This is a genomic window from Pseudomonas sp. 1D4 (assembly GCF_001728925.1).
In the GTDB taxonomy this organism is placed as follows: Bacteria; Pseudomonadota; Gammaproteobacteria; order Pseudomonadales; family Pseudomonadaceae; genus Metapseudomonas; species Metapseudomonas otitidis.
On record NZ_LXJQ01000038.1, the window covers coordinates 1 to 55,406 of the forward strand.

Sequence of the window (55,406 nt, forward strand, 5' to 3'; positions counted from 1 at the left end):
TTTGTTTTTCTAGTGGGGCGACCTTACCCCTAACGCCGCCACAGCCAAATACCCCCGCCGAAATAAAATTTCAGCGACGGTCATCCTGTCCTGGCGACCTTTATGCCTCCCTTCATAAGCCAGATGCCAGCGGTTGATGACAGGCAAAAAGAAGGGGCCTTCCGGCCCCTTCGAGGGTCTGCTGTGTTTCAGCGATCGACGTGGATCTCCACCCGCCGGTTCTGCGCACGGCCCGCGTCGGTGCCGTTGTCAGCCACCGGCTGGCTCTCGCCGAACCCCTCGGTGGTGACCTTGCCCGAGGGCACGCCCTGGCTGATCAGGTAGTCCGCTGCACTGCGTGCCCGGCGCTCGGAAAGCCGCTGGTTGTAGCCGTCGGCGCCCACGCTGTCGGTATGCCCGACCACCTTCACCGACACCATCGAGGCCCCGTTCAGACGGGTCGCGATGGTGGCCAGCTCCTGCTTGGCGGCGGCCGTGAGTTCCGCCGAGTCGAAGGCGAACAGCACCTTGCCCAGGTCGCTCAGCACGATCACTTCGTCCTCTGCAGGGGGCGGCGGCTCGTTGCGCACCATGTCGGGGTAGCTCGGCTGCGGGCAACCGTTGTGGTCGACCTCCATGCCAGCCGGGGTGTTGGGGCAGGTGTCGCGACGGTCGAAGACACCGTCACCGTCCGCGTCACCGTCCTGGGCATAGCAGATGAGGCCGCCGACCACCGCACCCGCGACGGCACCGCCCCCTGCCCAGGCTGAACTCTCGATCGCGCCCAGCCCACCGCCGGCCAGCGCACCGATCGCACTGCAGATTGGCCAGTTCCCCTGGTTGAGCGGCGCATCGCCCGTACTGGACGTCGAGGCGCAACCGGAAAGAACACTGCCGACCAGAAGAAAGAGAGCCACCCGTGGAAAGGTACTCATGATGAAGTTCTCCTGTGTCACCGACCGAATGCCGGCAACACAGGAGTAAAGACCCCGGCGCTGCGCTTGCCAAGGCTCAGGCCTCGCGAGGCGTGGCCTAGCGGCGGATGACGATCTCAACGCGGCGGTTCAGCGCGCGGCCTTCGGCGGTCTTGTTGTCCGCCACCGGCTCGCTCTCGCCCGCCCCGCCGACCGACTGCACGCTGTCGGCTGGAATCCCCGAGGCCACCAGGTAGTCCGCCACTGCCTTGGCGCGTTTCTCCGACAGCTTGAGGTTGTAGGCATCGCTGCCGACGCTGTCGGTGTGCCCGGTCACGCTCAGCCGAGCGCTGGGAGCCTCGTTGCGCAGCCGCGCGACGATGGTGTCCAGCTTGGTCTTGTCGGCCGGATCGAGCTTCGCCGAATCGAAGGCGAACAGCAGGTCACGGACCACGATGGTCTCCTCCTTGACCACCACCACCTCTTCCACCTGCTCCACCATCGGAGCCGCTGGTGGGCAGCCATTGGCATCCACCACGGTGCCGGGCGGCGTGCCGGGGCACTTGTCGCGGCTGTCCGGTACACCGTCACCATCCTCGTCGCCATCGCCGCGCGACCAGCAGTAACCAGCCGCCAGACCGCCGCCGAGCAACGCCCCCCACCCCGCCCAGGAACTGCTTTCGATCGCACCCAGCGCCGCACCGCCTACACCGCCTACTGCTGCGCACTTGGGCCAGTCGGTCTTCTGCAGACCGGCGCAGCCGGTCAGCAGAGTCGACACAAGTAGCAAGGGTATTGCTGTCCTTGTGATGCTCATATGCCTGTCTCCTCATGGTTGTCGGCCCGGAAAGCCGATCCCTGGGGAGTAAAGACGCGCCCCCTGCAAACTGCCAGCAAGGCACCCGGCAGAACTAGGCCTGGCTCCGCGGGCAGGCTAGTCTTCGCAGACCTGTCCGAGGAACAACGATGACCCAGAGTTTTTCCACCCGTACACCACAGCAAGCCGTCGCCGCCCTGCTCGACCGCTATGCCCCGGCCCGCCTGCTGCTGGTGGGTAACACCCCGCTGCCGGCGGCCGAAGCCTTCGCCGCCGCCCACCCAGACAGCCGGGTGGAGCACGCCCCCGCCGCGCCGCTGTCCGGTGCCCAGGCGGCCCAGCGCTATGACCTGGCCCTGCTGGCCGACTGCCTGGAGCACCTGCCCAAGCGCACCGGCCTGGAATTGCTGGGCGGCATCCGCAACCTGAACGCCAGCCGCATCGCCGTGCTGGTGGACCTCACTGCCTGCGACTGGCAGGACACCGACTTCTTCGCCCTGGCCCTCCAGGCCACCGAAACCTTCCAGCGCGAAGGTCAGGTGCTGCACCTGTTCACCTACGACCTGCACGAATACAAGCAGGTGCCCGACTGGCTGAACGCCAAGTACTGGGCCAACCCGGAAAACTTCGGCAAGTACTGGTGGTGACCATGAGCACAACACCCTGTGCCTGCGGCAGCGGCAACCTCCTCGACCAATGCTGTGGCCGCTACCACGCCGGCCAGCCGGCACCCAGTGCCGAGGCGCTGATGCGCTCGCGCTACTGCGCCTACGTACTGGGCCAGGTGGACTACCTGGTCGCCACCACCCTGCCGAGCCAGCAGGCGGGTCTGGATCAGGACTCGATCAAGGCCTGGAGCCTGGGCAGCACCTGGCTGGGTCTGGAGGTGGAAGCCAGCGAAGTCCTCGGCGGCGCCCCCGAACACGCCCGCGTCACCTTCACCGCCCGTTGGCATGACAGCCAGGGCGAGCACGCCCACCGTGAGCGCTCGTCCTTCGTCCAGCACGACGGGCGCTGGTATTTCATCGACCCCACCGTGCCGGTGAAAGCGGGCCGCAACGACCCCTGCATCTGTGGCAGCGGGCAGAAATTCAAGAAGTGCTGCGCGGGGTATCTCTAGACACAGCTGCGCAGCGAAAGGAATCCACGCCAACCCCAAGAAGGAGACACCCATGGCCAAGCGCCATTTGCTCATCCCCCTGCTCGCCGCCATGGCCTGCGCCAGCCAGGCCGCCGAAGTCCACCTCGGACTCGGCAGCGCCGAACGGGTCACCCGCCTGTTCGCCTACCCCAACAACTGCAACGTCATCTGCTACCGCGACTGGAGCCTGGAGCAGACGGTCGAGCACTACCTCAAGCAGAGCCTGGCCCGCGACGGCCTGGCCAAGGCCTCGGTGAAGGTCCACCGCGACAAGGACGGCGTCTACGCCAACTTCTCCGGCGTGCCGGCCGACTACGGCAAGCCGCTGATGAAGCTGCTGGATGCCGGCGACAGCGCCTACGAAGGCGCCAAGCGCCTGAACCACGACAAGCAGTGGCAGTACAACTGGTACTTCTTCCTGCCGCTGGGCATGGCCCTGGAAAACCGCCGCAGCGTCGAGCTGCTGCACTTCCCGCCGGACTACTCCCTGACCAAGGCGCAGGACTACCTCGAGTCCTCCACCACCAACCGCTGGGCCAGCCTGCTGGTGGTCAACGGCGTGGCCGCCGACGCGACCCCGGGCTACCAGACCATCATCGACATCGCCCCCATCGCCGCCCCATCCGACGCCGGCAGCACCCTGGAATCCGTCTACGACTACTTCACGCCCTACCAGACGCGGATGGTCCGGGAACTCACTGCCGGCAAACCGGCTGCCCTGCCCATGGTGGCGTTCGGCAAGCCGGTCCGGGACTGGGTGAAGAAGCAGTACAACGTCAGCATCGGCGTGCTCGGTCTCGGTCAGATCGACCTCGGCAAGGACCAGAAGGTCCCGGTGCTGGGCAGCAACCACCCGAGCTACATCTGGTACGCCGCCAACCCGGACAACTATGACGGCGACGAAGCCAAGGCCGACGCTGCCGGGCTCAAGGTGATGGGCCAGGACCTCAGCGCCGCCTGCTGGCAAGCCAAGCTGGGCAGCAACCCGAGTGCCGACCCGTCCACCACCCTTTCCAGTTGCAAGCAGACCTGGCAGGTGACCAACAAAGTGCAGACCTGCGAGCTGTTCTACACCTCCATCCGCAAGTACGACGCCGACAAGGCCAAGCAGACCTGTACCACCCCCCAGGGCTGAAGCAGGGCGCAACGGCAAGAACGAAAGAGCCCGCCAGTTCGGCGGGCTCTTTCGTTCACTCCTGCAGCTTCAGGTGCGAGATATCCGGCGGCGGGCCGGCCTGCACCGCCTTGGCCTGGCCCATGTCACTGCCCACCGGCGCCAGGCTGAACTGGCTGAGGTCCACCTTCGGTGCCACCGGCTCGGCCTTGGCGTCCTGCAGGTCCGCCCCCACCGGCGCGATGCCGAAGTCCGGCGCGTCGACGTCCATGAAGGCCGCCATGTACTCGTCCCGCGGGGCCACCTTGAGGCGTCCGGCCGGTGCGGCTGCGGGGGCCGCAGCAGCGGGCACCGGTGCCACGGCAGGCGCTGCCGGCTCGGCGGGAGGCGGGGGCGCCAGCTCCACCTCCTCGATCTCCACGTCCATGTCGCGCACATCCACCCGCGCCCCGGCCCGCTCCAGCGTCACCCGGTATTTTTCCGCCCCGGCCGCATCAAGATTGTTCTTGATCACGATGCGCCGGCCGGAAAACAGCAAGGCTATGCGCTGTGCGTCGGCCTGGAACAGCCTGGCGAGGTTGGCCTTCACCTGGTCGGCATCCGCACCGGGAACCAGTTGGCCGGAGAAGGCGATCTCGTAGCGGCTCATCGGTCACACTCCTGTCCAAAACAGCCCGCAGTATGGCGCAGGTTTTTTTCTGCCAACAACAAGTTGCAGCCGAGCAGTTGCTTGTTACACTTGAGCGTCTTCGGAGTATCGCGATGTTTTATCAGGCGCAAACGATAAGAATTCTCAGCCTACTGGTTTTGCTGACCCTCTCTGCCTCGGGCCTTTCCGGTTGTTCCACCTGGCTGACCGGGGGCTTTCGTGATCCCGACGTGCAACTGGTCAAGGTCGACGTGATCAAGGCCCGCCTCCTCGAACAACAGTTCCTGCTGCGCTTTCGCGTGGACAACCCCAACGACGTCAGCCTGCCCATCCGTGGCCTGGCCTATACCGTCTACCTCAACGACGTGAAGCTCGCCACCGGCGAATCCGACACCTGGTTCACCGTCCCCGCCCGGGGCCGCGAGACTTTCGAAGTGCCGGTGCGCACCAACCTGTGGCGTCACATGAAGTACATCGTCAAGCTGCTGGAAAAGCCCGACGAGGTCATCCGCTACCGCCTCGAAGGCGAAGTGAAGACCGGCCTCATGTTCGGCAAGAGCGTGCACCTCGCCCGCAATGGCGAGATAATCCCGGGCAACTACATCCCGGAGTGATCCACCCCATGAGCCAGCACGAACACGTCCATGGTCCCGACTGCAACCACGACCATGACCACGATCACCACCACGTCCACGGCCCGCACTGCAACCATGGCCACCAGGAGCCCGTGCGCAACCCGCTGAAGGAAGTGGGCCGCAACGACCCCTGCCCCTGCGGCAGCCAGAAGAAGTTCAAGAAGTGCCACGGTGCCTGATCCGCACCCGCACAACGAGGCCCGTCTAGTACGGGCCTTTTCGTGTCTGCCGGGAATCCTTTAGGCTGACCGACCCATTCCAGCGCCTCTAAAAACGTAGGCGAGGCAGTCAGCGCAAGGCAAAAACAGGCGAAAGAGCGCAGTTTACGTACTGTAAATGAGCATTTTGAGCCGGTTTTTAACGCGGCGATGACAACGCAGATAGTTTTTAGAGGTGCTGCTCCGAGGAGTCCCGCCATGATCGACCTGTACTACTGGACCACCCCCAACGGCCACAAGATCACCCTGTTCCTCGAGGAGACCGGCCTCCCCTACCGGATACACCCCATCAACATCGGCAAGGACGAACAGTTCCAGCCGCACTTCCTCAAGATCGCCCCCAACAACCGCATCCCCGCCATCGTCGACAACGAGCCGGCGGACGGCGACGAACCGCTCTCACTATTCGAGTCCGGGGCCATCCTGCTCTACCTCGCCGAGAAGACCGGGCGCTGCATCCCCCAGGACCTGCGCGGCCGCCAGGAAGCCCTGCAGTGGCTGTTCTGGCAGATGGGTGGCCTCGGCCCGATGGCCGGACAGAACCACCACTTCAACCGCTTCGCCCCGGAGAAGGTGCCCTACGCCATCCAGCGCTACGTCAAGGAAACCGCCCGCCTCTACGGCGTGCTCGACCGCCGCCTGGCCGACCGCGCCTTCGTCGCCGGCGACGACTACAGCATCGCCGACATGGCCATCTACCCCTGGATCGTGCCCCACGCCTACCAGGAGCAGGACCTGGACGACTTCCCCCACGTCAAGCGCTGGTTCCAGGCCATCCAGACCCGCCCGGCCACCGTCCGCGCCTACGACCTGGTGGAGCGCATCAACCCCGCCGCAGCCGTCCGCAAGTAACCGCTGCACCACACCCGGCACCCGTGATGCAGTGGGCGTCGGGCAGTGCTCAGGTGCCCCCGTCGGAAGGCCGGTCATCCGGCCCTTGCGCAGTCCGAAGCCGCTCTCTAACGTAGCGCGTTTCGAACCGCCGCCTTCCCCGGGAGACACCGCCCCATGGCTTCGCCTGCGCCCAAGCGCCTCATCTCCACCTTCTGCCTGGGCGCCGCCCTCAGCGCCATGGTCGGCCTCACCGGCTGCCAGTCCTGGCTGGACAGCCGCTACGCCGACAGCCTGCCGCCCACCTCCGGCTTCCAGCCGGTCAAGGGCCTGGCGCAGAGCGTCTCGATCCGCCGCAACCCGCTGGGCATGCCACTGATCGAAACCACCACCTTCCACGACGCCCTCTTCGCCATGGGCTACGTGCATGCCTCCGACCGCCTCAGCCAGATGGTCGGCCTGCGCCTCATGGCCGAAGGCCGCCTGGCGGAGATGGCCGGCCCGGGCGTGCTGGAGATCGACCGTTTCATGCGTGCGGCCAACCTGCGCAAGAGTGCCGACATCCTCTACAAGAACGCCTCCCCGCGCCTGAAGTCCTTCTTCGAGGTCTACGCCCGGGGCGTCAACGCCTACCTATACCGCTACCGCGACAAGCTGCCGATGGACCTGGCCGAATCCGGCTACCGGCCCGCCTACTGGAAGCCCGAGGACTCGGTGCTGGTCTTCACCCTGCTCAACTTCGGCCTGGCGGTGAACCTGCAGGAAGAGATCGCCTCCCTAGTCATGGCGCAGAAGGTCGGCGCCGACAAGGTCGCCTGGCTGCTGCCGGTCTACCCCGACGAGAACCTGCCCTTCGACGAAGCCGAAAAGCTCAAGGGCCTCAACCTCGGCGGGCAGATCCCCGGCCTGGCAAGCATCGACCAGGCCGCCGCCCAGGTGGCCGGCCTCGGCATGCTCGGCGTCGCCGCCTCCAACAACTGGGCCATCGCCCCGCAGCGCGCGCGCAACGGCAAGAGCATCCTCGCCAACGACACCCACCTGCCGCTGTCCATGCCCTCCATCTGGAACTTCATGCAGATCCGCTCGCCGAGATTCCAGGCCGCCGGCGTCTCGGTGGCGGGTGTCCCGGCCATCGTCGCCGGCTTCAACGGCAAGCTCGCCTGGGGCATGACCATGGTCATGGCCGACAACCAGGACCTCTACCTGGAGAAGGTCAAGCGCGAAGGCAACCGCCTCTACTACCTGGCCGACGGCAAGTGGCAGCCGGCCATCGAGCGCAATGAGACCTTCTTCATCAAGGGCGAGCGCCCGATCCGCGAAACCATCTTTGAAACCCGCCACGGCCCGCTACTGAACTCCGTACTCGGCCAACGCAAGCACCCGCTGCAGCCGGTGGAGCTGAAGAGCGGCCTGGGCATCGCCCTGAAGACCGTCCAGTTCGAGCAGGACACCACCCTCGACGCCTTCTTCGACCTGTCCCGCGCCCAGTCCGTGGAACAGGCCGCCGAAGCCACCCGCGCCATCCGTGCCATCGGCCTCAACCTGCTCACCGCCGACGCCCAGCACATTGCCTGGCAGGTCACCGGCCGCTACCCGAACCGCCGCGAAGGCCGGGGCCTGATGCCCTCTCCCGGCTGGGACAGCCGCTACGACTGGGACGGCTACGCCGACCCCATGCTCCACCCCTACGACCAGGACCCGCCCCAGGGCTGGCTCGGCACCGCCAACCAGCGCACCGTCCAGGGCGGCTATGGCGTGCAACTGTCCAACTCCTGGTTCTACCCCGAGCGAGCCGAGCGCATCGCCCAACTGGCCGGCAGCGGCAAGCACGACACCCGCAGCATGATCGCCATGCAGTACGACCAGACCACCCCCTTCGCCACCAAGCTCAAGGCCATGTTCGAAGACCCGGCCATGGCCCAGCCGCTCAAACAGGCCATCGACGCCCTACCCGCCGCCGAGCGTGACCGTGCCCGCGAAGCCCTGAGCCGCCTGCTGGCCTTCGACGGCAACCTCGCCCCCACCTCGGCCGACGCCATCTACTACGAAGCCTTCCTCCACGAGAGTGCGCGGCAGATCTTCCTCGACGAACTGGGCCCGGACACCAGCCCCGCCTGGCAGGCCCTGGTGGAGACCGCCAACCTCTCCTACTCCGCCCAGGCCGACCACCTCCTGGGCCGCGCCGACAGCCCCTTCTGGGACGACGTGCGCACCCCGCAGAAGGAAGACAAGCCCGCCATCCTCGCCCGCAGCCTCGCCGCCGCCGTCAGCTTCGCCGAAGGCAAGCTCGGCGCCGACCGCCGCAACTGGCAGTGGGGCAAACTGCACACCTACACCTGGGCCACCGACACCACCCGCCTCGCGCCCTACATGAGCGCCAGCCAGCGCACCGGCATCAACGCCATCAAGGGTTACCTGGACCGCGGCCCCTACCCCGCCGGCGGCGACATGAACACCCTCAACGTCTCCGGCTACAACTGGGGCAACGACTTCGACACCTGGCTGATCCCGGCCATGCGCATCATCGTCGACTTCGGCCAGCCGGAACCCATGATCGGCCTCAACAGCTCCGGCCAGTCCGGCAACCCCGCCAGCCCGCACTACGCCGACGGCATCGACGCCTGGCTCAAGGCCCGCTACCTGAGCTTCCCGTTCCAGTCGCAGAACCTCGACGGCGTCTACGGCACCAAGCGGCTGATGCTCACCCCGCAGAAATGATCCCCCCACGCGGAACTCCCCGCGTGGTGGCTGTCTATGTAAACGGACTTACTCCATAGATCACATCTTCAGGGCGCCCTCACCGGCGCCCTTTCTTTTGCCCGTGAAAAGCCTCAGCGCCAACCTGCGGAAAAATGCACGGACGTAGCCCGGGCTTCAGCCCGGGAAATCGGCAAGAAGGGAAAAGCCAGGGAAAGCGACCCCTGCATTGCACAGGGGCCGCCCGGGTTCAGGACGCCTTGGGCTTCACCGGCGCCTTGGGCTCCGGCTTCAGGAAGGGATACAGGTGCTGGCGCAGGATGCCGTCCGGCAGCGGCTTGCCGAACACCCCGTAGCGGGTCGGCCACTCCTTCGGCGGCAGCTTGAAGGTGCCGAATACCATGTCGACGATCGGCAGGTGGATCGCATAGTTCTTGTAGATGTAGTCCGGGTGCCGGGCGTGGTGCCAGTGGTGGTAGCGCGGTAGCACCAGCAGGTAGTTCAGCCAACCGCCATCGATGCGCACGTTGGCGTGGGCCAGCACCGCCTGCACCCCCACCAGGATCACGTAGGCGTTCATCGCCTGGGGCGAGAAGCCCATCAGCATCAGCGGCACCAGCACCCCGGTACGGGTCAGCAGGATCTCCACGAAGTGGATGCGCGAGCCCGCCAGCCAGTCCATCGCCGTGCTCGAGTGGTGCACCGCATGGAAGCGCCACAGCCAGGGCACCACGTGGTACAGGCGGTGCAGCCAGTACTGGCCGAGGTCCGCCACCAGCACCGCGAGGATGAACTGCAGCCAGACCGGCATGGACTGCACGCCGGCCTGGAAGGTCGCCGAGACCGCCCAGCCCCCCAGCAGCGTGGAGGACGCGGTGACGAAGATCAGGATGAACTGCACCAGCATGTGGCTGACGAAGAAGTACGCCAGGTCCGTGCGCCAGTGCGGCCGCAGGATATTCTGCTCCGGGTCCTTCGCGTACAGCTTTTCCAGCGGGATGAAGACGATGGCCGACACCAGCAGCGCCAGCACGAACCAGTCCAGCCCCAGGGAATAGGGCGTCTGGCCGATGGTCTCGAACTGGATGTTGGTGCCCCCCAAGAACACCGCCAGCCCCGAGGCCGCGATGCCGGTGAAGCCCAGGCGCTTGCGCCGGTTAAGCAGGATGTTCAGCGTGCCCAGGCTGAACGACAGCACCAGGCCCACCAACAGCACCGTGCGAGCGAACTGCTCGCTGTAGACCTTGCGGAACTCCGCAAAGGTCAGCCACTCGGGAAACAGGAAACACAGCACCGCGCAGAGGCTCAACAGGCCCAGTGCCGCAGACAGGTAACCACTGATACGCCCTTCCCCGACCCGGAACGGGGCGTGGCCATGGCGCTGGAAATAGGCTTTGAGAGCCTCCATCGGACATCCTCCTTGAAACCGGCCTTCTGGCCGTTCACGATCTTGACGCACCAGCCGCGCTCCAGGCCACCTCCGGCGACGAATGCCGCGTCCAACTGCGACGTCCATCGCGTTGAGGGCGAACCAACCAGCGCGCTGCCGGGTCAGCAACCACGAACCCACAGCAAGGCATCCCATGGACCTGGTCGTCGCCCGGCCGGAGGGCCTCTACTGCCCGCCCGGCGATTTCTACATCGATCCCTGGAAACCCGTCGCCCGCGCCGTCATCACCCACGGTCACGGCGACCACGCCCGCAGCGGCAACGGCCACTACCTCACCGCCACCCCCGGTGCCGGCGTGTTGCGCGCCCGCCTCGGCGACGTGCCCCTGCAGACCCTGGACTACGGCGAAGCCCTGCTGCACAACGGCGTGCGCATCAGCCTGCACCCCGCCGGCCACGTGCTCGGTTCCTCCCAGGTGCGCCTGGAACACCAGTGCCAGGTCTGGGTCGCCTCCGGTGACTACAAGACCGAAGCCGACGGCACCTGCGCTCCCTTCGAGCCGGTGCGTTGCCACTGCTTCATCACCGAATCCACCTTCGGCCTGCCCATCTACCGCTGGCAGCCCCAGGCCCAGGTCATGGACCAGGTGCGCCAGTGGTGGCAGGCCAACCGTGCCGCCGGGCGCGCCAGCGTGCTGTTCAGCTACGCCTTCGGCAAGGCTCAGCGGTTGCTCCACGGCCTGGCGGACGAACCGGGCCCGATCCTCGTCCACGGCGCCGTGGAGCCCCTCAACCGCGTCTACCGCGAAGCCGGCGTGCGCCTGGCCGCCACCCGCTACGCCGGCGAACTCAAGCGCAACGACCCGCTGCTGCGCGAAGCCCTGGTCATCGCCCCACCCTCTGCCGGCGGCAGCACCTGGATGCGCCGCTTCGGCGACTACAGCGACGCCTTCGCCAGCGGCTGGATGCTCCTGCGCGGCGCCCGTCGCCGCCGGGGCGTGGACCGCGGCTTCGTGCTCTCCGACCACGCCGACTGGCCCGGCCTGCTCTGGGCCGTGCAGCAGAGCGGCGCGGAGCGGGTCTTCGTCACCCATGGCTCGGTGCCCGTGCTGGTGCGCTACCTGCGCGAACAGGGCCTCGACGCCCAGGGTTTCAGCACCGAATACGGCGACGAGGACGACACCCCCGACAGCGCCGACGCCACCCCGGAGGCCCCCGCATGAAGGCCTTCGCCGACCTCTACGTGCGCCTCGACGCCAGCACCTCCAGCAACGCCAAGCTCGCCGCCCTGGAGGACTACTTCCGCCAGGCCAGCGCCGAAGACGCCGCCTGGGCCGTGTACTTCCTCAGCGGCGGCAAACCGCGCCAACTGGTGCCGGTGCGCCAGCTCAAGGCCAGCACCCTGGCCGTCACCGGCCTGCCCGAATGGCTCTTCGAAGAGAGCTACCAGAGCGTCGGCGACCTCGCCGAAACCATCGCCCTGCTGCTGCCCCCCGCCGCCAGCGACAGCCAGGAGGGCCTCGCCCACTGGCTGGAAGAGCACCTGCTGCCCCTGCGCGGCCTGCCGCCGGCCGAACTCACCGAACGCCTGTCGCGGCTCTGGGCGCGGCTCGATCGCGACGGCCTGCTGGTGTTCAACAAACTCATCACCGGCGCCTTCCGCGTCGGCGTCTCGCGCCTGCTGGTGACCCGCGCCCTGGCCAGCCTCAGCGGCCTGGACCCCAAGCGCATCGCCCAGCGCATGGTCGGCTACACCGACATCAGCCGCGTCCCCAGCGCCGACGGCTACCGCCGGCTGATCGCCGCCGAAAGCCCCGACGAGCACCGCGAACGCGGCGGCCAGCCCTACCCCTTCTTCCTCGCCCACCCCCTGCAACTGGAGCCCGAAGCCTTCGACGAACGCCTCGGCCCGCCCAGCGACTGGCTGGCGGAATGGAAGTGGGACGGCATCCGCGCGCAACTGGTACGCCGCGACGGCCAACTGTGGATCTGGTCCCGGGGCGAAGAGCTGGTCACCGAGCGCTTCCCCGAGCTGCACGCCCTCTGCCGGCAGTTGCCCGACGGCTGCGTGATCGACGGCGAACTGCTGGTCTGGAAGGACGGCCGCGCCCAGCCCTTCGCCCTGCTGCAACAGCGCATCGGCCGCAAGCGCCTGACCCGCCAGGTGCTGGAGGACGCCCCCGTGCGGGTGCTGGCCTACGACCTGCTGGAATGGCAGGGCGAAGACTGGCGCAGCCGCCCGCAACAGGCCCGCCGCGCCCAGCTCGAACAACTGCTGGCGGGGCTCGACACCCCGCTGCTGGAGCTGTCCCCGGAAGTCACCGGCGCCACCTGGGAGGTCCTGGCCGCTGAACGCCAGCGCGCCCGCGAACAGGGCGTGGAAGGCCTCATGCTCAAGGCCCGCGACGCCCGCTACGGCGTCGGCCGCACCCGCGAGGACGGCACCTGGTGGAAATGGAAGCTCGACCCCTACAGCGTCGACGCCGTGCTCATCTATGCCCAGCGCGGGCACGGCCGCCGCGCCAGCCTCTACACCGACTTCACCTTCGCCGTCTGGGCCGAGGGCGAAGGCGACGCCCCGCGCAGCCTGGTGCCCTTCGCCAAGGCCTACTCCGGGCTCACCGACGAGGAGATGCGCCAGGTGGACGCCATCATCCGCCGCACCACCGTGGAGAAGTTCGGCCCGGTGCGCAGCGTCACCCCCAGCCTGGTGTTCGAGCTGGGCTTCGAAGGCATCGCCCGCTCGCGCCGGCACAAGAGCGGCGTCGCCGTGCGCTTCCCGCGCATGCTGCGCTGGCGCCGCGACAAACCCGTGGAGGACGCCGACACCCTGGCCAGCCTGCACGCCCTGCTGGGCAACGCCCCGACAGAGGACGATGCATGAGCCGACCCTCCGACGCCTGGTTCAACGCCCAGGGCTGGACGCCCTTCCCCTTCCAGCGCCAGCTCTGGGACGCCGCCCGCCAGCGCCGCTCCGGCCTGCTCCACGCCACCACCGGCTCCGGCAAGACCTACGCCGCCTGGTTCGCCGCCCTCGACGCCATCGCCCCCGGCACCGCCAGCCCCGCCAAGCCGCTGCCCCTCTCGGTGCTGTGGATCACCCCCATGCGCGCCCTGGCCGCCGACACCGCCCGCGCCCTGCAGGCGCCCCTGGACGCCCTCGGCCTGCCCTGGAGCCTCGGCCTGCGCACCGGCGACACCGGCAGCAGCGAGCGCGCCCGCCAGGCCCGGCGCCTGCCCAGCGCCCTGGTCACCACCCCGGAAAGCCTCACCCTGCTGCTGACCCGCGCCGACGCCGCCGAGGCCTTCGCCCACCTGCAGATGGTGGTGGTGGACGAATGGCACGAACTGCTCGGCAGCAAGCGCGGCGTGCAACTGCAACTGGCCCTCGCACGCCTGCGCCGCTGGCACCCGCAACTGGTGACCTGGGGCCTCTCCGCCACCCTCGGCAACCTCGACCACGCCCTGGAGGTGCTGGTACCCGACGGCCAGGGGCTGCTGCTGGAAGGCCGCCAGGACAAGGCACTGGCAGTGGACACCCTGCTCCCCGACAGCGTCGAGCGCTTCCCCTGGGCCGGCCACATGGGCCTGCGCATGCTGCCCAAGGTGGTCGCCGAACTGGAGGCCAGCCCCAGCAGCCTGGTGTTCACCAACACCCGCTCCCAGGCCGAACTCTGGTACCAGGCCCTGCTGGAGGCGCGGCCCGACTGGGCCGGGCTGATCGCCCTGCACCATGCCTCGCTGTCCCGCGAGGTGCGCGAATGGGTCGAGGACGCCCTCAAGCACGGCCGGTTCAAGGCCGTGGTCTGCACCTCCAGCCTCGATTTGGGGGTGGACTTCCTGCCCGTCGAACGGGTCCTGCAGATTGGCACCGCCAAGGGCATCGCCCGCCTCATGCAGCGCGCCGGCCGCTCCGGGCACGCCCCCGGCCGCACCTCGCGGGTCACCCTGGTGCCCACCCACAGCCTCGAACTGGTGGAGGCCGTCGCCGCCCGCCAGGCCGTCGCCGAGCGCCGCATCGAAGCCCGGCAGAGCCCGGAAAAGCCCCTCGACGTGCTGGTGCAGCATCTGGTCAGCATGGCCCTGGGGGGCGGCTTCCAGCCCGACGCACTGCTGACGGAAGTGCGCGGCGCCTGGGCCTACCGCCACCTCGACGACGCCGACTGGGCCTGGTGCCTGGCCTTCGTCCGCCACGGTGGCAGCGCCCTCAGCACCTACCCCGACTACCAGCGGGTGGAGCCCGACGAGCAGGGCCTCTGGCGCGTACCCAACCGCGCCCTGGCCCGGCGCCACCGGCAGAGCGTCGGCACCATCGTCGGCGACGCCAGCCTGCAGGTGCGCTTCTGGGGCAAGGGCGGCGCCGCCGGCCACCTCGGCAGCATCGAAGAAAGCTTCATCGCCCGCCTGCGCCCCGGCGAGGTATTCCTCTTCGCCGGCCGCCACCTGGAACTGGTGCGGGTGGAAGGCATGACCGCCTACGTACGCCGCTCCAGTGCCCGCAAGGCTGCCATCCCGCGCTGGAACGGCGGGCGCATGCCACTTTCCAGCGAACTGGCCGCCGCCCTGGTGCACCAGCTCGGCGAGGCCGCCCAGGGCCGCTACGACAGCCCCGAGCTGCAGCTCGTGCGCCCGTTGCTGAGCTTGCAGGCCGCCTGGTCCGCCCTGCCCGAGGACGACAGCCTGCTGGTGGAGCGCCTGCACTCGCGGGAGGGCTGGCACCTGTTCCTCTACCCCTTCGCCGGCCGCCACGTGCACCTGGGCCTCGCCAGCCTCCTGGCCTGGCGACTGGCCCGCCAGCGCCCCGGCACCTTCTCCATCGCCGTCAACGACTACGGTCTGGAACTGCTGGCCGCCGAAGCCCCCGACTGGGACGACGCCCGCCTGCCCGCCCTGCTGGAGGACGGCGACCTGCTCGCTGAACTGCTGGACAGCCTCAACGCCAGCGAACTGGCCCGCCGCCGCTTCCGCGAGATCGCCCAGATCGCCGGCCTGCTCCACAGCGGCCCGCCGGGGGCGCACAAAAGCACCCGCCAGTTGCAGGCCTCCAGCAGCCTGTTCTTCGACGTGTTCCGCCAGTACGACCCGGACAACCGCCTGCTGCACCAGGCCCGCGACGAAGCCCTGCGCCAGGAGCTGGACCTGCCACGCCTGGCCGACGCCCTCGCCCGCCTGCGCCAGCGGCGCCTGGTGGTGAAGGACGTCGAACGCGCCACCCCGCTGGCCTTCCCCCTGCTGGTGGAGCGCCTGCGCGAGGGCCTGAGCACCGAGAAACTTGCCGACCGCATCGCCCGCATGGTGGCGCAACTGGAAAAAGCCGCCGACGCCCCGCCCAGACGGAGGCGCCGCCTGTGAACACCCACCTCGACGTGGACCTGGCCGGCACCCGCCTGCGCCTGCTGGGGGACCGCGCCCTCTACTGGCCGGACCAGCACTGCCTGCTGATCGCCGACATCCACTTCGGCAAGGCCGCCAGCTTCCGCCGCCTCGGCCAACCGGTCCCCGCCGGCACCACCGCCGCCAACCTGGCGCGGCTGGACCGCCTGCTGCACCGCCACGACACCCGGCGCCTGGTCTTCCTCGGCGACTTCCTGCACGCCCGCCACGGGCGCCACGACGGCCTCTGGCAGGCCCTGGCCGACTGGCGCGAACGGCATCCCGCGCTGCACGTCGACCTGGTGCGCGGCAACCACGACCGCCACGCCGGCGACCCGCCCGCCAGCCTCGGCATCGACCTGCACGAAGCCGAACTGCTGCTCGGCCCCTTCGCCCTGCGCCACGAACCCGACCCCCACCCCGAGCGCCACGTCCTGGCCGGCCACCTGCACCCCTGCCACCGCCTGCGCGGCCCCGGCCGGCAGAGCCTGCGCCTGCCCTGCTTCGCCCTCGGCCACCGCGTCAGCCTGCTACCGGCCTTCGGCGAATTCACCGGCGGGCTGGAACAACCGGCCACCCCAGGCACCCGCCTCTACCTCTGCGGCGACGGGGGCGTCTGGCCCGTGCCGGCGGCCTGAAACCACCGATCCGGGCCAACGACTGAACGTGTCGGCCCCAAGGGGGTCAGAACAAGGGCATTGTTCATTGCTCCCTGCGGCGCCCTCGTGGCGCCTGCTTTTTTTGGGGATATCTTGCTGGGGCGCTACAGCTTGGCTTCACCCTTCTTCCGTACATGCAGGCAACAAGCCCCACCCGACGACTGAGACATTCCCCCACATCCGTGACCCGGCGGTTTTTGATAGACTCCGCCCCCAGCGCCGGCCCAGCCGGCGCTGTCGTTTCTGTCACCCGGTCCGCCCTTTGCGTGGGCGACCACTGGAGGTTTTCATGTCCCGCATCGTTGTCGCGGCGCTCTACAAGTTCGTATCCCTGAAAGACTACGTCGCCCTGCGCGAGCCCCTGCTCAAGACCATGACCGAGCACGGTATCAAGGGCACCCTGCTGCTCGCCGAGGAAGGCATCAACGGCACCGTGTCCGGCACCCGCGAGGGTATCGACGCCCTGCTGGCCTGGCTCAAGGTCGACCCGCGCTTCGTCGACCTGGACCACAAGGAGTCCTACTGCGACGAGCAGCCCTTCTACCGCACCAAGGTCAAGCTGAAGAAAGAGATCGTCACCCTCGGCGTGCCGGGCGTGGACCCGAACCAGCAGGTGGGCACCTACGTCGAGCCGCAGGACTGGAACGCCCTGATCAGCGACCCCGAGGTGCTGCTGATCGACACCCGCAACGACTACGAAGTGGCCATCGGCACCTTCGAAGGCGCGGTGGACCCGAAGACCAAGTCCTTCCGCGAGTTCCCGGAATACATCAAGGCCCACTACGACCCCGCGGTGCACAAGAAGGTGGCGATGTTCTGCACCGGCGGCATCCGTTGCGAGAAGGCCTCCAGCTACATGCTCAACCAGGGCTTCGAAGAGGTCTTCCACCTCAAGGGCGGCATCCTCAAGTACCTGGAGGACGTGCCCCAGGAGCAGAGCCTGTGGCGCGGCGACTGCTTCGTCTTCGACAACCGCGTGACCGTGCGCCACGACCTCAGCGAAGGCGACTACGACCAGTGCCACGCCTGCCGCAACCCCATCTCCGTGGAAGACCGCCAGTCCCCGCACTACGCCCCCGGCATCAGTTGCCCGCACTGCTGGGACAGCCTCTCGGAGAAGACCCGCGCCAGCGCCCGCGAACGGCAGAAGCAGATCGAGCTGGCCAAGCAGCGCAACCAGCCCCACCCCATCGGCCGCGACCCGCGGCAGAATCCGAACCACTGACCGACAACGAGGGATCGCCATGGCCACTGCACGCCTGCTCTACGTGATGGACCCCATGTGCTCCTGGTGCTGGGGCTTTGCCCCGGTGGCCGGAGCGCTGATCGAGCAGGCACGTGACGCCGGCGTGCCGCTGCGCCTGGTGGTCGGCGGCCTGCGCACCGGCCAGGGCGCGGCGCTGGACCCGACCACGCGGCGCTACATCCTCGAACACTGGCACGCGGTCGAGCAGGCCACCGGTCAGCCGTTCCGCTTCGACGGCGCGCTGCCCGACGGCTTCGTCTACGACACCGAACCGGCGTGCCGGGCCCTGGTGGCCGCACGCGGGCTCGACGAGGACGCCACCTGGGCCCTGGCCCGCAGCATCCAGCACGCCTTCTATGCACAAGGCCAGGACGTGACCCAAGCCCAGCAACTGGTGGCCCTGGCCGAAGCCGCCGGCATCCCGCGCATCGAATTCGCCGAAGCCTTCGATGACCCGGCCACCCGCCAGGCCACTGCCGAGGACTTCACCTGGGTGCAGGACCTGGGCATCGCCGGCTTCCCCACCCTGCTGGCCGAGCGCGATGGCCAACTGGCCCTGCTGACCAACGGCTACCAGCCGCTGAGTGACCTGCAACCGCTGCTGGGCCGCTGGCTGGAGCGCATCGCCCATGGTTGATCGGCTGAGCTGGGCGGAGATCCGCCGCCTCGCCCTGCGCCACCGCAAGGCCCTCTGGCTGGCCAACGGCGTGGCCATCCTCGCCGCGCTCTGCGCCGTGCCGATCCCGCTGCTGCTGCCGCTGCTGGTGGACGAAGTGCTGCTGGGCAAGGGCGACGCCGCCCTGCGCTTCATGGACGGCTTCCTGCCCGATGCCTGGCAGGGGCCGGCCGGCTACATCGGCCTGATGCTGGCCGTCACCCTGGTGCTGCGCAGCTTCGCCCTGGTGTTCAACGTGCTGCAGGCCCGCCTGTTCGCCCGCCTCTCCAAGGATGTGGTGTACCGCCTGCGGGTACGGCTGATCGAACGCCTCAAGCGCATCTCCCTCGGCGAGTACGAAAGCCTCGGCGGCGGCACCGTCTCGGCCCACCTGGTGACCGACCTGGACACCCTGGACAAATTCATCGGCGAGACCCTCAGCCGCTTCCTGGTGGCCATGCTCAGCCTGGTGGGCACCGCCGGCATCCTGATGTGGATGCACTGGAAGCTGGCGCTGCTGATCCTGCTGTTCAACCCGCTGGTGATCTACGCCACGGTGCAGCTGGGCAAGCGCGTGAAGCACCTGAAGAAGCTGGAAAACGACAGTACCGCCCGCTTCACCCAGGCCCTGACCGAGACCCTGGAGGCCATCCAGGAGATCCGCGCCGGCAACCGCCAGGGCTTCTTCCTCGGCCGCCTCGGCGAACGGGCGCGGGAGGTGCGCGACTACGCCGTGGCCTCGCAATGGAAGAGCGACGCCGCCGGGCGCACCAGCGGCCTGCTGTTCCAGTTCGGCATCGACGTGTTCCGTGGCGCGGCGATGCTCACCGTGCTGTTTTCCGACCTGTCCATCGGCCAGATGCTGGCGGTGTTCAGCTACCTCTGGTTCATGATCGGCCCGGTGGAACAACTGCTCGGCCTGCAGTACGCCTTCTACGCCGCCGGCGGCGCACTGAGCCGCCTCAACGAGCTGCTGGCACGGGCCGACGAGCCACAGCACCCGCCGCGCATCGACCCCTTCGCCGAGCACCGCACCGTGGGCGTCGAGGTGCGCGGCCTGCGCTTCGCCTATGGCGAGGAGCCGGTGCTGGACGGCCTCGACCTGACCATCGCCCCCGGCGAGAAGGTCGCCATCGTCGGCGCCAGCGGCGGTGGCAAGAGCACCCTGGTGCAACTGCTGCTGGGCCTCTACACGCCCCAGGCCGGCAGCATCCGCTTCGGTGGTGCCAGCCTGGAAGAGATCGGCCTGGAGCGGGTGCGCGAGCACGTCGCGGTGGTGCTGCAGCACCCGGCGCTGTTCAACGACAGCGTGCGCGCCAACCTGACCATGGGCCGCGAGCGCAGCGACGAGGCCTGCTGGCAGGCCCTGGAGATCGCCCAGTTGGCCGAGACCATCCGCGCCCTGCCCAAGGGCCTGGACAGCATCGTCGGGCGCTCCGGCGTGCGCCTGTCCGGCGGCCAGCGCCAGCGCCTGGCCATCGCCCGGATGGTGCTGGCCGATCCGAAGGTGGTGATCCTCGACGAGGCCACCTCGGCCCTGGATGCGGCCACCGAGTACGCCCTGCACCAGGCCCTGGCGCGCTTCCTCGCCGGCCGCACCACCCTGGTCATCGCCCATCGCCTGTCGGCGGTGAAGCAGGCCGACCGGGTGCTGGTGTTCGACGGCGGACGCATCGCCGAGGACGGCGACCACCAGCGCCTGATCGACCACGGCGGCCTCTACGCCCGCCTCTACGGCCACCTGCAGCACTGAGCCGCCCCCTGCGTCACGCTGACGCACCAGCCTGTCAAGCAAACGTTACGCCCGCGCCCGGCATTGCCGGGGCGCGGTGCGCTGCTGTCAGGAAAAGCTGCCGCGGCCACCAGCGGCCAGCACAGTTCCGGCGCGCGACTGTGCCTTGTTTCGCGCCGGTGCGGCGGGTCAGATGGCCGCGCTCGACCGACAAGAACAACAACCGGAGGTCACCGTGACCCCAGCCTTGCTGCCCGGCGCCCGCGTGCGCCTCCCCGCCCTCGTCCTGCCCGCCTGTGACCCGGTGGTGCCGACGCGCATCCTTCCACCTGCGCCTGTACAATCGCGGCCCCCACTCGGGGACGTGCTGCTGCACGGCCACTAAAGGTCAACCGCCTTGCCCACGCCGCCGCGCCACAAGCGCAGCGGGTTCGATTTCCGTCACGACAACAAGAAAAGGTGACGCCATGCACGACGCGCAACACACCGGTTCGCTCAAGCGCGGCCTGAAGAACCGCCACATCCAGCTCATCGCCCTCGGTGGCGCCATCGGCACCGGCCTGTTCCTCGGCTCCGCCGGGGTGCTCAAGTCCGCCGGGCCGTCGATGATCCTCGGCTACGCCATCTGCGGTTTCATCGCCTTCCTGATCATGCGCCAGCTCGGCGAAATGATCGTCGACGAGCCGGTCGCCGGCTCCTTCAGCCACTTCGCGCACAAATACTGGGGCGGCTTCGCCGGTTTCCTCTCGGGCTGGAACTGCTGGGTGCTGTACATCCTGGTGGGCATGTCCGAACTCACGGCGGTGGGCAAGTACATCCACTTCTGGTGGCCCGACGTGCCCACCTGGGCCACGGCCGCAGCCTTCTTCGTGCTGGTCAACGCCATCAACCTGGCCAACGTGAAGCTGTTCGGCGAGGCCGAGTTCTGGTTCGCCATGATCAAGGTGGTGGCCATCGTCGGCATGATCGTCCTCGGCTGCTGGCTGCTGTTCAGCGGCAACGGCGGCGAGCAGGCCAGCGTGACCAACCTCTGGGCCCACGGCGGCTTCTTCCCCAACGGCATCAGCGGGCTGGTGATGGCCATGGCCTTCATCATGTTCTCGTTCGGCGGGCTGGAGATGCTCGGCTTCACCGCCGCCGAGGCGGAGAAACCCGCCCAGGTGATCCCCAAGGCGATCAACCAGGTGATCTGGCGCATCCTGATCTTCTACGTCGGCGCCCTGGTGGTGCTGCTCACACTCAGCCCCTGGGACGCCCTGCTGGCCAGCATCAGCAGCGCCGGCGACCCGTACAGCGGCAGCCCCTTCGTGAAGATCTTCGCGCTGATCGGCAGCGACACCGCCGCCCACCTGCTGAACTTCGTGGTGCTGACCGCCGCCCTGTCGGTCTACAACAGCGGCACCTACTGCAACGGCCGCATGCTGGTGGGCCTGGCCGAACAGGGCGACGCCCCCCGCGCCCTGGCCCGTGTGGACAAGCGTGGCGTGCCGGTGCGGGCGCTGGTGGTGTCGGCCCTGGTGACCGGGCTGGCGGTGCTGGTGAACTACGTGCTGCCGCACAACGCGCTGGAACTGCTGATGTCCCTGGTGGTGGCCACCCTGGTGATCAACTGGGCGATGATCAGCTACGCCCACCTCAAGTTCCGCCAGCACAAGGACCGCGAGGGCCTGCGCACCGCCTTCCGCGCCTTCTGGTCGCCCTTCGGCAACTGGCTGTGCCTGGCCTTCGTGGCGTTCATCCTCGGGGTGATGCTGCTGACCCCCGGCATCAACGTCTCGGTCTATGCCATCCCCGTGTGGCTGCTGGTGATGGGCGGCTGCTACCGCCTCAAGCTCAACCGCGCCGCCCAGGCCCGCAACGCGCTGGCCGCCGGCTGACGCAGCGCCCGGTCACCTGCCGGCGGCAGGTGACCGGGCAGCGAGGTCAGAAGTAGTAGCCCAGGTTGAGGTTGGTGCGGAAGACCCACTCATTGCTGCGCGACGAGGTGGCGCTGGTGAAGCCGGTTCCACTCTCCGCGCCGCCGTATGGGTTTGCGTTGCGCCCCCAGGTGAAGTCCAGCCACCCCATGATCGGCATCGCGATGAACTGCACCCCGGCGGTGAACATCTGCGAGTCATCCCAGTCGCGCCTGTCCTTGAGCATGCGGCTGTAGTCGTTGTAGAAGCGCAGCGTCTTCAGCATGCCCAGGTTTGGCGTTGGCACGTCGTATCCGACGTTGAACGACACCACCGATGCCCGCGTGGCGATCAGGTAGGCCGGGGTCAACCCGTTGCCCCCCATCAGGATCACGTCATCCCGGACTCCAGCCGGATTCTGCGGATCGAACAGGTAGCGGATGCCCTGGGTGGTGACGGTCCACTGGCCCGTGTTGAACACCGCATGTACACCGCCGGCGCGGTAGCTGCCGTCATCGCCGGTGGTGGCGTTGTACAGGCGAGCGGTGGCCAGGGACGCGCCCAGCTCGGCTTTCCACGCCTCACCGGCCAGTGTGCGCGCCACCCGCAGGTTCACCTGATCACGCTTCTCGTTGTCCTGGCGCTGATGAATCGAGGGGATGGCGTTCTCATCCAGGTCCGCGAAACGCCCCACCTCCGGCGAGAAGCGGATGTGGCTGGGCAGCATGCGGGGGAAGTACCCCACCTGGATGAGCCAGTCGGCGTCCTTGTACAGGTACTTGGCACCGGCACCGGCGCTTGAACCGTAGCCGAGGAAAAAAGGGATGTGGTAGCTCCAGCCGAACTGTGGGTAGGGCTCCAGGCCAAAGGGTTTGAAGGGCGCCCCCAGTTGCACGCTGGAGGTGTCATTGATCCGGTAGCCGACGAAACCACGGTCGATGGCACGCTTGCCGTCGTCCTGGAACCAGTAGCCCAGATCGGAGAAGAAGCCCTCGTGGGTAGCCTGCACGTCGAGTCGGAACGTATCGAAGAGGAAGCGTCCGTTGTTCTCCGTCGTCTTCCAGTGTTCATCGCGGTAGTGCAGGCGCAGGGCGCCGCCGATGTCCAGGGTGCTGCGGCCATCGTCGCTGCGCAGGCCGATATGCGGGAAAGGCTTGGCCGGGGCGACCGGGGGCGTGCCGGTAGCCGGCGCGGCCAGGGCGGGACCGGCAAGAAGCACAAGGCCGAGAGGGATCAGGTATCTGTTCATCAAGAATCCTTTTCTGCTCGTTCGCTAAGGCAGTTTTCTGCAGGCAAAGAAGTCCCCGGCCGCGGTATTTCCACTGTTCAAGGCAAGCGCCGAACCCTGGATTCGCAGCGAGTTTCATTCACCCGCAGGTTGTTGTTCACCGCGCCCTTCCGCGCCTGCGAAGGCCGATGCGAGCGTTCGGAGAAGTGGCGGTGGCATCGCACGTTGCGTCCTGTGCGACAGGGGAAAAGGAGCATGAAGCGTGCCACCCGAAGAGCCGGAAACCCTTTAAAAAATCCTTTTGAATCAATTGTTTATATGTAGAACAAGGGGCTTTGTGCCCCCTGTGAAACCGTGCGTTGCAGAGGTAACCAAAGTGCACAGAGTGCGCGCGCGGACAATGGGCGGTGACAGCTAACGGCAACCTTTCGGGGGGGGGCACTCCGTCAACTCAGCCGGTCCGGGAGCAGGCCGGCGAGCGTCCGCTTTCACCCGGCCATGCAACCCCCGGAAACCCGATTCTCCGCCGCACGAAGGGGCCGTCAGCCAGGCAAAGAAACGGCGCCAGAGGCGCCGAAAAAGGGGAGCAAGGGACTGTTGAAAAACCTACAGGTCGAGCACCAGATGGGCGCCCTTGCAGCCCGAGACGCAGACCATCATGGTCCGGTTGGCCATCTTCTCGGCCTGGGTCAGCACGCTGTCCCGATGGTCCGGCTCGCCCTCCAGCACAGGGGTCTCGCAGGCTCCGCAAACGCCTTCGCGGCAACTGCACGCCACATCGACCCCCGACTTCAACAGAGCATCCAGCAGGGACACCCCGCTGGGCACATCGATCACCTTGGCCGAGCGCGCCAGTTTCACCTGATAGCCACGCTGTGCTGTCGCCGGGGCATGAGCAGAGGCGGCGAAGCGCTCGACATGGGCCTTACCGTGGCCAAGTGTGTCGCACAGGCTTTCGAAGGCCTCGATCATCGGCGTCGGGCCGCAGCAGTAGAAGTGGGCCGTCGAGGGACGTTCGGCAAGAAAAGCCTGCAGGTCGATGGCGCCGCCCTGCTCATCGTCGAAGTGCAGTCTCACCGGTGCGTCGGTCACGGCAGCCAACGCCTCCACAAAGGCGGCCTCTCTGCGCGAACGGGCGCAATAGAGCAGCTCGACCGAGCGGTTCAGGGCACGCAGCCGGTTGAACATGCAATAGAGGGGCGTGATACCGATGCCGCCGGCCACCAGCACCGTATGTGCGGCGTCCTCGTGCAATGGGAAGTGATTGCGCGGAGGGGAAATGGTCAGCGGCATGCCCACCCGCAGGTTCTGGTGCACATGAGCCGAGCCGCCCCGGCTGTTGCGGTCGCGGAGGATGCCGAGCACGTAGCGGCCAGGGTCCTCCGGCGAGTTGCACAGCGAGTAGCTGCGCACCAGGCCGTTGTCCAGGTGCAGGTCGATGTGGGCACCGGGGGTGAACGGTGCGAACACCGTATCGCCCCGGGGGCGCAGCTCCACGCCGATGATGCCCTCCGCCTCAAAGCGCAGCGTGTGGACGAAGGCCGCCAGCCGGTTGTCCTGGGTCATGCGTCACCTCCGTTCCAGGTTTGGTCACAGCGATTCAGGTCAATGTCCAGGCGCGCCCAGGCGTCGACCTCCACCACCAGCTCCGGGAACACCAGCCCACTCACCGCCACCAGGGTGGAGGCGGGAAAGCAGCCCTGGCCGGCGAAGAAATCACGCCGCGCACGCCCGACCGCATCCTTGTCCTCGATACGGGTGAGGTAGACGTTGAGCTTGTAGAGGTTGCCGATATGCCCCCCCGCCGCTTCCAGCAATGCCTTCACCTTGCCCAGCACCTCCAGGGTCTGGGCATAGGCGTCCAGGGGCTCGCCCCGCTCGGCGGCCTGACGGGTGGCCGGGTGTGCGGTCATGCCCGACATCACCAGCTCATGACCCACCCGCAGGGCGTTGGACCAGGTGGCGCTGTCCAGCTCGGGAACCGCATCGGCGCGGATACGACGGACCGGAGTCATAGCGACCTGGCCTCGATCAGTTCCAACTGGGCCTTGGCCAGGTTCTTCATGTGCCGGCGCAGGCGCACCAGGCCCAGGTCGTGCTGGTAGAGGTTCTCCCGCTGGTTGGCATCCGGTTCCATGAACTCGAGCATTTCCCGGTCCTGCTCCAGCACCGCCCAGTGACGGGCCTCCAGGCGGTTCTTGTAGAGGAAGCGCCAGGTATCCCGCTGCCAACCACTGAGTGGCCGGCAGCGCCAGTGGAACACGGCACTCAGCGAGCGGCTGATGGGCGTGTAGCTGCCGATGATGTGGAAGTTGCCACCGGGGCCGCCGGTCCTGGGATAGGGGATTTCCAGGCGCATCCAGTGCACACCGGTGTCGGCCCACTCGGTCCAGTCGAAGTTGACGCCACGCTGGCCCTCCTTCTCGAAGATGAAGCCGGTCTCGGTGTCACGGGTGATGAACTTCGCCTGGCTGTCCCCCTCGGACATGGAATGGGACTGCTTGTGCAGGTAGGTGCCGTGCATCGGGTCCATGACGTTGTCCAGCACGTACCGGTAGTCGCCCCGCCACTCGGTGTAGCAGAGGAAGTGGGAGAAGGCCGGGTCGCTCAATTGCTCCGGCAGCACCAGGGGCGGTGCCTGTTCGACGCTCTGCGCCGAGTTGTACAGCCACACAGCGCCCGCGGCCTCGGTGACATGGAACCAGCGGGTCGCCTGGCTGCCTTCCAGCGTGCAACCAGGGCTGCCGGGCACCCGGGTGGCGACACCGTCGCAGCGCACCTCCACACCGTGGTAGGGGCACTGCAAGCGGTCGCCGAGGTTCACCCCGCGAGACAGCGGCGCACCCCGGTGCGGGCAGTGGTCTTCCACGGCATGAAGGCTGCCGTCGGTGTCGCGCCAGAGGGCCAGCTTGTAGCCCAGGCGACGCAGCGAAACCGGCCTGTCCGCCACAAAACCGCTCGGGCAGATGGGGTACCAGAGGTTCTTCAAGCCGTTGGCCAGAAGCTGTTCAACAGGGTCCACGGTGTTCATATCGCGTTCCTCTTGGTGGGAATCTTCAGGCGCCCAGGCGGGCCATCAGGGCGATGTAGGCAGCCTCGGTCCAGGGACCGCCCCCCGGGCACGTGGGCCCTGCCTGGTTGAGGTAGCCCAGCAGGCCCGGCAGGTCATGCAGGCCGGCGGCGTAGGCCCGCTCGATGGAGTCGCCGAGCAGGTCTTCAAAGGCATTCGGCTCGCGGGGGCGGGCCTGGTGGGGTTCGAGGTAACGGTCTGGCATGTCACTGGCCTCCATTGCGGACCCGCTCGCGAATGGTTTCGCGGACCGGGACGAAGTCGTAGGTCGGGTAGCACTCGGTACGAAAGACGCCCCAGGCGGAGCGCTCCAGTTCGAGGTTGATGCGCGGCAGCAGGGCCGGCGGCAGGCGCAGGGTGACGATCTGCCCCAGGCCCATGGCAACCGTCCAGGAGACGATCTCCACCCCCTCCCCCGGAAAGCGCTCCCACCAGTCATGGGCCTTCATGTGGGCCTGGATGGCGTCGAGGTTCTTCGACTGGTCGTGGCGCAGCAGCACGGTAAGCAGCATGGGTTCGCTCATGCCGAGGTCCCCGCGCCCACCTGATCCAGGGGTTGCTGCCAGGCGTCGTAGCCGTACACCCAGTCAGCATTGCCGCCGGCCTTCAGCCACTGGTTGCCACGGGAAGCGATCTGGATTTCGCGGGTCCGCGCCAGACGTGAGCCCTGATACCCCGTCAAGGCACGCGCGCAGGTCGATCGGGTCGCACCCCGCAGGTGCCGGGCCAGCAGCACGGCATCCTCGATGGCCTGGCCAGCGCCCTGGGCCATGAACGGCATCATCGGGTGGCAGGCATCCCCCAGCAGGGTGATGCCGCCCTGGGACCAGTACGGCAGCGGGTCACGCTCGTAGAGGGCGGTCTTGAGCACGGCGTCGCAGGCATCGAGCAAGCACCGGGCGCCCGGATGGAAGGCCCTGTAATGGCTGCGCAACTCCTCCACATCACCGGCACGGGTCCAGGACTCCTCGTACCAACTGTCCTGGGCAGTGGTGGCAAAAATGAAGATGTCGCGCCCCCGGTTCAGCGGGAAGGTGACGATCTGGCTTTCCGGGGTCGGGCCCCACCACTTGGTGAACGCCTGGATATCCGGCACATGGGCCACCCGCTCAACGGGCACCACCGCACGGTAGGCCACCACCCCCGTGAAGCGCGGATGCTCATCGGCAAACAACGCACGACGTGCCACAGAGTGAATACCGTCGGCGCCTACCAGCACATCGACCCGGTCCCTGCGGCCATCCTGGAAACTGACTTCGACCCCCTCGTCCACCAGGCACACGGCCTCGGCACGGGACGCGAACTGCACCTGGTCCAAGGGAAAGGCTGCCGCCAGCTCGGCCAGCAGATCGGCCCGGTGAATGGTCAGTTGCGGTGCGCCGTACTTGTGCTCGGCACTGTCGGCCATGTCCAGGCGCGAGGTTTCCTCGCCGCTGTCCCATTGGCGGCTGATGCGGTGGGTGGGGCGCGCGGCATGACGGCGGATGCGCTCCCCCAGCTCCGCCCCCAGGCCATCCAGGGCGCGCACGGCGTTAGGCGTCAGGTTGATGTCCGCGCCAACCCGCAGGAAAGCGCGCGCCTGCTCATAGACACGCACCTGGTGCCCGTCCTGGCGCAGTGCAATGGCAGCGGCCAACCCGCCGATGCCACCGCCGAGGATGCCGATGGTCAATGCATTCATGGGGTCCACCTTCAGTTCTTGGGTTTATCGGTGAGAAATCGGCCCTGGGGCGCGTCGATGTCCCTTTGCCGCCGCGTATGGCCGTCCAGGCCACCGGCGATGGCCCATTCGGCGAACACCGTGGGGCCGGGCTCGAAGCTCCGCGCCTGCCATTGCCCGGTGAGCTGGTCCTCGTCGGCGTAGTACTCCACCAGGGCGCCTGCGGGGTTCTTGAAGTACCAGAAGTAGGCGGACGACACCGGGTGCCGGCCCGGGCCGATCTCGGTGTCCCAGCCGCAGCGGGCGATGTGCATGCCGCCACCGAAGACCTCGTGGATGTCGCGCACGGTGAAGGCCACGTGGTTGAGGCCGGCTCGGGGCTGGGGCAGTTGCAACAGGAACAGGTCGTGGTGGCCACCCTCCTGCGCGCAGCGCAGGAAGGCGCCCCGGTCGGGGTAGCGGTCGGAGCAGACGAAGCCGAAGCGCTCGCTGTAGAAACGCTCGCAGGCATTCACGTCCCTGACGAAGAACACCACGTGGCCGACTTCGATGGGCTGGGCCCGCTCGTAGATCGGGCTGGCCTGGTTGATCCGGCCCTTGAACTGCCAGGTGTTGGACTGGCCGCACTGGACCTGGATAGCGCGCTTGCGGGTGACCTGGAAGCGAATCGCCAGGCCGTTGGGGTCGGTGCAGCCGATGCGCCCCTCGCCTTCGGTGAAGCCCGGGTCACCCGCGATGCGCTCGGCGTAGCGCTTGAGGTCCGCTTCGCTCTCCACGCCCCAGACCACCTCGCGCAGGGTGGAGCCGGCCTCGATGGCGGGTGGCAGGCCGGGCTTGTCCAGATGGGCCAGGACCACCCGGCAGCCGTTGAGGGTCTCGAAGACGACTTCGTCCTCGCGGCTCGCCACTTCCTCCAGGCCCCAATCGGCGAAGAAGCGCGCGCTGGTGGCCAGGTCCTCCACGCCGTAGGTGATTTCGTCGATTCCCAATACGCTCATGATGCGCTCCTCATCGCTGGCCGCCGGCCCACGCCAGCGGCTGTTCATTCAGGCCCCAGTAGAGGCTCTTCTGCTCCATGTACTGGAGGATGCCCAGGCGGCCCTTTTCCCGGCCCAGGCCGCTGTCGCGCCAACCACCGAAGGGGGTGGCGATGGAGAACTGCTTGTAGGTGTTGATCCACACCGTGCCGGCCTGCAGTGCCCGACCGAGCCGCCAGGCCCGCTGGAAATCGCGGGTCCAGATGCCGGCGGCGAGGGCGTAGCAACTGGCGTTGGCCTCTTCGAGCAAGGCGTCCTCGCTGTCGAAGGGCATGGCCACCAGCACCGGGCCGAAAACCTCCTCCTGGCACAGGCGGGCGTCATTCGACAGGCCCTCGATGATCGTGGGGGTGTAGAAGTAGCCCCGGTCGAACACCTCGCCCTGGGGACGCCGGCCCCCCGTGCGCAGGCGCCCGCCCTCTTGCAGGCCCAGCTCCACGTAGCGCTCCACCGACTCGCGGTGCTGCGCGGTGATCAAGGGGCCCATCTGGGTGCGCTCGTCTGCCGGGTCACCGACGCGCAGGGCAGCGGCCCCCGCCGCCAGGCGCTCCATGAAGGGCGCGTAGTGCTGGCGGGCGACGAACAGCCGCGAGCCGGCAATGCAGGATTCGCCGCTGGAACTGAAGATGCCGTAGAGCACCCCGGCCACGGCGTGGTCGAGGTCGGCATCGGCCAGCACCAGGGTGGGCGACTTGCCCCCCAGCTCCATGGACACCGGCATCATCTTGTCGGCGGCGATGCGGGCGATGTGCTTGCCGGTGCGGGTGCCGCCGGTGAAGGACACACGCCGGACCAGGGGGTGGCGGACCAGGGCATCGCCGATCACCGAGCCCTTGCCGGGCAGCACGCTGACCAGCCCACGCGGCAGGCCGGCGTCGTCGCAGATGCGCGCCAGCGCCAGGGCCGCCAGCGGGGTGACCTCCGCCGGCTTGAGCACCACGGCGTTGCCGGCGGCCAGGGCTGGCGCCAGCTTCTGCGCCTCGGAGGCGATGGGCGAGTTCCAGGGGGTGATAGCGGCCACCACCCCCATGGGCTCGTGGACGCTCAGGGTGAGGAAGTCGCCCCGGGACGGAGTGAGGGTGTCCTCCAGGGTTTCGCAGGCGGCGGCGAAGAACTGGAAGGTGGCCGCCGCACTGGCCACCAGGCTGCGGGTCTCCTGGATCGGCTTGCCGTTGTCCAGCCGCTGGAGCTGGGCCAGGGCCTCGCTGTGCTCGCGGATCAGCGCGGCGACTCGGTACAGCACGGCGGCACGCTCATGGGGCTTGCGCTGGGCCCAGCCGCTTGCGCGGAAGGCGCGGTCGGCACCGAGGATGGCCTCCTCCACGTCCGCCAGGCTGGCGGCATGGAGCCGGGCGATGGCCTCGCCGGTGGCCGGGTAGAGGCTGTGGTAGAGGTCACCACTGCCATGGCGCCAGTGGCCGGCGATGCAAATGGGTTGGATCGGGTCGAGGTCAATCACGGTCGTCGTCCTAGATCGAAATCACATGGGCGTGGTTGCCAAGGGCGCGCACCACGCTGAATACGGTGAGCGCCGAGGTCCTGGGGTTGGCGGCCAGGGGCTTGCCGCGCAGGGTCAGCTCCAAGCCGCCGAACGCACCGCTGGCCTCCACCTGGTGGACGTTCTCGGCGCCATGGGGATCGGCGATCAGGCGCACCTGGGTGCGGTCCAGGCCCAGCCCGGCCAGGGACAGGGTGGCGGCGACGTTGGCGTTCTTCGGGTACAGCCGCGCGGCTTCCCGGGCGCTGCCCTCGAAGATCACCCGCGCCTCTTCCAGGCGCTCCAGGTCGCACACCTGCTCCCCGGGGGTGCCAAGCCAGGCGCAGGCTGGCTTGCGGCCGGTGTAGCGCACCGACTCCAGGCCACCCACCCGGGCCGCCGAGAGGGCGTCGATGCCGCCGATGGCACCCGGCAGCAGCTCGATGCGGGTGCCCCCGTGCTCGGCGGCGGCCTCCAGCCGCTCCACCAGGCCCGGCTCGGACAGCGCCCCCACCGACACCACCAGGCAGGGAACGCCACGGGCCAGGGCCGGCAGCACGTGCTCCTCGATGGCCCGGTGCCCGGCACACTCCACCAGCAGGTCGGGGCGTGCATCGGCCGGCAGCTCGCTGAGCACCCGGGGCGGCCTGGACAACCCAGCCAGGCGCTGGCGCACCCGCCCCTGTGAAACCTCTGGGACGATCACCGCATCGACGCAGAAGTGCGGGTCGTGCTCCAGCAGCTCCAGCACGCCGACGCCGATGGCGCCGCACCCGATCATGGCGATATGCAACATGGGCTGTGCCTCAGTTGGCGGCCGTGGCCGGATTGACCGGCGGGCCGGCGAACTGGGTCTTGAAACGCCCCACCGAGAGCATGTCCACCTCCAGCAGGAAGGGGCCGGGTTTGGCCAGGGCGCCGTCCAGGCTGCGGCTGAAGTCCTTCAGGTCGCTGACCCTGGCATGGCGCAGGCCAAGGGCTGCGGACAACTGGGCGTAGTCCGGGGTGTGCAGGTCGACGTAGCAGCGGCGGCCACCGTAGGCAGCGTCCTGGATGTTGCGGATCACCCCGTAGCCCTGGTCGTTCATCAGCACGATGACCAGGTCGGCGCGCTCCTGCACGGCGGTGGCCAGCTCACCGAGGTTGAGGATGAAGCCGCCATCGCCCGCCAGCACGAAGGTCTTGCGGCCCGATTGCGCTGCACCCACGGCGGCGCCGATGCCCATGGCCAGGCCCTGGCCGATCCCGCCGCCGAGGGCGTGAACGCCGGCGCGGGGGCTGAAGATCCGCAGGTGGCGGTTGCCCCAGGTGCTGTTGGACACGGTGACGTCGCGAACCCAGTTGAAATCGCGCCCCACCAGCGCTTGCAGTTGCTCCACCAGGGCGGCATAGGGGCCGAGGCCGTCCACCAGTTGGGCGCGGGCCTGGTTGCGCGCGGCCGCCAGGTCGGCGGCGAAGCTCGGGTCCACCGTCAGGCGGCCGTCCAGTCGGTCGGCCAGGCCCTTGAGGACCGGCTCGGCATCGCCGCAGACGAAGAAGTCGCTGGGGTAACCGCGGCCGTCCGCCGTGGCATCGGCATCGACGCGGTAAAGCGGGCGCGGGAGCTTGAGCTGGTATTTCAGGGTTTCGTTGCCGCGCAGGCGCGAGCCGACCACCAGCAGGGCGTCGCAGCGCTGGTAGAACTGCTCCACCGGCGGGTTGAGGTTGAAGGCGCCGAGGGATCGCTCGTCATCCTCCGGGACGATGCCGCGCCCCTGGGTGCTGGTGACCACCCCCACACCCATTGCCAGCAGGCGCTTGACCTGTTCACCGGCGTGACGGGCACCGCCGCCGAGCCAGAGCAGCGGCCGCCGGGCTTTAGCGAAACGTGCGGCAAGTTCGTCCAGGGCCTGTTCGGCGGGCTGGGCCACCGCGACCGGCAAGGGTGACAGGTCGGCCGGCCAGTCGATCAGCGCCGCCTGGATGTCGATGGGAATCTCCACGCTCACCGGGCCGGTGGGCGCGGTCAGTGCCATCTGCACGGCCTGCTTGAGGGTGCTGAGGGCGGTGTCGACGCTGCGCACGCGGAAGGCTGCCTTGGAGATGGCCTTGAGCATGGTCAGTTGATCCGGCGCCTCGTGGATGTAGGCCAGGCCATGGTCCAGGTAGGGGGTTTCGATCTGCCCGGTGAGGTGCAGCAGCGGCGTGCCCGCGGTCAGCGCCTCGACCAGGGCACCGGCGGCGTTGCCGGCGGCCGTGCCGGTGCTGGTCAGGCACACGCCCAGCCCGCCGGTGGTGCGGGCATAGGCGTCGGCCATGTTGGCGGCACCCGCCTCGCCCCGGGCCATGACGAAGCGGATGTTCCCGCGCTGGGCGAAGGCATCGAGGATCGGCATGTTGTGGATGGAGATCACCCCGAAGGCGGCCTTGACCTCGCACTGTTCAAGGAACGCGGCGATGGCCGCACCGACGGTGACTTGGGTTTCGTTACGCATGACGGGACAAACCTCCGGAAACATCGATGTGACTGCCCGTCGTGTAGGCCGACAGGGGCGATGCGAGGAAAACGATGGCGCGGGCCGCCTCGACCGGCTGGCCCAGGCGCCCGAGGGGAATCTGCTTGCGTTGCGCCAGCTCGCCGCTCCAGCGGGCCCAGTCCTGGTCGCGGTCCTCACGGGCTTCGAAGCGGCGGCGCCACTGGCCGGACTCCACCAGGCCGATGAGGATGCCGTTGACCCGGATGCCCTGGGGGGCGAACTCGAAGGCCAGGGAACGCACCAGGTTCTTCACCCCGGCACGGGCGGCACTGGTGGCCACCATGTGCGGTTCCGGCTGGCTGGCCAGCAGCGAGTTGACGCAGACGATGGCGGCGTCCGGCTGCCCCTGGAGCTGGGGCAGGAAGGCGCGCACCGGGTGGATGATGGAGAAGAACTTCAGGTTCAGTTCCTCGGTCCAGGCGGCGTCGGTGGTGTCGGCGAAGGTGGAGACGCGGCCCTGACCGGCGTTGTTCACCAGGATGCTGGCGCGCCCCAGAGCCTGCTCCACCGCCTCGGCGAAGGCGGCGACCTGCCCGGCGTCCAGTACGTCGCAACAGCGGGCGAGCAGGCGGGCCTCGGGGAACGACCGGCGCAGGGCGCGTTCGGCACTCTGCAAGCGGTCGCGGTCACGACCACAGAAGGCCACGGCGGCACCGGCCTGCAGCAGCAACTCGACCGTGGCCAGGCCGATGCCGGAGGAACCGCCGGTGACCACCGCCACGGCGTGGGACAGGTCACACAGGCTCATGCTGTCTGCTCCGGTAAAGGGGCGTCACCTTGTCGTGGCCGTCCGGGGTGTAGTTCAACAGGTGGGAGAGTTCACCGGCCCGGTGGCGCACGCTGCTCACCAGGCCGTCGAGGCGGTTGGGTTCGATGGCGGACGCGGGGATGGTGGCGCCCAGGGCGGCCACCACGCCGCCGCTGTGGTCGCGCACCGGCGCGGCGACGGTGGAGATGGTGGATTCGAAGAACCCCTCGCCCCTGACGAAGCCGCGCTGGCGGTCGGCCTGCACCAGGTCGAAGAGTTCCAGCACCGTCCTCGGCGTGTAGGGCGAGAAAGGCTCCAGGCGCTCTTCCGGGTACAGCTCGCGCAGCTCGTCCAGGCCCAGGTCCTGCAGCAGGATGCGGCCCAGCACGGTGGCGTGGGCCGGCAGGCGGGTGCCGACACTGACCGTGCTGGAGAGCGGGGTGGAGGGTGAAACCTTGGCCACGTAGACGATGGAACGACCGTCGCGGACCACCAGGTTGCACGGGTAGCGGACCTCTTCGCAGAGCTGGTTGAGCAGTGGCTGGCCCAGTTCGGTGAGCTCCAGCGAGGCCAGGTACTCGAACCCCAGGCGCAGTACCGCCATGCCGAGGCGATACTCGTGGCCGTTGCGCTTGACGAAGCCCATGGCCTCCAGCGTGGCCAGCAAGCGGAAGATGGTGGAACGCGGCAGTTTCAGCCGGCGCGCCAGCTCGGGCGCGGTCAGGGTGCGGTGCCTGCGGCTGAACTCGCACAGCAGCAGCAGGCCACGCTCCAGGCCGGGCACGATGTACCTGTCGTGCTGATCCTCAGGCTTTTCCATGTGCGGCTCCTTGAAAGGCGAGGCGTAGCGCGTGGCCGATGCGGCCGGCAACCACCTCGGGTTGTTCGATGGGGCTGGCATGGCCGGCTCCCGGAATCAGTGAGAACGGCGCCTCCAGGGCCCGGGCGATGGCTGCGCAGTCCTCCGGCGGGGTGATGGCATCGTCCTCACCGGCATGCACTTCGCAGGGCATCGCGGGCAGGCCGTTGCCCAGCAGGTCGTCCCCGCAGAGCAGCTCCACCGCCTGGCGGTAACCGGTCGGGTTCAGCCGGGCCATGTTCCAGCGCACCCAGGCCAGGGCCCCCTCGCTGGGAGTGAGGCCCAGCAACCGGCGGCTGCGCTCGCGGGCCAGGCCGTCGATACCGAACCGTTCGAGGCTGTCCAGGCGCTGCCGGCGCACCCGTTGCCCGGCCTCCCGCAGGGCCTCGGCGCCGTAGCCGCGTGCCGGGCTGAGCAGCACCAGGCGGGCAACACGCCGGGCACCGCTTCCGCTGGCATAGGCGGTGGCCATCAGCGCTCCCAGGGAATGCCCCACCAGTACGCAACGATCGACACCCAGGGCCTGCAGCAGCGCCTCCAGCCGGGCGACGTAGTGCTGCGCCCTGGGCTGCCCCTCGGGCAGCGCCGTGGACAGGCCGTAGCCCGGTGCGTCCCAGGCGATCACGCGGTGGCCTTCGGCCAGGCGCTGGGCGCAATGCAGCCAGGACGCCGAACCGGAACCGATGCCATGCAGGAGCACCACCACCGGGCCCTGGCCACATTCGCGGACGGCCACCCGGACACCGTCGGTGACGGTCACCAGGCGCTCCGGGAAGCACTGCTGCAAGCGTGGCGGGGGAATGCGGGTCTGCGCCGTGTCCATGGCGGGCCTCAGCGCTTGATGCTCGCCAGAGGGTGCTCCGGCGGGTAGGTCGGGGTGATCGGCTTCTTCGCGCCGAGCATCACGCACATCAGGGCGTCCTCATCCCCGATGTTGATCTCTTCGCGGTACACGCCCGGGGGCACGGAGATCACGTCACGGTCGGTGAGGATGGTCTCGAAGCGTTCGCCGTCCTTCTCCAGCACGACCTTGAGCGTGCCGCGCAGGACGAAGAAGACTTCCTCGACGTCGATGTGCAGGTGCGGCGGGCCCTCGTGGCCAGCCGGGATCACCATGGTGGAGAAGGTGAAGTGCTCGGAGGGGATGGTGTTCGCATCGCTGGCCACACCGGTGCCCCCGGTGCCGATGTAGCGCATCTGCGCCCGGCGGAACTTGGGGTCGTAGTCGGCCTGGAACTTCAGCGCGTCCCAGTCGTAGCGGCGGGTGGCGTAGCGCGCGATGCGGGAGTTGCACCACTGCTCGAAGCTGGCGCCTTGGGGGCGGTCCCAGGATCGGGGCGCATTCTGGTTGAGATCGGTCATGGAGTCCTCCTGGTCAGGGCATGACGAACCCGCCGTTGACCGGCAGGGTTTGTCCTGTGATGAAGCGGGAAAGATCGGACAGGGCGAACAGCACCGCGCCGCAGACGTCCTCGGGCAGTTGGCCCCGCTGGATGGCGCGGCGCTCGCGGTACAACTGGTGCCGTGCGGCGGGCACGTACTGGGTGGCCTCCACCTCCACCAGGCCGGGGGCGATGGCGTTGACGGTGATGCCGTCGCCACCCAGTTCCCGGGCCAGGCTGCGGGTCATGGCGATCACCGCGCCCTTGCTGGCGGTGTACGCCAGCAGGTTGGGAGCGCCCCACAGCGGGGTGTCGGAAGCCAGGTTGACCACCGCTCCACGACCGCCCTGGCGTAGCGCCGGCAGGCAGGCGCGGGTCATCAGCCAGGTGCCGCGCACGTTCACCTGCAGCACGCGGTCGAAGGTTTCGATGGACAGCTCTTCGCAGCCCTTGCCGCCCGAGTCGGTGATGGATGCGTTGTTGACCAGCCCGTCGAGGCCGCCGAGGTGCTCGACGGCAGCAGCGACGCAGCGGTCGATGCACGCCGGGTCGGCCAGGTCCAGGGGCAGGCCGCTCACGGCCAGGCCCTGGCTGGCCAGCGCATGGGCGGCCTGCCGGACGCGGTCGTCGAGGATGTCGGCGATCACCACCCGGGCGCCGGCGCGGGCCGTCGCTTCGGCAAACGCCAGGCCGAGGCCGCGGGCGCCACCGGTGATCAGCACGCGGCGGCCTTGCAGCAGGGTCGTCAGGCTCATGGCGGTCACACCGTGCTCAGGTTGGCTTTGGGCAGGTAGTGCAGGACCCGCTTCTCGGCCCAGACCACCGCGCTGTAGGCCAGTACGCCGATCAGGGTGAGCATGACGATGGCGACGAAGACGCCGGCGGTGTTGCCCTGCCCTTCGGCGTCCACCAGCAGGAAGCCCAAGCCCTTGTTGCCACCCACCAGTTCGCCGACGGTGACGCCGATGACCGCCAGGGTGGAGGCGATGCGCAGGCCGGAGAACAGCGCGGCCATGGCCGAGGGGAACTCCACGAGGCGGAAGATCTGCCAACGGCTGGCGCTCATGGCGCGGACCAGGTTGATCATGTCCGGGTCGACGGTGCGGATCGCCGAGAGCACGTTGATCATCACCGGGAAGAACACGATCAGCACGGCGATGAGGATCTTCGGGTACACGGTGTAGCCGAGCCACATCACGAACAGCGGGGCGAAGGCCACCTTCGGTGCGATCTGCAACGCCAGGATGTAGGGCGAGAGCACGGCTTCGGTGGTGGGCGACAGGCCCAGGATGACGCCGATCGCCACGCCCAGCAGGGCACCCAGGCCGAAGCCGACGATGATCTCCAGGGTGGTGACGGCGCTGTGTTCGAGCAGGCCGGCGTGGCGCCACATGGCCAACCCCTCCTCTGCCACCCGGCTCAACCGGGGCAGGACGAATTCGGGCATGCCGAGCAGGCCGGGGCCCCACTGCCAGGCGGCGAGAAACAGGATCAGCAGCACGGCACTGCCAAGCATGGGGGTGTTCAGGCTCTTCATCGGGGGCACCTCAGGACTGGGTGGCCGGGTCGTCGGACTCGACGAAGCGGTTGGTGTAGAGCGCATCCAGCGGGGTCTCGCGACTGACGATGCCTTCGCTGACGTAGAAGGAGCGGACGCTGTCCAGGCGCTGGGGGTCGATGCGCCCAAGGGGCTGCTGGCCGGCGTAGACATGCTCGACATAGAGGCGCAGGACCTTCTCCAGGCTGGCCTCACGCCCCCGGTAGCCGGGCACGGCCTCGGCGAAGGTGGCGGCAGCGGCCTTGGGGTCGGCCATGATGTCGCGCATGCCCATGAGGGTGGCCTTGACCACGCCGGCAACCACTTCGGGATGCTTCTCGATGGCCTCGTCGGAAGCGAGGATGGCCTGGGCCATGCTCTCGAAGACTTCGCTCGCGGGCATCAGCCTGACCACGAGGCCCGCCTCCTCGGCGTTCACCACCCAGTCCGGCACGCCGGCCATGCCCTGGGCCTTGCCGGCGGAGAACAGTTGCCAGACGCCGGAGGGGCCGGCGGCCTGGACCTCCACGTCGGACTTGCTCAGCCCGGCCTTGCGCATCGAGGCCAGCAGTGCGTAGTAGGTGGTGTCGGAATAGGACATCACCGTGAGGGTCTTGCCCTTGAGGTCCCTGACGCGGGTGATGCCCGCACCCTCAGGGGTGGCGATCATGGTCACTCCGCTGGCCCCCAGCACCGCGACGGCCTTCACCGGCACGCCGTTGGCGCGGACGATGATCGGCGTGTCGCCGATGGCGCCCCCCACCAGGGCGTTGCCGGCCCCGATCTGCTTGGCCACGTCCACCCCGCCCTTGCCGGCGACGAAGGTGACCTCCAGGCCCTGCTGGGCGTAGTAGCCCTTCTGCTGGGCGATGATCCAGGGCGCGAAGGCCGGGGAGTTGGGCGGTGCCGGCAGCAGGTAGGTGATGGCCTTGGGTGCGGCCTGCACGCAAAGGCTGGCGACCACGACGGCGCAGGCGCACGTCGAGCGGATCAGGTGCTTGAACATCTGCAGCTCCAGTTGCGAAGGGGGATCGGAAGCGGGTCAGTGCAACTCGGCGTCTTCACCGACTTTCAGCAGCGCCATCAGGCGCCCGACGAGGGGACCGACCTGCGGCAGCTTGCGGCGCTCCAGCGGGTTGTCCCGCAGGGGCAGGTCCACATCGATCTCCTCGATGACGCTGCCGGGGCGTGCGCTCATGACCAGGATGCGGTCGGACAGCGCGATGGCTTCGATCAGGTCGTGGGTGATGAACAGCGCCGTCTTGCGCTGCTCGAAGAGCATCTGCGCCAGGTCCTGCTGGAGGATCATCTTGGTCTGGGCGTCCAGGGCGGAGAACGGCTCGTCGAGGAACAGCACCTGGGGGTCGGTGACCAAAGTGCGGGCCAGGGCGGCGCGCTGGCGCATGCCGCCGGACAGTTGGAAGGGGTAGTGGTCGCCGAAGCCGGCGAGGTGACACTTCTGCAGCATCTGCTCGGCACGGTCGCGACGCTCGGCCGCCGGGCAGCCCTCGATCTCCAGGCCCAGCTCGATGTTGCGGCGGATGCTGCGCCAGGGCATCAGCAGGTCCTTCTGCAACATGAACGCCACATGCCCGACCGGCCCCTCGACCCGCTCGCCGCCGACCCACACCTCGCCCTCGCTGGGCAAATAGAGGCCGGAGCCCATGTTCAGCAAGGTGCTCTTGCCACAGCCAGAAGGGCCGATGATCGAAACGACTTCCCCCTGGCGAATACGAAAATCTAGGTCGGCGACGGCAACCGTAGAGGCCGACGCGCCCTTGGCTTCAAAGCGTTTGGTCACACGCCGGAATTCAATTTCAACCCGTGTTTCGAGCGGATACGGATGGTGCGAAAGTTCACCGGCATGAATATCGAGGGCAGTGGCTTCCATCTTTTTCAGTCTCTTTTTGTTTCATATATAAAACAGTGTTTTGATTATGAAACTTGCACGAGACATGCCAGAAAACCACACCTCGAAAAATCACCTTGTTTCGAGTATTAAACCTTTAAAAACAACAAGTTATATAATTAAAAGCAAAAATTACTGAAGCCTTTAATCCAACTATCAAAATCACTGAACACGCCTGCCTCTTCAGCGCCCAAACAATTGGGTGATCGCCGCACATCGATATAACGTGTGTGCTCCATTTGGTAACACGCACGTCATGCCGACACATGTTCGCGTTTTACCAGTGAAACATGAGCCCTGTTGTTTTCGACTTCAGTCGCTCTTTCCAATGGCCATTACGAACACGTCAGGGGAGGCCGCTCTGGATGCAGCCATCGCCTGTGTGATGCATCGCGTTGCAGTGAGGAAGGCAATGCGCCCTCCCCCGGTGGAAGGCCGGGCTTCGCCGAGGGAGTCGCAGGCAGGGACTCAGGACAAGACGCTGCGGTCGAAGGTGAACAGCCCACCCGCGCCGGGTCGGTGCTCCAGCACCTTCTGCGGGCGGCCCATCTTCGGGTGATTCTGCTCGCCGGTGTCGACGATCCAGCCCTGCCCCTTCATCTTCTCCAGCCGCCCGCGCAGGGTGGTGTGCTGCACCGGCTGGCCGAGGCAGGCCTGGAAGGCGCCGAGGGCTTCGGTGACGGTGAAGCGCGGCGCCAGCAGGTGCAGCGGCAGCGAGGTGTAGACCGACTTGCTCGACAGCCGCTCGCGGGCCTGGGCCACCAGTTGGTCATGGTCGAAGGGCAGGCCCGCCAGCCCCTCCAGGGGGGCGAAGCGCAGGTCGTCGGCGGTCACTTCGGTGTCCGGCGCCAGAAGCGCCAGGTAGAAGGTGGACAGCGACCAGCCCCGGGGGTCGCGCCGGGCGTTGCCCACCGTGGCCACCTGTTCCAGATGCTGCGGTTCGACCCGCGCCTTGCCGCCCAGAGCGCGCTTGGCAGCGGCGTCGAGGTCGTCGTCGGCACAGCGGCCGTTGACCAGCACACCGGGCAGCGCCCATTCCCCTTCGAAGGGCCCCTGGGCCCGGCGGATCAACAGCACGTCAAGGCCCTGGGCCGGATCGAGGCGCAGCGCGACGATGTCGACGCTGGCCAGTACCTGTGCGGAACTCATTGCATCTCCCTATAGACAGCTAGATCACCGGCCACTTCCGGCAGGCACCAGGTGGCCGGCAGTGGTCGTCCTTCCCGCAGGTGCAGGCGAATGGCGGAACTGTGCAGCACGCGCGTCTCCTTCGCCACCAGCAGGCCGAAATCCCGGCGCAACTCGGTCCCCCGGTGGAAGCCCGGCAGGTGTTCGAGGTTGTCCTCGCCGATCACCAGCGCCATGGCCTCCGGGGCCACGCCGTGGGCCTCGGCCAGGGCATGCATGAGGTCGTAGCTGTACACCGCCCCCTGCCCCGGCGACAGGCGCGCCTCGATGGGCTCGCACAGCACCCGCTGCGGGTCGATGTGCTGGGCCAGGCGCTCCAGCCAGGCGCAGCGCAGGGCGAAGTCCACCATACGCTTGCCGTGGGCGTGGCGGTGGCTGGGCACCAGCAGCACCCGGTCGGCCACCGCCAGGGCACGGCGGACCACCGTCTCGTGCCCCGGGTGCGGCGGGTCGAAGGCGCCGCCGTAGACCGCCAGGCGAAAATGCGCGGCACTGGCCCGGTGGCTGCCGGCGACGTAGGCGGCCAGGCTCGCCGAGGAATTCGAATGCGGATGGCTGCTCACTTTTCCACTCCTTCCTGAAAAACGCTTGACGACATATTACACGAGATGGAATATGTAGCCAGCCGTCACCGAGAAAGGAACGCAGCCATGAAGATCGCCAGCTTCGATGTCGACGCCCAGAAAGGCTTCACCCCGCTCTGCCCGGACGAACTGCCGGTGCCCGGCGGCGACGAGATCGCGGCGCACCTGAACCTGCTGGCCCGCCGCGCCACCCTGCGCATCGGCAGCAAGGACGCCCACAGCCCCAGCGCCCCCTGGGTGGTGGGCAGCCACGCGGAGATGCTCGCACCGCTGCCCCTGGCCAATGCCGACATCACCTGGGTCAGCCACTGCGTGCCCGGCACCGCCGGCTTCGAGCTGCTGGACGAACTGCCCCGCCCGCTGGAGTACGACTACTTCGTGTGGAAGGGCGTGGAGCCCGACCTGCACCCCTACGGCGCCTGCTACCACGACCTGGCGGAACGCCGCAGCACCGGGGTGATCGAATTCCTCCGGCAGAACGCGGTCAGCCATGTGCTGGTCGGCGGCCTGGCGCTGGACTACTGCGTGAAAACCACGGCCCTGCAACTGCGCCGCGCCGGCTTTGAGGTTATCGTCTACCTCCCCGCCTGCCGTGCCATTGCCGAGGCCACCGCCGAGACTGCTCGGCTCGAGATGAACGCAGCGGGCATCGTCCTGAGCGCCGGCGAAGCCGAGCTGGATGCCCTGCTCAACCGCACCACCTGGGAGTGCTGAAGATGGCCGAGAGCGTGTTTTCCGACCGCATCGTGCAGAACCTGCTGGACACCGATTTCTACAAGCTGACGATGATGCAGGCGGTCCTGCACAACTACCCCAACGCCGAGGTGGAATGGGAGTTCCGCTGCCGCAACGCCGAGGACCTGACGCCCTACCTGGCGGAGATCCGCTACCAGATCGAGCGCCTGGCCGAGATCAATGTCACCGCTGACCAGTTGGCCTTTCTCGAACGCATCCCCTTCATCAAGCCGGACTTCATCCGCTTCCTCAGCCTGTTCCGCTTCAACATGCGCTACGTCCAGGCCGGGGTCGAAGACGGCCAGTTGTGCATCCGCCTGCGCGGGCCCTGGCTGCACGTGATCCTCTTCGAGATCCCGCTGCTGGCCATCGTCAGCGAGGTGCGCAACCGCTACCGCTACCGCGAGGTGGTGATCGAGCAGGCCAGCGAGCGCCTCTACGAGAAGCTCGACTGGCTCAAGCGCGAGGCCAGCCCGAGCGAGCTGGAGGGCTTCCAGGTGGCCGACTTCGGCACCCGCCGGCGCTTCTCCTACCGGGTGCAGGAGGAGATGGTGCACATCCTCAAGCGCGACTTCCCCGGGCGCTTCGTCGGCACCAGCAACGTGCACCTGGCCCGCGAGTTCGGCATCAAGCCCATCGGCACCATGGCCCACGAGTGGCTGATGGCCCACCAGCAACTGGGCCCGCGCCTGATCGACAGCCAGATCGCCGCGCTGGACTGCTGGGTCCGCGAGTACCGAGGCCTGCTCGGCATCGCGCTGACCGACTGCATCACCACCGATGCCTTCCTGCGGGACTTCGACCTGTACTTCGCCAAGCTCTTCGACGGCCTGCGGCACGACTCCGGGGACCCGCTGGAGTGGGCCGAAAAATGCATCCGCCACTACGAGAAGCTCGGTATAGACCCGCTCTCCAAGACCCTCGTATTCTCCGACGGCCTCGACCTGCCCAAGGCGCTGGAGCTGTACCGCGCCCTGCATGAGCGCATCCATGTCAGCTTCGGCATCGGCACGCGGCTGACCTGCGACATCCCCGGGGTCGAACCGATGAACATCGTCATCAAGATGACCGCCTGCAACGGCCAGCCGGTGGCGAAGCTCTCCGACACGCCGGGCAAGACCCAGTGCCGCGACGAGAACTTCGTGACCTACCTGAAACATGTATTCCGCGTGGACGCACGCTGAGGAGACACCCCATGAGCAACCGCCAGCAAGAAATCGCCCAAGCCCTCGCCGTGGTCCCGCCCTTCGCCGACCAGGCCGCCCTGGTGGCGGAAGTCGAGCGGCGCAAGGCGTTCATCAAGGACTGCCTGCGCAGGTCCGGCCTCAAGGTGCTGGTGCTGGGCATCAGCGGCGGCGTCGACTCCACCACCGCCGGCCGCCTGGCCCAGCTCTCGGTGGAGGAGCTGCGCGCCGAGACCGGCGATGACGGCTACCGCTTCATCGCGGTGCGCCTGCCCTACAACGTGCAGCACGACGAAGCCGACGCCCAGGTGGCGATGAACTTCATCCGCGCCGATGAGGAAGAGACGGTCAACATCGCCGACAGCGTGGTCGGCCTGGCCGAGCAGGTCACCCACCTCAACCACCTGGCCGATGCCCGCCGCGACTTCGTCACCGGCAACATCAAGGCGCGCATCCGCATGGTGGCCCAGTTCGCCATCGCCAACGCCAATAACGGCCTGGTGATCGGCACCGACCACGCCGCCGAAGCGGTGATGGGCTTCTTCACCAAGTTCGGCGACGGCGCCTGCGACCTGGCCCCGCTCTCCGGCCTGGTGAAAGGCCAGGTGCGTGCCATCGCCGCCTACCTGGGGGCACCGAACAGCGCCGTGAACAAGGTGCCGACCGCCGACCTGGAAGAGCTGCGCCCCGGCAAGCCGGACGAGGAGGCCCACGGCGTGAGCTACACCGAGATCGACGCCTTCCTGCACGGCCAGCCGGTCAGCCAGGCGGCCTATGACGCCATCGTCCGCACCTACGACAACACCCGCCACAAGCGCGAGCTGCCGCTGGCGCCCTAAAGCCCTAGAGCTGAACGCAAGAACGCCCGGCAATGCCGGGCGCTCTGCTGTCCGGGGTCAGGCGACCGGGTCAGGCGGCGGTTCGTCCGGCAGGGTCGGCTCGCCCGGCTCGCGGGACGGGGTGGGTTCACCCGGCTCGCCGGGGTCGCCGGGGTCGCCAGGCACGTGCTGGGCGAAGAAGGGCCAGGGCCGGGTGGCCGGGAGTTCGTGTACGGCGATGGGCATGGCGAGGTTCTCCACGGGAGGGCTGTCCTTGTGGGACGTCACGCCGCCCGTGGGATTCCCGGTCATTCGTCGCCGGGGGCGTCGAAGGTCACGGTGAGGGAGGTGACCACCTGACGATCCGGCCCTTCCAGGCCGAAGTCCCCGGACTGCCCGTAGCCCAGCCAGAGGGTGCTGCCGCCACGCTGGCGCACGTCGGAGAACTCGTCACCATCGCCGTGCAACCCCTGTAGCAGGGTGACAGCGTGCTCCCGGTCCATGCCGAGGGCCAGTTGCTCGTCCACCACGAAGTCCCAGGTCGCCGCGCCGGGTGCCACCCGCTGCAGCCAGCCCAGGCCGAGTTCGTCGGTGAAGCGGTCGAGGCGCCAGCAGCGCACCTCGGCCAGGCGCCCGTCCTGGAACACCAGCAGCAGGCTGTTGCCGTAGAGCAGACCCTGGCTGTTGCCGCTCATGGGCAGCCGTGCAGTGGGCTCGCCCAGGGCCTGGACGAAGCGCTCCGGCGCGGCATCCGTGGGCAGGCCGAACACCTCGCGGCCACTGAGCACCGAGAGGGTCTGGGCTTGCGCCAGAGGCAGGAACAGCCACAGGGCAAGGCCAAGGGCGAACAGGCGTTTCATCGGCGGAACTCCCGGGGTGGTGGGTTCAAGGGGTGGCCAGGCTGGCCTCGTCCTCGGCGGCCAGGCGGTAGCCCTTGCCGTAGACGGTCTGGATCAGTTGCGGGCGGTTGGCGTTGACCTCCAGCTTGCGGCGCAGGCGCACGATCAGGGCGTCCACGGTACGGGCATCGACCTCTTCGTCGTCGTCCTGGCCCCGGCGCAGGCACTGCATGAGGTCCTGGCGGTTGACCGCGCTGCCACGGCGCTCGATGAGGCCGATCAGCAGGGCGAACTCGCCGGGGGTGAGCACCACGTCCTGGCCGGCGGCATCGCTGATGCGGCGGCGCAGCAGGTCGACGCGGAAGCGCCCGAGGCGCACGGAGAAGTCGGCCTCGCGCTCGCCCTGGCCACAGCGGCGCAGCAGGCTGCGCACCTGGGCGAGAAGAATGCGCAGGTTCAGCGGCTTGGTCAGGTAGCCGTCGGCGCCCGCCTCCAGGCCCACCACGCGGTCGTAGTCGCCGTCACGCACGGTGACCAGGATGATGCCGAGCTGCGGCTGGCTGCGGCGCAACTGGGCGGTGATGGTCAGGCCGTCCAGGTCGGGCAGGCCGATGTCCAGCAGCACCAGGGACGGGCGCAGTTGCTGGACCCGCTCCAGGCAGGCCCGCCCGGAGTCGGTGGCATGCACCTCGAACCCGGCTTCGCGCAGGTACAGCACCAGCATCTCGCGGATTTCCGGCGCGTCTTCGACCACCAGCAGCTTGTCGACCATCCACAGCCCCTCTTCGTCAGGCGGCGGATTCTGGCGCATACCGAAGGCGCGTTGCCACCACCTGGGTCAAGGTATTGCGCGACCTGCTTCATGCTGCAGGCGTTCCCTGAGCAGCAGCAGGTGCCGCTCCAGGAGCGCCAGCAGCTCGGGCACCTGGTCCGGCCGCTCGGTGTGCTCGGCGGCCTGGGCCAGGCTGTCGAGCCCGAAGTTCAGGGTGCTGCCGCGCAGGCGATGGCACAGGGCGCTCAGCTCCAGGTGGGCCGCCTCGGAGCCCTCGGGCAGATGCACCAGGGCATCGCGCACCTCCTCCAGGGAAGCCACCAGGGTGGGCAGCAGGCGGTCGAACAAGGCAGGGCCGAGCCAGCCACGCAGTGCCTCCAGGCGCGCCTCGGAGAACGCCTCGGCCTGGACGGGCGCTGCCTCCACGGGCATGTCCCAGTCTTCCAGCACGGCCAGCAGGGCCTCGCGACGCAGGGGCTTGCCGAGCACGGCGTGCAAGCCGGCCTCGCGCCACTGGCGCGGGTCCAGGTCCCGCGCATTGGCGGTCAGGGCCACCAGCCTGGGCGGTGTCGCGCGGGCCTGCTGGAGGATCAGCCGGCTGGCGGTGAGGCCGTCGATGTCCGGCAGGCGCAGGTCCATCAGCACCAGGTCGAAGGTGCCCGTGGCGCAAGCCTCGACGCCTTCGCGGCCATCCCGGGCGGTGCTCACCTGGCAGCCCCAGCGCTCCAGCAGTTCGGCGGTCACCAGGCGGTTGACCTCCACGTCTTCCACCAGCAGCACCCGCAGCCCCTGCAACTGGGCGGCGGCCTCGCCTTCCTCCTTCGCTGCGGGGGCGTCGGCCGGCTGCCAGGGCAGCCAGAGGTCGATGCGCGTGCCCTGGCCGGGTGCGCTGTCCACGGCCAGCCGGGCCCCCATCAGCGCGGCGAGGCGGGCGCTGATGTAGAGCCCCAGGCCGATGCCGGGCTGACCCGCCTCGGGGTCGCGGACGAAGGCGTCGAACAGGGTCGGCTGCAGTTCGTGGCGGATGCCGGGGCCGGTGTCGGCCACACGCAGGGCCAGGCCCTGGCTGCTGCGTTCGAGGATCACCAGCACCTGGCCCTGGTCGGTGAACTTGAGGGCATTGCCCAGCAGGTTGTAGAGCACCTGGCGCAACGGCTGGGGGTGCCCCAGCACGTAGGCAGGCAGGTCGTCGGCGCAGCGGGTGAGCAGGCGCAGGCCGCGAGCCTCGGCCTGGGGCCGGAAGATGGCGGCGCACTCCGCCACCAGGCGCTCCGGGGAGAACACCTGGGCCGGGGGCAGTTCGAGCTTCTCGGCGCGGGACAGCAGCATCAGCCCGTCGAGCACGTCGGTGAGGCTCTGGGCGGCGACGCGCACCGTGTCCAGGCGGTGGCGCTGCTGCTCGTCCAGCCCGTCGCCCTGCAGCAGGTGCAGGTGCCCCTGGATGGCCACCAGCGGGGTGCGCAGCTCGTGGCTGAGCATGGCCTGGCGCTCCAGGGACTGCTGGGCCTCGTGCAGGGCCTGGTCGCGGGCCACCGCGAGGGCCTGGGTGCGTTCTGCCACGCGGGCCTCCAGGGAGGCGTTGAGGCGCTGCAGGTCCCGGCTCAACTGCTTGCTGCGCTGCAGGGCGTCGATCACCCGGCTGCCCACCACCACGCCGTGGGAGAGCATGAAGAAGAGGATGCCCAGCGGGATCAGGTTCAGGGTCGGCACGCTGAGGGAGTAGAGCAGCAGGTCGTTGACGATGGTGACGTCCATCACCAGCATCCCGCCCAGTGCCACCAGGGCTCCGGGCCGCTGCCGCCGCACGGCCAGTACCAGGGCGCCGAGGAAGTACAGCTCGCAGAGCAGCAGCCAGATGGCGCAAGGGTCCCGCGTCAGGGTGAAGAAGGCAGGCGGCGAACCCAGTGTGACCAGGGCACCGAGCACGCCCACCGCGACCAGCACGCGCTGCACCGGCCGCGACAGCTCGTCGGGGAACAGGCGCAGCAGCAGCACGCCGTAGACCGGGGAGAACAGGTGCCCGGTGAGGTATTCGATGCGGTAGATCCACGCCGACGGCCATTGCAGGTAGTGGTCCAGCAGCTCGCCGCTGGACGCGGCGCGCAGCCCGGCCAGTACCAGCAGCACGGCGAACGGCAGGCCACCGAGCGCCCGCGCCGCGCTACGGTCCATCAGGGCCATGAACAGCGCCATCATCAGCGCGCCGCCCAGGGTCAGGAGGTACAGGGCACGCTGGCGGCTGGCATCCAGCAGGAGGCCGTCGAGGGTGCCGACGCGCACGGCCATGTCGATGCCGCCTTCGTGGTGGAAGTGGTTGGAGAGCTCGATCCGCACTGTCATCCGCCTGGCACCGACGGGCAGCGGCACGATGGCCGACTGCAGGCGCTGGACCTCGTGCTCGGCGTCCCCCGGTTGCCCGCGTTCGAAGGCCAGCTCACCGTCGATCCAGACCCGCGCCGCGGACTTGAAGTCGTCGAAGTACAGCGCCAGGGGCTGGGGATAGTCCGGCAGCAGCAGGTCGCTGGTCAGTTCGATGCGCCCGAAGCCCACCTCGCCCCAGGGCTTCCGGGTGCCGTCCTTCCAGGTGAAGGGCAGCGGCACCTCCTGCTCCGCCCGTGACGGCTCCAGCCAGGTCAGCCGCCAGGTGCCGTCGAGCACATGCAGGGCGCCCGGTGCCGGGTCCCAGGCACGCAGGTCGTTCAGCGGCTCGGCCTGGACGGCCCAGGCCGGCAACCACAACGACAGGCAGAGGAACAGGTACAGGCGCAATCTGGACACGGTCACCTCAAGGGCAGGCTTGGCTCTGGGAAAGGCGCTGGCGGGGCGCCACTCACGAAAAAGCCGGGCAATGCCCGGCTTTTCCGACAGAAGGTGTGCGTCAGGCCTTCGGCAATGTCACGCCGACCTGGCCCTGGTACTTGCCGCCCCGGTCCTTGTAGGACACCTCGCAGGCCTCGTCCGATTGCAGGAAGAGCATCTGCGCCACGCCTTCGTTGGCATAGATCTTCGCCGGCAGGTTGGTGGTGTTGGAGAATTCCAGGGTCACGTGGCCTTCCCACTCCGGCTCCAGCGGGGTGACGTTGACGATGATGCCGCAGCGGGCATAGGTGCTCTTGCCCAGGCAGATGGTCAGCACGTCACGGGGGATGCGGAAGTACTCGACGGTACGGGCCAGGGCGAAGGAGTTCGGCGGGATGATGCAGACGTCGCTGTTGATGTCGACGAAGCTCTTCTCGTCGAAGTTCTTCGGGTCCACCACGGCCGAGTGGATGTTGGTGAAGACCTTGAACTCGGCGGCGCAACGCACGTCGTAGCCGTAGCTGGACACCCCGTAGGAGATCACCCGGCTGTCGTCTGCGCCGCGCACCTGGCGCTCGACGAAGGGCTCGATCATGCCGTGTTCCAGTGCCATGCGGCGAATCCACTTGTCCGATTTGATGCTCATGGCGGGCGTTCCTGTGAGGCGAAAATTGACCGCGAATCTTACCGGTCGCGCACGTTCCGGGCAAAGGGCAGCGCCGGGTTCCGTGGCCTGCCGCCCAACGGTCGCGCGAGGGGCTTGAAGCGCCCGGGCCGCCTGGGACACTGTAGGCCGCCCTCGTGGAGAAAGGACCCACCATGACCCTCTGGATCGTCATCCCCGGCCTGTGCGCGGCCGCCTTCGGCTTCACCCTGTGGAAATGCAGCCGCCGGGGGGCCCGGGAACGGGTGATCCGCGAGTTCCGGCCTTCGCCACGGCTGTTGAGCGAACTGCGCAAGCGCCACCCGCAACTGAGCCTGGAGGACTGCATGCTGGTCTGCTCCGGGCTGCGGCAGTTCTTCCTCTGCTACCTGAAGAGCGGCTTCGGCTATGTGTCCATGCCCTCCCAGGTGGTGGACGACCTGTGGCACGCGATGATCCTCGACACCCGCGAATACCGGCGCTTCTGCCAGCGCGCCTTCGGCCGCTTCCTCCACCACCGCCCGGCCTGGGCGCTGTCCGGCCAGGCCCGGCAGGCCGACGCCGGGCTGCGGCGCTGCTGGTGGTACGCCTGCGAGCAGGAGCGCATCGACCCGCACACGCCAGGCCGCGTGCCGCTGCTGTTCGACCTGGACCGGCGCCTGGGCATTGCCGGCGGCTTCCTCTATGTGGCTGATTGCCGGGGCGTGCGCCGCGACGACCGGGGCGACTCGGGCAGCGGCGTCATCTACTGCGGTGGCGACTTCGTCGGCAGCGACAGCAGCTACGACTCCAGCGACTTCGGCGACGGCCGTGGCGTGAGCGACAGCTCATCGGACAGCGGCGACCGCTGGGGCGGGGACTCCGGCGGTGGCGACAGTGGCGGCGACAGTGGGGGTGGCTGTGGGGGCGGCGGGGATTGAGTGCCATGGCCATGCTCGACGCGCTCTTCCCCCTGCTCTACATCAGGCTCACCTCCCGCAGCCTCACCGGGCTGAACGTGAAATCCGGGAAGGCGCTGGAGGAACCGCCCCTGCTGGCTATCCGCCGGAGCTCCGACGGCAAGGTCGAAATCGTCGCCATGGGCCACGCCACCAGGCAACTGGAGGGTCAGCCCCAGGTATGCCTGGTCAACGGCTTCGAACACCCACGGTCACTGCTCAGCGACTTTCCCGTCGCCGAGCAGACCCTGCGCATGTTCGTTCGCCAGTTAGCCCCGAAAACCGTCTACAGCGCGGCACCGGTGCTGGTCCTGCACCCGCAGGAGCACCTGGAGGGTGGCCTGACCATGATCGAGACGCGCGGACTCCACGAGCTTTGCCGCAGCGCCGGTGCGCGCAAGGTGCACCTGTGGGTCGGCCGGGAGCTGACCCGCGAGGAACTGCTGGCCCGGCAGTTCCCCACGGAGGGCGGCACGCTGCTGGCGATCTAGCGGGCCCGGAGGCCCCCAGGCGCGCAGCGGCGTCCTGGATCAGTCGTCGCTGATGGTGATGCTCGGCATCGCCGTGGCACCCAGGCCGGCCTGGGCGATGCGCGCGCCGACGGTGCGGGCCATCTGCTGGTAGATCATGGCGATCTGGCTTTCGGGGTCGGCCACGGTGGTGGGCTTGCCGCCGTCGGACTGCATGCGGATGGCCATGGACAGCGGCAGCGAGGCCAGCAGGTCGACGCCGTACTGGGCCGCCAGCTTCTCGCCACCGCCTTCGCCGAACAGGTGCTCGGCATGGCCACAGTTGGAGCAGATGTGCACGGCCATGTTCTCCACCACGCCCAGCACCGGGATGTTGACCTTGCGGAACATCTCCACGCCCTTCTTGGCGTCCAGCAGGGCCAGGTCCTGCGGGGTGGTGACGATCACGCTGCCGGCCACCGGCACCTTCTGCGCCAGGGTCAACTGGATGTCTCCGGTGCCCGGGGGCATGTCCACCACCAGGTAGTCGAGGTCGTCCCAGGCGGTCTGGGTGATCAACTGGATCAGCGCACCGGAGACCATCGGCCCGCGCCACACCACCGGGGTGTTGTCGTCGGTGAGGAAGGCCATGGACATGACCTGCACGCCGTGGGCCTCCAGCGGCACGAAGAACTTCTGGTCGCGCACCTGCGGGCGGGTGCCCTCGGGGATGCCGAACATGATGCCCTGGCTGGGGCCGTAGATGTCCGCGTCGAGGATGCCGACGCGGGCACCTTCGCGGGCCAGGGCCAGGGCCAGGTTGGCGGCGGTGGTGGACTTGCCGACGCCGCCCTTGCCGGAGGCGACGGCGATGATGTTCTTCACGTTGGCCAGGGCCGGCACCTGCTCCTGGGCCTTGTGCGGCTGGATCACGCAGTCCACGCGGACCTCGGCGCGGTCGACGCCGTCGAGGTTCTCCAGGGCCATCTGCAGGGTCTGCGCCCAGCCACTCCTGAACAGCCCGGCCGCGTAGCCCAGCTCCAGGCGCACGCTGACCTTGCCGCCCTGGATGTCGACATCACGCAGGCAACCCGCGCTGACCGGGTCCTGGTTGAGGTGGGGATCGGTGAACTGGCGCAGGGTCGCTTCGACCTGGGCGCGGGATACGGGGCTCATGGCGGGACTCCAGATAAAGACCGAGCAAAACTGGCGGGTATCCTACCCGAGCCCTCCCGCCACCGGGCCCTCCGGGCGTGAAAAAAAGCCGGCGACTCTTTATAGTTGCCGACTTCCCTTCGTTCCGTATCCGGTAGCCCAGCACCATGACCGAGCCCCGCAAGATCCTTGTGACAAGCGCCCTCCCCTATGCCAACGGTTCCATCCACCTGGGGCATATGGTCGAGTACATCCAGACCGACATCTGGGTGCGCTTCCAGAAGATGCGCGGCAACCAGGCCATCTACGTCTGCGCCGACGACGCCCACGGCTCGGCCATCATGCTGCGCGCCGAGAAGGAGGGCATCACCTCCGAGCAGCTGATCGACAACGTGCGCGCCGAGCACACCACCGACTTCGCCGACTTCCTGGTGGACTTCGACAACTACCACTCCACCCACTCGCCGGAGAACCAGGCGCTGTCGAGCCTGATCTACACCCGCCTGCGCGACGCCGGCCACATCGCCACCCGCCCGGTGACCCAGTACTTCGACCCGGACAAGCAGATGTTCCTGGCCGACCGCTTCATCAAGGGCACCTGCCCGAAATGCGCGGCCGAGGACCAGTACGGCGACAACTGCGAAGTGTGCGGCGCCACCTACGCCCCCACCGAGCTGAAGAACCCCAAGTCGGCCATCTCCGGCGCCACCCCGGTGCTCAAGGAGTCGCTGCACTACTTCTTCAAGCTGCCGGACTTCGACGCCATGCTGAAGCAGTGGACCCGCAGCGGCGCCCTGCAGGAGTCGGTGGCCAACAAGATCGCCGAATGGCTGGACGCCGGCCTGCAGCAGTGGGACATCAGCCGTGATGCGCCCTACTTCGGCTTCGAGATCCCCGACGCGCCGGGCAAGTACTTCTACGTCTGGCTGGATGCCCCCATCGGCTACATGGCCAGCTTCCAGAACCTCTGCGCGCGCCGCCCGGAGCTGGACTTCGACGCCTACTGGGCCAAGGACTCCAGCGCCGAGCTGTACCACTTCATCGGCAAGGACATCGTCAACTTCCACGCCCTGTTCTGGCCCGCCATGCTCGAAGGCGCCGGCTTCCGCAAGCCCACCGCGCTGAACGTGCACGGCTACCTGACCGTCAACGGCCAGAAGATGTCCAAGTCCCGCGGCACCTTCATCAAGGCCCGCACCTACCTGGACCACCTGGACCCGGAATACCTGCGCTACTACTACGCCTCCAAGCTCAGCCGCAGCGTCGACGACCTCGACCTGAACCTGGAGGACTTCGTGCAGAAGGTGAACTCCGATCTGGTGGGCAAGGTGGTCAACATCGCCAGCCGCTGCGCCGGTTTCATCCACAAGGGCAACGGCGGCCGCCTGGTGGCCGAGAATGCCGCGCCGGAGCTGTTCGCCGAATTCGCCAGCGCCGCGCCGAGCATCGCCGAGGCCTATGAGAACCGCGACTTCGCCCGGGCCATGCGCGAGATCATGGCGCTGGCCGACCGCGCCAACGCCTGGATCGCCGACAAGGCGCCCTGGGCCCTGAACAAGCAGGACGGCAAGCAGGCCGAGGTGCAGGCCATCTGCGCCGCCGGCGTGAACCTGTTCCGCCAGCTGGTGATCTTCCTCAAGCCGGTGCTGCCGAACCTGGCCGCCGCCGCCGAGCAGTTCCTCAACGTCGCCCCGCTGAGCTGGAACGACCATCAGGTGCTGCTGGCCGACCACGACCTGAACCCCTTCAACCCGCTGATGACCCGGATCGACCCCGTGAAGATCGACGCCATGATCGCTGCCTCCAAGGAAGACCTCGCCGCCCAGAACGCCACCCCGGCCCCCGCCGGCAACGGCGAACTGACCAAGGAGCCCCTGGCCCCGGAAATCGCCTTCGACGCCTTCGCCGCCGTGGACCTGCGCATCGCCCTGATCGAGAAGGCCGAGTTCGTCGAGGGTGCCGACAAGCTGCTGCGCCTGACCCTGGACATCGGCGACGCCAAGCGCAACGTGTTCTCCGGCATCAAGAGCGCCTACCCGGACCCGAGCAAGCTGGAAGGCCGCCTGACCCTGTACGTGGCCAACCTGGCCGCGCGCAAGATGAAGTTCGGCGTCTCCGAAGGCATGGTCCTGGCCGCCGGCCCCGGCGGCGAGGAGATCTACCTGCTCAGCCCCGACAGCGGCGCCAAGCCGGGCCAGCGCGTCAAGTAAGCCGCGCCGCCCTCGCGAAGCGCCTGCCCGGTCACCGGCCAGGCGCTTCGTCGTTTCAGCCCCCACGAACACCTTGCAAGGAACGCCCATGATCAAGCACTGGAGCCTCCCCTTCCTGCTGGCCCTCATCGCCCTGGCCGGCTGCTCCCCGTCGGACCGCGAGGCGAGCGGCGGTGCCGCCCTCCAGGGCGAAGCCTCCAAGCCCGGCGCCTTCCTCGCCTACGAGCACCAGGTGTCGATCCACCTCGCCGCCGAGGCCGTTGCCCCGCGCCTGGCCGCCACCCGCGAAGCCTGCAACGACGGCCGCTTCGGCAGCTGCGAGCTGCTGGCCATCGAGCAGAACCAGGGCGGCTACCGCGCCGGCCAACTGGTGCTGCGCATCGTGCCCGAAGGCGTGGAGAAGATCGTGGCCCTGGCCGCCGAGGGTGGCGAGCTGCAAAGCCGCACCACCCGCGCCGAAGACCTGGCCCAGGCGGTGGGCGACAACGCCCGCACCCGCGAGCGCCTGGAGCGCCAGTACAAGACCCTGCAAGCCTTCCAGGCGCGCAAGGACCTGGCCGTCGCCGACCTGCTGGCCCTGGCCCGCGAGATGGCCGAGCTGGAAGTGCAACTGGCCGCCAATGCCCAGGAGTCCGCCCAGCAGCAACGGCGCATCGCCACCAACCTGCTGACCCTGGACTTCACCACCGACCAGCAGCGCCCGAGCCGTCTGTCGCGCATCGGCGAGGCTGCCGCCGGCCTGCTGGACAACGCCACCGAAGGCACCGCCCAGGCCCTGGAGATGCTCGGCTACGGCATTCCCTTCGTGGTCATCCTCTTCCCCCTGGCGCTGCTGGTGCGCGGGCTGTGGCGCCGCGCCACGGGCCGCAACAAGGCCGCTGCCCGGGGTTGAACGCGCCTACGGCCAGGGTCGCCCCGGCAGCCCTGTACCCGCCCGGCGCCATCCCGGATAATACGCGGCCCTTTGTGAACGATCCGGCCCGTCCCGAATCCATGACCGATCTCCTCATCGCGCTGCTGGGCGCCGCCCTGGTCAACAACCTGCTGCTGGCACAGGCAGCGGATGGCGACGCCCAGCCCCGTCTGCAGGCCCTGGCCCGTGCCGGCGGCCTGATGCTGGCCCTGGGGGTTCCCCTGGCCTGGCTGCTCGACCGTCTTCTGCTGGCGCCCCTGGCCCTCGACCACCTGCGCCCGCTGGTGCTGCTGCCCCTGCTGGCGCCCCTGGCCTGGGCCGCGCTGGCGCTGCTCAAGCACCTGCCCGGCACCGCCGACGTACCGGCCGGCCTGTTCCCGCTGCTGCTGGGCAATGGCGCGGTACTCGGTGGCCTGTACCTGGCCGCCAGCAGCGGTTTCGTCCACGCGCTGGGCCTCAGCCTGGCAGGCGGCTTCGGCTTCTGGCTGGCGCTGGGACTGTTCGCCGACCTGATGCAACGGGTCGAGGCCGCCGATGTACCCGCGCCCCTGCGCGGCACGCCGATCACCCTGCTCTGCGCCGGCCTCATGGGCGTCGCGCTGATGGGCTTCAACGGCCTGGTGGCACCGTGAGCCAGGCCCTCGTCCAGCGCATCGACGCCCTGCTGCCGCAGACCCAATGCGGCAAGTGTGGCCACCCCGGCTGCCGCCCCTACGCCGAAGGCATCGCCCAGGGCGAAGCCATCAACAAATGCCCGCCCGGCGGCCAGGTGACCATCATCGCCCTGGCCGACCTGCTGCAGGTGCCGGTCC

55 protein-coding genes (1 of these 55 running past the window's edge) are annotated in these 55,406 nt (G+C 68.4%); 24 read left to right on the forward strand and 31 right to left on the reverse strand.

The genetic code is table 11. The features are described 5' to 3' along the window. Positions 1-188 precede the first annotated feature (188 nt). Positions 189-914, reverse strand: coding sequence for an OmpA family protein (locus A7D27_RS18325; RefSeq protein ID WP_069562389.1), 726 nt, complete (start codon positions 912-914; stop codon positions 189-191). Positions 915-1,011: 97 nt separating this feature from the next. Beyond that, entirely contained in the window at positions 1,012-1,710 is a 699-nt protein-coding gene (locus A7D27_RS18330) for an OmpA family protein (RefSeq protein WP_069562388.1), read from the reverse strand. Between the two features lie 149 nt (positions 1,711-1,859). Here A7D27_RS18330 and A7D27_RS18335 point away from each other — a divergent pair, with 149 nt between their 5' ends. The 3 genes from A7D27_RS18335 to A7D27_RS18345 are packed head-to-tail and all read left to right on the forward strand — an operon-like array spanning position 1,860 to position 3,986. Further along, positions 1,860-2,357, forward strand: coding sequence for a DUF6231 family protein (locus A7D27_RS18335; protein WP_069565675.1), 498 nt, complete (start codon positions 1,860-1,862; stop codon positions 2,355-2,357). Positions 2,358-2,359: 2 nt separating this feature from the next. After that, positions 2,360-2,830 carry a YchJ family protein gene (locus A7D27_RS18340; RefSeq protein ID WP_069562386.1) on the forward strand — a complete coding sequence of 157 codons (471 nt, stop codon included), beginning with the start codon at positions 2,360-2,362 and terminating at the stop codon, positions 2,828-2,830. 52 nt (positions 2,831-2,882) lie between these two features. Continuing rightward, on the forward strand, positions 2,883-3,986 hold the full coding sequence (locus A7D27_RS18345) for a hypothetical protein (protein WP_069565676.1): 1,104 nt from the start codon (positions 2,883-2,885) through the stop codon (positions 3,984-3,986). A gap of 55 nt (positions 3,987-4,041) precedes the next feature. Here the strand turns inward: A7D27_RS18345 and A7D27_RS18350 are convergent, their stop codons facing one another. Next, positions 4,042-4,614, reverse strand: coding sequence for a hypothetical protein (locus tag A7D27_RS18350; protein WP_069565677.1), 573 nt, complete (start codon positions 4,612-4,614; stop codon positions 4,042-4,044). A 113-nt stretch (positions 4,615-4,727) separates the two neighbouring features. Here A7D27_RS18350 and A7D27_RS18355 point away from each other — a divergent pair, with 113 nt between their 5' ends. From A7D27_RS18355 to A7D27_RS18370, 4 genes are all read left to right on the forward strand, one after another. Beyond that, on the forward strand, positions 4,728-5,228 hold the full coding sequence (locus A7D27_RS18355) for an LEA type 2 family protein (protein ID WP_069562383.1): 501 nt from the start codon (positions 4,728-4,730) through the stop codon (positions 5,226-5,228). 8 nt (positions 5,229-5,236) lie between these two features. Beyond that, entirely contained in the window at positions 5,237-5,428 is a 192-nt protein-coding gene (locus A7D27_RS18360) for an SEC-C metal-binding domain-containing protein (RefSeq protein ID WP_069562382.1), read from the forward strand. 237 nt (positions 5,429-5,665) lie between these two features. Further along, positions 5,666-6,319 carry a glutathione binding-like protein gene (locus tag A7D27_RS18365; protein WP_069565678.1) on the forward strand — a complete coding sequence of 218 codons (654 nt, stop codon included), beginning with the start codon at positions 5,666-5,668 and terminating at the stop codon, positions 6,317-6,319. Between the two features lie 156 nt (positions 6,320-6,475). After that, the gene (locus A7D27_RS18370) at positions 6,476-9,016 is read left to right on the forward strand and encodes a penicillin acylase family protein (protein WP_069565679.1); all 2,541 of its coding nucleotides are present in this window, start codon (positions 6,476-6,478) and stop codon (positions 9,014-9,016) included. A gap of 229 nt (positions 9,017-9,245) precedes the next feature. Here A7D27_RS18370 and A7D27_RS18375 read toward each other — a convergent pair whose 3' ends face one another. Then, on the reverse strand, positions 9,246-10,403 hold the full coding sequence (locus A7D27_RS18375) for a sterol desaturase family protein (protein ID WP_069562379.1): 1,158 nt from the start codon (positions 10,401-10,403) through the stop codon (positions 9,246-9,248). Between the two features lie 175 nt (positions 10,404-10,578). On the opposite strand from A7D27_RS18375, the gene A7D27_RS18380 reads away from it, so the two are divergent. From A7D27_RS18380 to A7D27_RS18420, 8 genes are all read left to right on the forward strand, one after another. After that, on the forward strand, positions 10,579-11,607 hold the full coding sequence (locus tag A7D27_RS18380) for a ligase-associated DNA damage response exonuclease (RefSeq protein WP_069565680.1): 1,029 nt from the start codon (positions 10,579-10,581) through the stop codon (positions 11,605-11,607). Continuing rightward, positions 11,604-13,268 carry an ATP-dependent DNA ligase gene (locus A7D27_RS18385; protein ID WP_069565681.1) on the forward strand — a complete coding sequence of 555 codons (1,665 nt, stop codon included), beginning with the start codon at positions 11,604-11,606 and terminating at the stop codon, positions 13,266-13,268. The genes A7D27_RS18380 and A7D27_RS18385 overlap by 4 nt, the downstream gene beginning before the upstream one ends. Beyond that, entirely contained in the window at positions 13,265-15,736 is a 2,472-nt protein-coding gene (locus tag A7D27_RS18390; protein WP_069565682.1) for a ligase-associated DNA damage response DEXH box helicase, read from the forward strand. The genes A7D27_RS18385 and A7D27_RS18390 overlap by 4 nt, the downstream gene beginning before the upstream one ends. After that, on the forward strand, positions 15,733-16,395 hold the full coding sequence (gene pdeM, locus A7D27_RS18395; protein WP_069565683.1) for a ligase-associated DNA damage response endonuclease PdeM: 663 nt from the start codon (positions 15,733-15,735) through the stop codon (positions 16,393-16,395). Before A7D27_RS18390 ends, pdeM begins: the two co-directional genes overlap by 4 nt. 310 nt (positions 16,396-16,705) lie before the next feature. Beyond that, positions 16,706-17,641 carry a rhodanese-related sulfurtransferase gene (locus A7D27_RS18400; RefSeq protein WP_069565684.1) on the forward strand — a complete coding sequence of 312 codons (936 nt, stop codon included), beginning with the start codon at positions 16,706-16,708 and terminating at the stop codon, positions 17,639-17,641. A gap of 19 nt (positions 17,642-17,660) precedes the next feature. Then, entirely contained in the window at positions 17,661-18,299 is a 639-nt protein-coding gene (locus tag A7D27_RS18405; protein ID WP_069563447.1) for a DsbA family protein, read from the forward strand. Further along, entirely contained in the window at positions 18,292-20,070 is a 1,779-nt protein-coding gene (locus A7D27_RS18410; protein WP_069565685.1) for an ABC transporter ATP-binding protein, read from the forward strand. Before A7D27_RS18405 ends, A7D27_RS18410 begins: the two co-directional genes overlap by 8 nt. A 446-nt stretch (positions 20,071-20,516) precedes the next feature. Further along, positions 20,517-21,926, forward strand: a complete 1,410-nt coding sequence (locus tag A7D27_RS18420) for an amino acid permease (protein ID WP_069565687.1) — start codon at positions 20,517-20,519, stop codon at positions 21,924-21,926. A gap of 46 nt (positions 21,927-21,972) precedes the next feature. Here the strand turns inward: A7D27_RS18420 and A7D27_RS18425 are convergent, their stop codons facing one another. From A7D27_RS18425 to A7D27_RS18525, 21 genes are all read right to left on the reverse strand, one after another. Further along, complete coding sequence (locus tag A7D27_RS18425) at positions 21,973-23,193, reverse strand: hypothetical protein (protein ID WP_069565688.1); 1,221 nt, start codon at positions 23,191-23,193, stop codon at positions 21,973-21,975. A 585-nt stretch (positions 23,194-23,778) separates the two neighbouring features. After that, complete coding sequence (locus tag A7D27_RS18430; RefSeq protein ID WP_069565689.1) at positions 23,779-24,738, reverse strand: PDR/VanB family oxidoreductase; 960 nt, start codon at positions 24,736-24,738, stop codon at positions 23,779-23,781. Continuing rightward, positions 24,735-25,187, reverse strand: coding sequence for a RidA family protein (locus tag A7D27_RS18435; protein WP_069565690.1), 453 nt, complete (start codon positions 25,185-25,187; stop codon positions 24,735-24,737). Before A7D27_RS18435 ends, A7D27_RS18430 begins: the two co-directional genes overlap by 4 nt. Then, entirely contained in the window at positions 25,184-26,203 is a 1,020-nt protein-coding gene (locus tag A7D27_RS18440) for an aromatic ring-hydroxylating dioxygenase subunit alpha (RefSeq protein WP_069565691.1), read from the reverse strand. Before A7D27_RS18440 ends, A7D27_RS18435 begins: the two co-directional genes overlap by 4 nt. Before the next feature lie 25 nt (positions 26,204-26,228). Then, positions 26,229-26,447 (reverse strand): recombinase-like helix-turn-helix domain-containing protein, encoded by a 219-nt coding sequence (locus A7D27_RS18445; protein WP_069565692.1) that lies wholly within the window; start codon positions 26,445-26,447, stop codon positions 26,229-26,231. A 1-nt stretch (position 26,448) separates the two neighbouring features. Then, positions 26,449-26,766, reverse strand: a complete 318-nt coding sequence (locus A7D27_RS18450) for a hypothetical protein (protein ID WP_069565693.1) — start codon at positions 26,764-26,766, stop codon at positions 26,449-26,451. Next, positions 26,763-27,923, reverse strand: a complete 1,161-nt coding sequence (locus A7D27_RS18455; RefSeq protein WP_069565694.1) for an FAD-dependent monooxygenase — start codon at positions 27,921-27,923, stop codon at positions 26,763-26,765. The genes A7D27_RS18450 and A7D27_RS18455 overlap by 4 nt, the downstream gene beginning before the upstream one ends. An 11-nt stretch (positions 27,924-27,934) precedes the next feature. Next, on the reverse strand, positions 27,935-28,900 hold the full coding sequence (locus A7D27_RS18460) for a VOC family protein (RefSeq protein WP_069565714.1): 966 nt from the start codon (positions 28,898-28,900) through the stop codon (positions 27,935-27,937). Between the two features lie 10 nt (positions 28,901-28,910). After that, on the reverse strand, positions 28,911-30,398 hold the full coding sequence (locus tag A7D27_RS18465) for an aldehyde dehydrogenase (protein WP_069565695.1): 1,488 nt from the start codon (positions 30,396-30,398) through the stop codon (positions 28,911-28,913). A 10-nt stretch (positions 30,399-30,408) separates the two neighbouring features. Next, complete coding sequence (locus tag A7D27_RS18470) at positions 30,409-31,212, reverse strand: aspartate dehydrogenase (protein ID WP_069565696.1); 804 nt, start codon at positions 31,210-31,212, stop codon at positions 30,409-30,411. 10 nt (positions 31,213-31,222) lie between these two features. After that, positions 31,223-32,890: a thiamine pyrophosphate-binding protein gene (locus A7D27_RS18475; RefSeq protein ID WP_069565697.1), complete on the reverse strand. Its 1,668-nt coding sequence runs from the start codon at positions 32,888-32,890 to the stop codon at positions 31,223-31,225. Then, on the reverse strand, positions 32,883-33,680 hold the full coding sequence (locus A7D27_RS18480; protein ID WP_069565698.1) for an SDR family oxidoreductase: 798 nt from the start codon (positions 33,678-33,680) through the stop codon (positions 32,883-32,885). The genes A7D27_RS18475 and A7D27_RS18480 overlap by 8 nt, the downstream gene beginning before the upstream one ends. Further along, positions 33,667-34,500, reverse strand: coding sequence for an IclR family transcriptional regulator (locus A7D27_RS18485; protein ID WP_069563433.1), 834 nt, complete (start codon positions 34,498-34,500; stop codon positions 33,667-33,669). Before A7D27_RS18485 ends, A7D27_RS18480 begins: the two co-directional genes overlap by 14 nt. After that, on the reverse strand, positions 34,487-35,362 hold the full coding sequence (locus tag A7D27_RS18490) for an alpha/beta fold hydrolase (protein WP_069565699.1): 876 nt from the start codon (positions 35,360-35,362) through the stop codon (positions 34,487-34,489). The genes A7D27_RS18485 and A7D27_RS18490 overlap by 14 nt, the downstream gene beginning before the upstream one ends. 8 nt (positions 35,363-35,370) lie before the next feature. Then, positions 35,371-35,901, reverse strand: coding sequence for a cupin domain-containing protein (locus tag A7D27_RS18495; RefSeq protein ID WP_069565700.1), 531 nt, complete (start codon positions 35,899-35,901; stop codon positions 35,371-35,373). 13 nt (positions 35,902-35,914) lie between these two features. Continuing rightward, positions 35,915-36,676, reverse strand: a complete 762-nt coding sequence (locus tag A7D27_RS18500) for an SDR family oxidoreductase (RefSeq protein WP_139134129.1) — start codon at positions 36,674-36,676, stop codon at positions 35,915-35,917. A gap of 5 nt (positions 36,677-36,681) precedes the next feature. Continuing rightward, positions 36,682-37,458 (reverse strand): ABC transporter permease, encoded by a 777-nt coding sequence (locus A7D27_RS18505; RefSeq protein ID WP_069565702.1) that lies wholly within the window; start codon positions 37,456-37,458, stop codon positions 36,682-36,684. 10 nt (positions 37,459-37,468) lie between these two features. Further along, complete coding sequence (locus A7D27_RS18510) at positions 37,469-38,464, reverse strand: ABC transporter substrate-binding protein (protein ID WP_069565703.1); 996 nt, start codon at positions 38,462-38,464, stop codon at positions 37,469-37,471. Between the two features lie 36 nt (positions 38,465-38,500). Further along, positions 38,501-39,349, reverse strand: coding sequence for an ABC transporter ATP-binding protein (locus A7D27_RS18515; protein WP_083265696.1), 849 nt, complete (start codon positions 39,347-39,349; stop codon positions 38,501-38,503). Positions 39,350-39,835: 486 nt separating this feature from the next. Continuing rightward, positions 39,836-40,516 carry an NUDIX hydrolase gene (locus A7D27_RS18520; protein ID WP_069563427.1) on the reverse strand — a complete coding sequence of 227 codons (681 nt, stop codon included), beginning with the start codon at positions 40,514-40,516 and terminating at the stop codon, positions 39,836-39,838. Beyond that, positions 40,513-41,118, reverse strand: a complete 606-nt coding sequence (locus A7D27_RS18525; protein ID WP_371914824.1) for an adenylyltransferase/cytidyltransferase family protein — start codon at positions 41,116-41,118, stop codon at positions 40,513-40,515. Before A7D27_RS18525 ends, A7D27_RS18520 begins: the two co-directional genes overlap by 4 nt. 45 nt (positions 41,119-41,163) lie before the next feature. Between A7D27_RS18525 and A7D27_RS18530 the strand changes: the two genes are divergently transcribed. Genes A7D27_RS18530 through nadE form a run of 3 tightly spaced genes read left to right on the forward strand, consistent with a single transcriptional unit; the run spans position 41,164 to position 43,897 of the window. Then, complete coding sequence (locus tag A7D27_RS18530; protein WP_371914825.1) at positions 41,164-41,853, forward strand: nicotinamidase; 690 nt, start codon at positions 41,164-41,166, stop codon at positions 41,851-41,853. Between the two features lie 2 nt (positions 41,854-41,855). Beyond that, a complete protein-coding gene (gene pncB / locus A7D27_RS18535; protein ID WP_069563425.1) occupies positions 41,856-43,058 on the forward strand; it encodes a nicotinate phosphoribosyltransferase in 1,203 nt (400 codons plus the stop codon). 11 nt (positions 43,059-43,069) lie between these two features. Beyond that, positions 43,070-43,897, forward strand: a complete 828-nt coding sequence (gene nadE, locus A7D27_RS18540) for an ammonia-dependent NAD(+) synthetase (protein ID WP_069563424.1) — start codon at positions 43,070-43,072, stop codon at positions 43,895-43,897. Between the two features lie 57 nt (positions 43,898-43,954). Here nadE and A7D27_RS18545 read toward each other — a convergent pair whose 3' ends face one another. The 5 genes from A7D27_RS18545 to dcd all read right to left on the reverse strand — a co-directional run bounded on the left by A7D27_RS18545 (position 43,955) and on the right by dcd (position 48,932). Next, on the reverse strand, positions 43,955-44,137 hold the full coding sequence (locus tag A7D27_RS18545) for a hypothetical protein (RefSeq protein ID WP_069565704.1): 183 nt from the start codon (positions 44,135-44,137) through the stop codon (positions 43,955-43,957). Positions 44,138-44,184: 47 nt separating this feature from the next. After that, a complete protein-coding gene (locus A7D27_RS18550) occupies positions 44,185-44,736 on the reverse strand; it encodes a hypothetical protein (protein ID WP_240922974.1) in 552 nt (183 codons plus the stop codon). A 25-nt stretch (positions 44,737-44,761) separates the two neighbouring features. Further along, a complete protein-coding gene (locus A7D27_RS18555) occupies positions 44,762-45,526 on the reverse strand; it encodes a response regulator transcription factor (RefSeq protein WP_083265697.1) in 765 nt (254 codons plus the stop codon). Between the two features lie 27 nt (positions 45,527-45,553). Next, complete coding sequence (locus tag A7D27_RS18560; RefSeq protein WP_139134130.1) at positions 45,554-48,265, reverse strand: ATP-binding protein; 2,712 nt, start codon at positions 48,263-48,265, stop codon at positions 45,554-45,556. Between the two features lie 100 nt (positions 48,266-48,365). Continuing rightward, positions 48,366-48,932, reverse strand: coding sequence for a dCTP deaminase (gene dcd / locus A7D27_RS18565; protein WP_044413278.1), 567 nt, complete (start codon positions 48,930-48,932; stop codon positions 48,366-48,368). Between the two features lie 173 nt (positions 48,933-49,105). Between dcd and A7D27_RS18570 the strand changes: the two genes are divergently transcribed. Together A7D27_RS18570 and A7D27_RS18575 are read left to right on the forward strand one after the other, a co-directional pair. Further along, complete coding sequence (locus A7D27_RS18570; RefSeq protein ID WP_069565706.1) at positions 49,106-49,849, forward strand: hypothetical protein; 744 nt, start codon at positions 49,106-49,108, stop codon at positions 49,847-49,849. A 5-nt stretch (positions 49,850-49,854) separates the two neighbouring features. Beyond that, positions 49,855-50,358 (forward strand): rod shape-determining protein, encoded by a 504-nt coding sequence (locus tag A7D27_RS18575; RefSeq protein ID WP_083265698.1) that lies wholly within the window; start codon positions 49,855-49,857, stop codon positions 50,356-50,358. 39 nt (positions 50,359-50,397) lie between these two features. Here the strand turns inward: A7D27_RS18575 and apbC are convergent, their stop codons facing one another. Further along, entirely contained in the window at positions 50,398-51,492 is a 1,095-nt protein-coding gene (apbC, locus tag A7D27_RS18580) for an iron-sulfur cluster carrier protein ApbC (RefSeq protein ID WP_069565707.1), read from the reverse strand. A gap of 146 nt (positions 51,493-51,638) precedes the next feature. On the opposite strand from apbC, the gene metG reads away from it, so the two are divergent. The 4 genes from metG to rsxB form a co-directional block, all read left to right on the forward strand. Continuing rightward, positions 51,639-53,681, forward strand: a complete 2,043-nt coding sequence (gene metG, locus A7D27_RS18585; RefSeq protein ID WP_069565708.1) for a methionine--tRNA ligase — start codon at positions 51,639-51,641, stop codon at positions 53,679-53,681. A gap of 91 nt (positions 53,682-53,772) precedes the next feature. After that, a complete protein-coding gene (locus A7D27_RS18590) occupies positions 53,773-54,573 on the forward strand; it encodes a DUF4349 domain-containing protein (RefSeq protein ID WP_371914826.1) in 801 nt (266 codons plus the stop codon). Positions 54,574-54,674: 101 nt separating this feature from the next. Continuing rightward, positions 54,675-55,226, forward strand: a complete 552-nt coding sequence (locus tag A7D27_RS18595; protein ID WP_069565710.1) for an Rnf-Nqr domain containing protein — start codon at positions 54,675-54,677, stop codon at positions 55,224-55,226. Then, positions 55,223-55,406 carry the start of an electron transport complex subunit RsxB gene (gene rsxB / locus A7D27_RS18600; protein ID WP_069565711.1) on the forward strand. It continues 1,199 nt past the right edge of the window, so only the first 184 of its 1,383 coding nucleotides appear in the window; its start codon is at positions 55,223-55,225; its stop codon lies beyond the right edge, outside the window. Before A7D27_RS18595 ends, rsxB begins: the two co-directional genes overlap by 4 nt.

Excerpts from the sequence above, each read along its gene's own strand:
- A7D27_RS18325 (WP_069562389.1), bottom strand. The coding sequence starts at position 914 with ATGAGTACCTTTCCACGGGTGGCTCTCTTTCTTCTGGTCGGCAGTGTT.
- A7D27_RS18330 (WP_069562388.1), bottom strand. The coding sequence starts at position 1,710 with ATGAGCATCACAAGGACAGCAATACCCTTGCTACTTGTGTCGACTCTG.
- A7D27_RS18335 (WP_069565675.1), top strand. The coding sequence starts at position 1,860 with ATGACCCAGAGTTTTTCCACCCGTACACCACAGCAAGCCGTCGCCGCC.
- A7D27_RS18340 (WP_069562386.1), top strand. The coding sequence starts at position 2,360 with ATGAGCACAACACCCTGTGCCTGCGGCAGCGGCAACCTCCTCGACCAA.
- A7D27_RS18345 (WP_069565676.1), top strand. The coding sequence starts at position 2,883 with ATGGCCAAGCGCCATTTGCTCATCCCCCTGCTCGCCGCCATGGCCTGC.
- A7D27_RS18350 (WP_069565677.1), bottom strand. The coding sequence starts at position 4,614 with ATGAGCCGCTACGAGATCGCCTTCTCCGGCCAACTGGTTCCCGGTGCG.
- A7D27_RS18355 (WP_069562383.1), top strand. The coding sequence starts at position 4,728 with ATGTTTTATCAGGCGCAAACGATAAGAATTCTCAGCCTACTGGTTTTG.
- A7D27_RS18360 (WP_069562382.1), top strand. The coding sequence starts at position 5,237 with ATGAGCCAGCACGAACACGTCCATGGTCCCGACTGCAACCACGACCAT.
- A7D27_RS18365 (WP_069565678.1), top strand. The coding sequence starts at position 5,666 with ATGATCGACCTGTACTACTGGACCACCCCCAACGGCCACAAGATCACC.
- A7D27_RS18370 (WP_069565679.1), top strand. The coding sequence starts at position 6,476 with ATGGCTTCGCCTGCGCCCAAGCGCCTCATCTCCACCTTCTGCCTGGGC.
- A7D27_RS18375 (WP_069562379.1), bottom strand. The coding sequence starts at position 10,403 with ATGGAGGCTCTCAAAGCCTATTTCCAGCGCCATGGCCACGCCCCGTTC.
- A7D27_RS18380 (WP_069565680.1), top strand. The coding sequence starts at position 10,579 with ATGGACCTGGTCGTCGCCCGGCCGGAGGGCCTCTACTGCCCGCCCGGC.
- A7D27_RS18385 (WP_069565681.1), top strand. The coding sequence starts at position 11,604 with ATGAAGGCCTTCGCCGACCTCTACGTGCGCCTCGACGCCAGCACCTCC.
- A7D27_RS18390 (WP_069565682.1), top strand. The coding sequence starts at position 13,265 with ATGAGCCGACCCTCCGACGCCTGGTTCAACGCCCAGGGCTGGACGCCC.
- A7D27_RS18400 (WP_069565684.1), top strand. The coding sequence starts at position 16,706 with ATGTCCCGCATCGTTGTCGCGGCGCTCTACAAGTTCGTATCCCTGAAA.
- A7D27_RS18405 (WP_069563447.1), top strand. The coding sequence starts at position 17,661 with ATGGCCACTGCACGCCTGCTCTACGTGATGGACCCCATGTGCTCCTGG.
- A7D27_RS18410 (WP_069565685.1), top strand. The coding sequence starts at position 18,292 with ATGGTTGATCGGCTGAGCTGGGCGGAGATCCGCCGCCTCGCCCTGCGC.
- A7D27_RS18420 (WP_069565687.1), top strand. The coding sequence starts at position 20,517 with ATGCACGACGCGCAACACACCGGTTCGCTCAAGCGCGGCCTGAAGAAC.
- A7D27_RS18425 (WP_069565688.1), bottom strand. The coding sequence starts at position 23,193 with ATGAACAGATACCTGATCCCTCTCGGCCTTGTGCTTCTTGCCGGTCCC.
- A7D27_RS18430 (WP_069565689.1), bottom strand. The coding sequence starts at position 24,738 with ATGACCCAGGACAACCGGCTGGCGGCCTTCGTCCACACGCTGCGCTTT.
- A7D27_RS18435 (WP_069565690.1), bottom strand. The coding sequence starts at position 25,187 with ATGACTCCGGTCCGTCGTATCCGCGCCGATGCGGTTCCCGAGCTGGAC.
- A7D27_RS18440 (WP_069565691.1), bottom strand. The coding sequence starts at position 26,203 with ATGAACACCGTGGACCCTGTTGAACAGCTTCTGGCCAACGGCTTGAAG.
- A7D27_RS18445 (WP_069565692.1), bottom strand. The coding sequence starts at position 26,447 with ATGCCAGACCGTTACCTCGAACCCCACCAGGCCCGCCCCCGCGAGCCG.
- A7D27_RS18450 (WP_069565693.1), bottom strand. The coding sequence starts at position 26,766 with ATGAGCGAACCCATGCTGCTTACCGTGCTGCTGCGCCACGACCAGTCG.
- A7D27_RS18455 (WP_069565694.1), bottom strand. The coding sequence starts at position 27,923 with ATGAATGCATTGACCATCGGCATCCTCGGCGGTGGCATCGGCGGGTTG.
- A7D27_RS18460 (WP_069565714.1), bottom strand. The coding sequence starts at position 28,900 with ATGAGCGTATTGGGAATCGACGAAATCACCTACGGCGTGGAGGACCTG.
- A7D27_RS18470 (WP_069565696.1), bottom strand. The coding sequence starts at position 31,212 with ATGTTGCATATCGCCATGATCGGGTGCGGCGCCATCGGCGTCGGCGTG.
- A7D27_RS18475 (WP_069565697.1), bottom strand. The coding sequence starts at position 32,890 with ATGCGTAACGAAACCCAAGTCACCGTCGGTGCGGCCATCGCCGCGTTC.
- A7D27_RS18480 (WP_069565698.1), bottom strand. The coding sequence starts at position 33,680 with ATGAGCCTGTGTGACCTGTCCCACGCCGTGGCGGTGGTCACCGGCGGT.
- A7D27_RS18485 (WP_069563433.1), bottom strand. The coding sequence starts at position 34,500 with ATGGAAAAGCCTGAGGATCAGCACGACAGGTACATCGTGCCCGGCCTG.
- A7D27_RS18490 (WP_069565699.1), bottom strand. The coding sequence starts at position 35,362 with ATGGACACGGCGCAGACCCGCATTCCCCCGCCACGCTTGCAGCAGTGC.
- A7D27_RS18495 (WP_069565700.1), bottom strand. The coding sequence starts at position 35,901 with ATGACCGATCTCAACCAGAATGCGCCCCGATCCTGGGACCGCCCCCAA.
- A7D27_RS18500 (WP_139134129.1), bottom strand. The coding sequence starts at position 36,676 with ATGAGCCTGACGACCCTGCTGCAAGGCCGCCGCGTGCTGATCACCGGT.
- A7D27_RS18505 (WP_069565702.1), bottom strand. The coding sequence starts at position 37,458 with ATGAAGAGCCTGAACACCCCCATGCTTGGCAGTGCCGTGCTGCTGATC.
- A7D27_RS18510 (WP_069565703.1), bottom strand. The coding sequence starts at position 38,464 with ATGTTCAAGCACCTGATCCGCTCGACGTGCGCCTGCGCCGTCGTGGTC.
- A7D27_RS18515 (WP_083265696.1), bottom strand. The coding sequence starts at position 39,349 with ATGGAAGCCACTGCCCTCGATATTCATGCCGGTGAACTTTCGCACCAT.
- A7D27_RS18520 (WP_069563427.1), bottom strand. The coding sequence starts at position 40,516 with ATGAGTTCCGCACAGGTACTGGCCAGCGTCGACATCGTCGCGCTGCGC.
- A7D27_RS18530 (WP_371914825.1), top strand. The coding sequence starts at position 41,164 with ATGGAATATGTAGCCAGCCGTCACCGAGAAAGGAACGCAGCCATGAAG.
- pncB (WP_069563425.1), top strand. The coding sequence starts at position 41,856 with ATGGCCGAGAGCGTGTTTTCCGACCGCATCGTGCAGAACCTGCTGGAC.
- nadE (WP_069563424.1), top strand. The coding sequence starts at position 43,070 with ATGAGCAACCGCCAGCAAGAAATCGCCCAAGCCCTCGCCGTGGTCCCG.
- A7D27_RS18550 (WP_240922974.1), bottom strand. The coding sequence starts at position 44,736 with ATGAAACGCCTGTTCGCCCTTGGCCTTGCCCTGTGGCTGTTCCTGCCT.
- A7D27_RS18555 (WP_083265697.1), bottom strand. The coding sequence starts at position 45,526 with ATGCGCCAGAATCCGCCGCCTGACGAAGAGGGGCTGTGGATGGTCGAC.
- dcd (WP_044413278.1), bottom strand. The coding sequence starts at position 48,932 with ATGAGCATCAAATCGGACAAGTGGATTCGCCGCATGGCACTGGAACAC.
- A7D27_RS18570 (WP_069565706.1), top strand. The coding sequence starts at position 49,106 with ATGACCCTCTGGATCGTCATCCCCGGCCTGTGCGCGGCCGCCTTCGGC.
- A7D27_RS18575 (WP_083265698.1), top strand. The coding sequence starts at position 49,855 with ATGGCCATGCTCGACGCGCTCTTCCCCCTGCTCTACATCAGGCTCACC.
- apbC (WP_069565707.1), bottom strand. The coding sequence starts at position 51,492 with ATGAGCCCCGTATCCCGCGCCCAGGTCGAAGCGACCCTGCGCCAGTTC.
- metG (WP_069565708.1), top strand. The coding sequence starts at position 51,639 with ATGACCGAGCCCCGCAAGATCCTTGTGACAAGCGCCCTCCCCTATGCC.
- A7D27_RS18595 (WP_069565710.1), top strand. The coding sequence starts at position 54,675 with ATGACCGATCTCCTCATCGCGCTGCTGGGCGCCGCCCTGGTCAACAAC.